The 55,605-nt window shown below is 62.5% G+C and carries 55 protein-coding genes, 4 tRNA genes and 1 pseudogene (2 of these 60 running past the window's edge); 42 read left to right on the top strand and 18 right to left on the bottom strand.

Annotated features, from left to right (window positions below; all coding sequences use genetic code 11):
- From RFM41_RS11300 to RFM41_RS11270, 7 genes are all read left to right on the top strand, one after another.
- On the top strand, positions 1–2,455 hold the 3' portion of the coding sequence (locus RFM41_RS11300) for a penicillin-binding protein 1A (RefSeq protein ID WP_320245285.1). The gene continues 2 nt to the left of window position 1, outside the view; the window shows 2,455 of its 2,457 coding nt (coding positions 3–2,457); the start codon is cut by the window's left edge — 1 of its three bases falls inside, at position 1; its stop codon occupies positions 2,453–2,455.
- Between the two features lie 127 nt (positions 2,456–2,582).
- Positions 2,583–3,714 (top strand): peptide chain release factor 2 gene (gene prfB / locus RFM41_RS11295; RefSeq protein WP_320245284.1). Its coding sequence is split into 2 segments (ribosomal slippage): positions 2,583–2,648 and positions 2,650–3,714, totalling 1,131 coding nucleotides; the frame shifts between segments, so codons are not numbered across the junction.
- A 30-nt stretch (positions 3,715–3,744) separates the two neighbouring features.
- Positions 3,745–4,149 carry a GFA family protein gene (locus RFM41_RS11290; RefSeq protein ID WP_320245283.1) on the top strand — a complete coding sequence of 135 codons (405 nt, stop codon included), beginning with the start codon at positions 3,745–3,747 and terminating at the stop codon, positions 4,147–4,149.
- Positions 4,150–4,451: 302 nt separating this feature from the next.
- Positions 4,452–4,829, top strand: a complete 378-nt coding sequence (locus RFM41_RS11285; RefSeq protein WP_320245489.1) for a hypothetical protein — start codon at positions 4,452–4,454, stop codon at positions 4,827–4,829.
- A 253-nt stretch (positions 4,830–5,082) separates the two neighbouring features.
- On the top strand, positions 5,083–5,451 hold the full coding sequence (locus tag RFM41_RS11280) for a GFA family protein (RefSeq protein WP_320245282.1): 369 nt from the start codon (positions 5,083–5,085) through the stop codon (positions 5,449–5,451).
- A 136-nt stretch (positions 5,452–5,587) separates the two neighbouring features.
- The gene (locus RFM41_RS11275) at positions 5,588–6,238 is read left to right on the top strand and encodes a YiaD family glycine zipper/OmpA-like lipoprotein (RefSeq protein WP_112129995.1); all 651 of its coding nucleotides are present in this window, start codon (positions 5,588–5,590) and stop codon (positions 6,236–6,238) included.
- 251 nt (positions 6,239–6,489) lie between these two features.
- A complete protein-coding gene (locus tag RFM41_RS11270; protein WP_320245281.1) occupies positions 6,490–7,098 on the top strand; it encodes a hypothetical protein in 609 nt (202 codons plus the stop codon).
- Between the two features lie 81 nt (positions 7,099–7,179).
- Here RFM41_RS11270 and RFM41_RS11265 read toward each other — a convergent pair whose 3' ends face one another.
- The 7 genes from RFM41_RS11265 to RFM41_RS11235 form a co-directional block, all read right to left on the bottom strand.
- Positions 7,180–8,724, bottom strand: a complete 1,545-nt coding sequence (locus RFM41_RS11265) for a DEAD/DEAH box helicase (RefSeq protein ID WP_320245280.1) — start codon at positions 8,722–8,724, stop codon at positions 7,180–7,182.
- Positions 8,725–8,995: 271 nt separating this feature from the next.
- Positions 8,996–9,769 carry an NAD kinase gene (locus RFM41_RS11260; protein WP_320245279.1) on the bottom strand — a complete coding sequence of 258 codons (774 nt, stop codon included), beginning with the start codon at positions 9,767–9,769 and terminating at the stop codon, positions 8,996–8,998.
- A gap of 430 nt (positions 9,770–10,199) precedes the next feature.
- Entirely contained in the window at positions 10,200–10,958 is a 759-nt protein-coding gene (locus RFM41_RS11255; protein WP_320245278.1) for an MBL fold metallo-hydrolase, read from the bottom strand.
- Positions 10,959–10,961: 3 nt separating this feature from the next.
- A complete protein-coding gene (locus tag RFM41_RS11250; protein ID WP_320245277.1) occupies positions 10,962–12,026 on the bottom strand; it encodes an ABC transporter ATP-binding protein in 1,065 nt (354 codons plus the stop codon).
- Positions 12,023–12,805: an ABC transporter permease gene (locus RFM41_RS11245; RefSeq protein WP_320245276.1), complete on the bottom strand. Its 783-nt coding sequence runs from the start codon at positions 12,803–12,805 to the stop codon at positions 12,023–12,025. Before RFM41_RS11245 ends, RFM41_RS11250 begins: the two co-directional genes overlap by 4 nt.
- Before the next feature lie 2 nt (positions 12,806–12,807).
- A complete protein-coding gene (locus RFM41_RS11240; RefSeq protein ID WP_320245275.1) occupies positions 12,808–13,653 on the bottom strand; it encodes an ABC transporter permease in 846 nt (281 codons plus the stop codon).
- A gap of 8 nt (positions 13,654–13,661) precedes the next feature.
- Positions 13,662–14,744: a polyamine ABC transporter substrate-binding protein gene (locus RFM41_RS11235; protein WP_320245274.1), complete on the bottom strand. Its 1,083-nt coding sequence runs from the start codon at positions 14,742–14,744 to the stop codon at positions 13,662–13,664.
- 93 nt (positions 14,745–14,837) lie between these two features.
- Here RFM41_RS11235 and RFM41_RS11230 point away from each other — a divergent pair, with 93 nt between their 5' ends.
- Positions 14,838–15,452 (top strand): TetR/AcrR family transcriptional regulator, encoded by a 615-nt coding sequence (locus tag RFM41_RS11230; RefSeq protein ID WP_320245273.1) that lies wholly within the window; start codon positions 14,838–14,840, stop codon positions 15,450–15,452.
- Between the two features lie 58 nt (positions 15,453–15,510).
- On the opposite strand, the gene RFM41_RS11225 is transcribed toward RFM41_RS11230, so the two are convergent.
- Positions 15,511–16,512, bottom strand: a complete 1,002-nt coding sequence (locus tag RFM41_RS11225; protein WP_320245272.1) for a DUF262 domain-containing protein — start codon at positions 16,510–16,512, stop codon at positions 15,511–15,513.
- A gap of 143 nt (positions 16,513–16,655) precedes the next feature.
- Here RFM41_RS11225 and RFM41_RS11220 point away from each other — a divergent pair, with 143 nt between their 5' ends.
- Together RFM41_RS11220 and RFM41_RS11215 are read left to right on the top strand one after the other, a co-directional pair.
- Entirely contained in the window at positions 16,656–16,934 is a 279-nt protein-coding gene (locus RFM41_RS11220) for a CopG family ribbon-helix-helix protein (RefSeq protein ID WP_320245271.1), read from the top strand.
- Complete coding sequence (locus tag RFM41_RS11215; RefSeq protein ID WP_320245270.1) at positions 16,934–17,278, top strand: type II toxin-antitoxin system RelE/ParE family toxin; 345 nt, start codon at positions 16,934–16,936, stop codon at positions 17,276–17,278. Before RFM41_RS11220 ends, RFM41_RS11215 begins: the two co-directional genes overlap by 1 nt.
- A gap of 280 nt (positions 17,279–17,558) precedes the next feature.
- Here the strand turns inward: RFM41_RS11215 and RFM41_RS11210 are convergent.
- The 3 genes and pseudogenes from RFM41_RS11210 to RFM41_RS11200 all read right to left on the bottom strand — a co-directional run.
- Positions 17,559–18,498, bottom strand: a pseudogene (locus RFM41_RS11210) (IS1595 family transposase); the annotation flags it as partial.
- Between the two features lie 112 nt (positions 18,499–18,610).
- Positions 18,611–19,258, bottom strand: a complete 648-nt coding sequence (locus RFM41_RS11205; protein WP_320245269.1) for a hypothetical protein — start codon at positions 19,256–19,258, stop codon at positions 18,611–18,613.
- 129 nt (positions 19,259–19,387) lie between these two features.
- Positions 19,388–19,463 (bottom strand) — tRNA-Thr (locus RFM41_RS11200).
- A gap of 150 nt (positions 19,464–19,613) precedes the next feature.
- On the opposite strand from RFM41_RS11200, the gene RFM41_RS11195 reads away from it, so the two are divergent.
- From RFM41_RS11195 to RFM41_RS11185, 3 genes are all read left to right on the top strand, one after another.
- Positions 19,614–19,781, top strand: a complete 168-nt coding sequence (locus RFM41_RS11195) for a hypothetical protein (protein WP_320245268.1) — start codon at positions 19,614–19,616, stop codon at positions 19,779–19,781.
- 177 nt (positions 19,782–19,958) lie between these two features.
- On the top strand, positions 19,959–20,156 hold the full coding sequence (locus RFM41_RS11190; RefSeq protein WP_320245267.1) for a hypothetical protein: 198 nt from the start codon (positions 19,959–19,961) through the stop codon (positions 20,154–20,156).
- Positions 20,157–20,358: 202 nt separating this feature from the next.
- Positions 20,359–20,673, top strand: coding sequence for a BA14K family protein (locus tag RFM41_RS11185; protein WP_320245266.1), 315 nt, complete (start codon positions 20,359–20,361; stop codon positions 20,671–20,673).
- A 123-nt stretch (positions 20,674–20,796) separates the two neighbouring features.
- On the opposite strand, the gene RFM41_RS11180 is transcribed toward RFM41_RS11185, so the two are convergent.
- Positions 20,797–21,261, bottom strand: a complete 465-nt coding sequence (locus tag RFM41_RS11180) for a hypothetical protein (protein WP_320245265.1) — start codon at positions 21,259–21,261, stop codon at positions 20,797–20,799.
- A 112-nt stretch (positions 21,262–21,373) separates the two neighbouring features.
- Here RFM41_RS11180 and RFM41_RS11175 point away from each other — a divergent pair, with 112 nt between their 5' ends.
- Complete coding sequence (locus RFM41_RS11175; RefSeq protein WP_041006281.1) at positions 21,374–21,733, top strand: hypothetical protein; 360 nt, start codon at positions 21,374–21,376, stop codon at positions 21,731–21,733.
- Here the strand turns inward: RFM41_RS11175 and bhcR are convergent, their stop codons facing one another.
- On the bottom strand, positions 21,734–22,555 hold the full coding sequence (gene bhcR, locus RFM41_RS11170) for an HTH-type transcriptional regulator BhcR (protein ID WP_320245264.1): 822 nt from the start codon (positions 22,553–22,555) through the stop codon (positions 21,734–21,736). It lies immediately after the preceding gene.
- A 203-nt stretch (positions 22,556–22,758) separates the two neighbouring features.
- On the opposite strand from bhcR, the gene gcl reads away from it, so the two are divergent.
- The 3 genes from gcl to RFM41_RS11155 all read left to right on the top strand — a co-directional run bounded on the left by gcl (position 22,759) and on the right by RFM41_RS11155 (position 26,473).
- Entirely contained in the window at positions 22,759–24,540 is a 1,782-nt protein-coding gene (gene gcl, locus RFM41_RS11165) for a glyoxylate carboligase (protein WP_320245263.1), read from the top strand.
- A 27-nt stretch (positions 24,541–24,567) separates the two neighbouring features.
- A complete protein-coding gene (gene hyi, locus RFM41_RS11160) occupies positions 24,568–25,365 on the top strand; it encodes a hydroxypyruvate isomerase (RefSeq protein WP_320245262.1) in 798 nt (265 codons plus the stop codon).
- Between the two features lie 190 nt (positions 25,366–25,555).
- Positions 25,556–26,473, top strand: coding sequence for a 2-hydroxy-3-oxopropionate reductase (locus tag RFM41_RS11155; RefSeq protein ID WP_320245261.1), 918 nt, complete (start codon positions 25,556–25,558; stop codon positions 26,471–26,473).
- Between the two features lie 115 nt (positions 26,474–26,588).
- Here RFM41_RS11155 and RFM41_RS11150 read toward each other — a convergent pair whose 3' ends face one another.
- Entirely contained in the window at positions 26,589–27,446 is an 858-nt protein-coding gene (locus RFM41_RS11150) for a TrmH family RNA methyltransferase (protein ID WP_320245260.1), read from the bottom strand.
- A gap of 199 nt (positions 27,447–27,645) precedes the next feature.
- On the opposite strand from RFM41_RS11150, the gene RFM41_RS11145 reads away from it, so the two are divergent.
- Positions 27,646–27,730, top strand: a tRNA-Tyr gene (locus tag RFM41_RS11145).
- Positions 27,731–27,817: 87 nt separating this feature from the next.
- A tRNA-Gly gene (locus RFM41_RS11140) sits at positions 27,818–27,891 on the top strand.
- A 74-nt stretch (positions 27,892–27,965) separates the two neighbouring features.
- Here the strand turns inward: RFM41_RS11140 and RFM41_RS11135 are convergent.
- Complete coding sequence (locus RFM41_RS11135; RefSeq protein WP_320245259.1) at positions 27,966–28,421, bottom strand: YidB family protein; 456 nt, start codon at positions 28,419–28,421, stop codon at positions 27,966–27,968.
- Between the two features lie 129 nt (positions 28,422–28,550).
- Between RFM41_RS11135 and RFM41_RS11130 the strand changes: the two genes are divergently transcribed.
- On the top strand, positions 28,551–28,808 hold the full coding sequence (locus tag RFM41_RS11130; protein WP_320245258.1) for a GlsB/YeaQ/YmgE family stress response membrane protein: 258 nt from the start codon (positions 28,551–28,553) through the stop codon (positions 28,806–28,808).
- Positions 28,809–28,877: 69 nt separating this feature from the next.
- On the opposite strand, the gene RFM41_RS11125 is transcribed toward RFM41_RS11130, so the two are convergent.
- On the bottom strand, positions 28,878–29,765 hold the full coding sequence (locus RFM41_RS11125; RefSeq protein ID WP_320245257.1) for a DMT family transporter: 888 nt from the start codon (positions 29,763–29,765) through the stop codon (positions 28,878–28,880).
- A 226-nt stretch (positions 29,766–29,991) separates the two neighbouring features.
- Here RFM41_RS11125 and tuf (RFM41_RS11120) point away from each other — a divergent pair, with 226 nt between their 5' ends.
- The 13 genes from tuf (RFM41_RS11120) to RFM41_RS11060 all read left to right on the top strand — a co-directional run bounded on the left by tuf (RFM41_RS11120) (position 29,992) and on the right by RFM41_RS11060 (position 47,018).
- Positions 29,992–31,167, top strand: coding sequence for an elongation factor Tu (gene tuf / locus RFM41_RS11120; RefSeq protein ID WP_040983039.1), 1,176 nt, complete (start codon positions 29,992–29,994; stop codon positions 31,165–31,167).
- 279 nt (positions 31,168–31,446) lie between these two features.
- The gene (locus RFM41_RS11115) at positions 31,447–32,985 is read left to right on the top strand and encodes a COG3904 family protein (RefSeq protein WP_320245488.1); all 1,539 of its coding nucleotides are present in this window, start codon (positions 31,447–31,449) and stop codon (positions 32,983–32,985) included.
- 88 nt (positions 32,986–33,073) lie between these two features.
- A complete protein-coding gene (locus RFM41_RS11110; RefSeq protein WP_320245256.1) occupies positions 33,074–33,559 on the top strand; it encodes a group II truncated hemoglobin in 486 nt (161 codons plus the stop codon).
- A gap of 148 nt (positions 33,560–33,707) precedes the next feature.
- Positions 33,708–33,783, top strand: a tRNA-Trp gene (locus RFM41_RS11105).
- Between the two features lie 351 nt (positions 33,784–34,134).
- Positions 34,135–34,338: a preprotein translocase subunit SecE gene (gene secE / locus RFM41_RS11100; protein ID WP_027170383.1), complete on the top strand. Its 204-nt coding sequence runs from the start codon at positions 34,135–34,137 to the stop codon at positions 34,336–34,338.
- 27 nt (positions 34,339–34,365) lie between these two features.
- On the top strand, positions 34,366–34,893 hold the full coding sequence (gene nusG, locus RFM41_RS11095; protein ID WP_041003121.1) for a transcription termination/antitermination protein NusG: 528 nt from the start codon (positions 34,366–34,368) through the stop codon (positions 34,891–34,893).
- A 186-nt stretch (positions 34,894–35,079) separates the two neighbouring features.
- Entirely contained in the window at positions 35,080–35,508 is a 429-nt protein-coding gene (gene rplK, locus RFM41_RS11090) for a 50S ribosomal protein L11 (protein WP_040983061.1), read from the top strand.
- A gap of 4 nt (positions 35,509–35,512) precedes the next feature.
- Positions 35,513–36,211: a 50S ribosomal protein L1 gene (rplA, locus tag RFM41_RS11085; RefSeq protein WP_127879981.1), complete on the top strand. Its 699-nt coding sequence runs from the start codon at positions 35,513–35,515 to the stop codon at positions 36,209–36,211.
- A gap of 369 nt (positions 36,212–36,580) precedes the next feature.
- Positions 36,581–37,099 carry a 50S ribosomal protein L10 gene (gene rplJ / locus RFM41_RS11080; protein ID WP_127868901.1) on the top strand — a complete coding sequence of 173 codons (519 nt, stop codon included), beginning with the start codon at positions 36,581–36,583 and terminating at the stop codon, positions 37,097–37,099.
- 54 nt (positions 37,100–37,153) lie between these two features.
- Complete coding sequence (rplL, locus tag RFM41_RS11075) at positions 37,154–37,534, top strand: 50S ribosomal protein L7/L12 (RefSeq protein ID WP_040983055.1); 381 nt, start codon at positions 37,154–37,156, stop codon at positions 37,532–37,534.
- A gap of 271 nt (positions 37,535–37,805) precedes the next feature.
- Positions 37,806–41,942 (top strand): DNA-directed RNA polymerase subunit beta, encoded by a 4,137-nt coding sequence (gene rpoB / locus RFM41_RS11070; RefSeq protein ID WP_320245255.1) that lies wholly within the window; start codon positions 37,806–37,808, stop codon positions 41,940–41,942.
- A gap of 132 nt (positions 41,943–42,074) precedes the next feature.
- The gene (gene rpoC, locus RFM41_RS11065; RefSeq protein ID WP_041008660.1) at positions 42,075–46,271 is read left to right on the top strand and encodes a DNA-directed RNA polymerase subunit beta'; all 4,197 of its coding nucleotides are present in this window, start codon (positions 42,075–42,077) and stop codon (positions 46,269–46,271) included.
- Positions 46,272–46,352: 81 nt separating this feature from the next.
- The gene (locus RFM41_RS11060) at positions 46,353–47,018 is read left to right on the top strand and encodes an O-methyltransferase (RefSeq protein WP_320245254.1); all 666 of its coding nucleotides are present in this window, start codon (positions 46,353–46,355) and stop codon (positions 47,016–47,018) included.
- Positions 47,019–47,051: 33 nt separating this feature from the next.
- Here RFM41_RS11060 and RFM41_RS11055 read toward each other — a convergent pair whose 3' ends face one another.
- Together RFM41_RS11055 and RFM41_RS11050 are read right to left on the bottom strand one after the other, a co-directional pair.
- Entirely contained in the window at positions 47,052–47,981 is a 930-nt protein-coding gene (locus RFM41_RS11055) for a Gfo/Idh/MocA family protein (RefSeq protein ID WP_320245253.1), read from the bottom strand.
- 72 nt (positions 47,982–48,053) lie between these two features.
- A complete protein-coding gene (locus RFM41_RS11050) occupies positions 48,054–48,335 on the bottom strand; it encodes a hypothetical protein (protein ID WP_040983044.1) in 282 nt (93 codons plus the stop codon).
- Between the two features lie 461 nt (positions 48,336–48,796).
- Between RFM41_RS11050 and rpsL the strand changes: the two genes are divergently transcribed.
- From rpsL to rplB, 9 genes are all read left to right on the top strand, one after another.
- On the top strand, positions 48,797–49,168 hold the full coding sequence (rpsL, locus tag RFM41_RS11045) for a 30S ribosomal protein S12 (protein ID WP_006202128.1): 372 nt from the start codon (positions 48,797–48,799) through the stop codon (positions 49,166–49,168).
- 9 nt (positions 49,169–49,177) lie between these two features.
- On the top strand, positions 49,178–49,648 hold the full coding sequence (gene rpsG, locus RFM41_RS11040) for a 30S ribosomal protein S7 (protein WP_027170372.1): 471 nt from the start codon (positions 49,178–49,180) through the stop codon (positions 49,646–49,648).
- Between the two features lie 27 nt (positions 49,649–49,675).
- Positions 49,676–51,766, top strand: a complete 2,091-nt coding sequence (gene fusA, locus RFM41_RS11035) for an elongation factor G (RefSeq protein WP_320245252.1) — start codon at positions 49,676–49,678, stop codon at positions 51,764–51,766.
- 65 nt (positions 51,767–51,831) lie between these two features.
- A complete protein-coding gene (tuf, locus tag RFM41_RS11030) occupies positions 51,832–53,007 on the top strand; it encodes an elongation factor Tu (RefSeq protein WP_040983039.1) in 1,176 nt (391 codons plus the stop codon).
- Between the two features lie 68 nt (positions 53,008–53,075).
- A complete protein-coding gene (gene rpsJ, locus RFM41_RS11025; RefSeq protein ID WP_006205468.1) occupies positions 53,076–53,384 on the top strand; it encodes a 30S ribosomal protein S10 in 309 nt (102 codons plus the stop codon).
- 60 nt (positions 53,385–53,444) lie between these two features.
- Positions 53,445–54,161 (top strand): 50S ribosomal protein L3, encoded by a 717-nt coding sequence (gene rplC, locus RFM41_RS11020; protein WP_040994615.1) that lies wholly within the window; start codon positions 53,445–53,447, stop codon positions 54,159–54,161.
- Positions 54,161–54,781: a 50S ribosomal protein L4 gene (gene rplD / locus RFM41_RS11015; RefSeq protein ID WP_320245251.1), complete on the top strand. Its 621-nt coding sequence runs from the start codon at positions 54,161–54,163 to the stop codon at positions 54,779–54,781. Before rplC ends, rplD begins: the two co-directional genes overlap by 1 nt.
- Positions 54,778–55,071, top strand: a complete 294-nt coding sequence (locus RFM41_RS11010; protein WP_040983033.1) for a 50S ribosomal protein L23 — start codon at positions 54,778–54,780, stop codon at positions 55,069–55,071. The genes rplD and RFM41_RS11010 overlap by 4 nt, the downstream gene beginning before the upstream one ends.
- A 22-nt stretch (positions 55,072–55,093) precedes the next feature.
- A protein-coding gene (rplB, locus tag RFM41_RS11005) for a 50S ribosomal protein L2 (RefSeq protein WP_126084116.1) crosses the window boundary here: on the top strand, positions 55,094–55,605 show its 5' portion. 322 nt of this gene lie beyond the right edge of the window; only the first 512 of its 834 coding nucleotides appear in the window; its start codon is at positions 55,094–55,096; the stop codon falls past the right edge of the window.

Here is a 55,605-nt window from a genome sequence, read left to right as displayed (position 1 = left end):
GATTCGTCTCATCGGCTATTTCTTTGGCATCGGCACGACGCTGGCGCTGCTGGTGGCGGGCGGCCTGGCCATCTACATCAGCCATCTGACAAAGGACCTGCCCGACTACGAGGTGCTTGCCAAATACGAGCCGCCGGTGACGACGCGCATTCACGCATCGGACGGCTCGCTGATGGCCGAATATGCGCGCGAGCGGCGCCTGTACCTGCCGATCCAGGCGATCCCGGACCGCGTCAAGGCCGCCTTCATGTCGGCAGAGGACAAGAATTTCTACAACCACCCCGGCATCGACATCACCGGTCTCGGCCGCGCGATTGTCGTCAACCTGCAGAATTTCGGCTCGGGCAGGCGCCAGGTCGGCGCCTCGACGATCACGCAGCAGGTGGCGAAGAACTTCCTGCTCACCTCCGACCAGACGTACGAGCGCAAGATCAAGGAAATGATCCTGGCCTTCCGCATCGAGCAGGCCTATTCAAAGGACCGCATCCTCGAGCTCTATCTGAACGAAATCTTCTTCGGCTTCGGCGCCTACGGCGTCGCAGGCGCCGCGCTGACCTATTTCGACAAGTCGGTCAACGAGCTTACCGTTGCGGAGGCCGCCTATCTGGCCTCGCTGCCGAAAGGTCCGAACAACTACCATCCGTTCAAACATGCCGACCGCGCTCTGGAGCGCCGCAACTGGGTCATCGACCAGATGGTCGCGAACGGTTACGTCACCCATGACGAAGGCGAGAAGGCCAAGGCCGAACCGCTTGGCGTGACGCCGCGCCGCAACGGCTCCTACCTGTTCGCCGGCGAGTACTTCACCGAGGAAGTCCGCCGCCAGATCATCTCCCGCTATGGCGAGAATGCGCTTTACGAGGGCGGCCTGTCGGTGCGCACCACGCTCGATCCGAAGATCCAGCTCATCGCCCGCAAGGCGATGCAGAACGGCCTGCTCAAATACGACATGCTGCGCGGCTATCGCGGTCCTGTGAAGCATATCGACATCTCCGGCGACTGGGGCGTGCCGCTCGGCAACGTCAAGGGTCTCGAGGACGTGCCGGAATGGACGCTTGCCGTCGTGCTCGACAGTTCGGCAAGCGGCCTCACCATCGGCATCCAGCCGACGCGGCAGATTTCCGGCGATCTGGTCAAGGAACGTGTCCAGGGGACGGTCAGCAAGGAAGACATGGGCTTTGCCATGCGCCACTTCGTCAACGGCAAGTCCGTCAGGGCGAAGTCTCCGGCGGAGGTGCTGGAGCCCGGCGACGTGATCTTCGTGCAGAAGAATGAAGGTTCCGACAACACCTACATGCTGCGCCAGGCGCCGGAGGTCGAGGGCGGCCTTGTCGCCATGGATCCGCATACCGGCCGCGTGCTCGCCATGGTCGGCGGCTTCTCCTACGCCCAGTCGGAGTTCAACCGCGCAACCCAGGCGATGCGCCAGCCCGGCTCCTCGTTCAAGCCGATCGTCTATTCGGCGGCGCTCGACAACGGCTACACGCCGGCCTCGGTGATCATGGACGGTCCGATCACCATCCAGAGCGGCAACACCACCTGGACGCCGAAGAACTATGACGGCACGGTCGCGGGCCCGGCCACCCTGCGCTCCGGCATCGAGAAGTCGCGCAACCTTATGACGGTGCGGCTCGCCAACGACATGGGCATGAAGCTGGTCGTGGAATATGCCGAGCGCTTCGGCGTCTACGATCATCTGGCGCCCTATCTGCCGATGGCGCTGGGTTCCGGCGAGACGACCGTCATGCGCATGGTGTCGGCCTATTCGATCATGGCCAATGGCGGCAAGTCGATCAAACCGTCGCTGATCGACCGCATCCAGGACCGCTACGGCAAGACGGTATTCAAGCAGGATGAGCGCGGCTGCGAAGGCTGCAATGCCACCGAATGGAAGAACCAGCCCGAGCCGGAGCTGGTCGACAATTCCGAGCAGGTGCTCGACCCGATGACGGCCTATCAGATCACCTCGATGATGGAAGGCGTGGTCCAGCGCGGCACCGGCGCCACCATCGGTGAGCTCGGCCGCCACATCGCCGGCAAGACCGGCACGACCAATGACGAGAAGGACGCCTGGTTCATCGGCTTCACGCCGAACCTCGTCGTCGGCCTCTATATGGGATTCGACACGCCGAAAGGCCTTGGCAAGGGTGCGACAGGCGGCGGCCTGGCGGCGCCGATCTTCAAGGATTTCATGCGCGTTGCGCTCGACGGCAAGCCGAACACCGACTTCCAGGTTCCGGACGGCATGAAGCTGATCGCCATCAACCGCAAGACCGGCATGCGCGCCGCCGAAGGTGCGCCTGACACCATCATTGAGGCCTTCAAGCCTGGAACCGGCCCGGCCGACAGCTATTGGGTGATCGGCATGGGCGCCGACGGCTCCAACGGCTCCGGCGGCGCGCTGTCGCCGCAGGCGAACCAGGCCATCCAGGACGGCGGCGGCGGCCTCTACTGACCTCCTGCATTCCGGAATGGGCCGGCGAGAAACCGCCGGCCCATTTCGCTTTACAGGCGGCGATGCCGTGCCTATGTATCGCGCCTATTCCGAAAAGACCGAAAAGAACAGGACCGAACGAAGAGCCATGCGCGCGGAAACGCTCAACATTGTCGACGAAATCAGGCAGGCGATAACCCTGCTGAGGAGGCATCTTTGACTGGGATCAGGCTGTAAAGCGGCTTGAGTACCTGAATTCGCGCGCCGAGGATTCCAGCCTCTGGAATGATCCGATCGAAGCGCAGAAGCTGATGCGGGAGCGCCAGGAGCTTGAGGACGGTATCGCCGCCGTCAAGGGGCTGACCCAGGCGCTGGAAGACAATATCGGGCTGATCGAGCTTGGCGAGGAAGAGGGCGACGACGGTATCATCGCCGAGGCAGAGGCGGCGCTGCGTTCGATGCAGGGCGAGGCCAAGGCCCGCCAGGTCGAGACGCTGCTCTCCGGCGAAGCCGACGCCAACGACACCTATCTGGAAATCCATGCCGGCGCCGGCGGCACCGAAAGCCAGGACTGGGCCTCGATGCTCCTGCGCATGTATACGCGCTGGGCCGAGCGCCGCCGTTTCAAGGTCGAGGTGCTGGAAGTCCACGACGGCGAAGAGGCGGGCATCAAGTCCGCGACCGTGTTGATCAAGGGCCACAACGCCTATGGCTGGCTGAAGACCGAGTCCGGCGTCCACCGCCTGGTGCGCATCTCGCCCTACGACAGCAACGCGCGGCGCCACACGTCCTTCGCCAGCGTCTGGGTCTATCCGGTCATCGATGATTCGATCGAGATCAATGTTTCCGAAGCCGACGTGCGCATCGACACCTATCGTTCCTCGGGTTCGGGTGGCCAGCACGTCAACACCACCGATTCCGCCGTGCGCATCACCCATCTCGCGACCGGCATTGCGGTCGCCTGCCAGGCCGAGCGCTCGCAGCACAAGAACCGCGCCAAGGCATGGGAAATGCTGCGCTCGCGCCTTTACGAGGAAGAGCTGAAGAAGCGCGAGGCAGTCGCCAACGCCACGGAGGCGTCGAAGAGCGATATCGGCTGGGGCCACCAGATCCGCTCCTACGTGCTGCAGCCCTATCAGCTCGTGAAGGATCTGCGCACGGGCGTCGAAAGCACCTCGCCGTCAAGCGTGCTCGATGGCGACCTCGACGAATTCATGGAAGCCTCGCTCTCGCATCGCATCGAGGGCGGTGCCGGCGAAGCGGTGGCGGACCTCGACTAGGATCTCCGGCGCTGCACGACGGAGGAGCCGGTGACGCGTAAACTGACGGGAAAATGCTTCTGCGGCACCGTCCGCTATGAGGTGGCGGACGAATTCGTTTACGCCGCCAACTGCCATTGCTCGAACTGCCGGCGCACGACCGGGGCGGCGTTCAAACCCTTCGCCGGCATCGAGCGCGGCAAGTTCCGTCTCACCGCCGGCGACGACAGACTGCTGATCTTCGGCGACGAGAGCGGCCATGACGCCCATTGCGGCCGGTGCGGCTCGCTCGTCTATTCATTGGTCCGCGATGGCGCCTATGTCCATGTCGCCATGGGGACGTTGATGGACGATCCAGGCATTCGCCCGAGCGCACATATCTTCGTCGGTTCAAAGGCGCCGTGGTTCACGATTACAGACGATCTGCCGCAATATCGTGAACATGTCGACGGCTGAAGGCCGGAACTTCCGTGAGCTGAACTTCGTTCTTAGGCACCCTGGGCGCAGGCCTGTCGTTTGGTTCTACCAGCCAAGCCTGCGCATCTTTCCGTCGCCGAAGCTTGAGGCTCGGCGCGTCGCCACGGCGCGTCCCACTTCTTGCGCTGGCTATGGAATCAGCTCAGCATTCGGGCCGGGGGATAGAAGCATTTATGGCCGGACGCGGCATAACTGCGACTGACGATCCGGCCACTGGGAAGGAAGAAAACGTTCCGGGAACGGGCAAGCGACAACGCTTGATGCTCGAAAGGAACGCTTCGATGTCTGCTGCCATATCAAGATCGGCCCGAGCCGTTCGACCGGCTGGCCGACTTTTGTTCTCCCTGTTCGCGATTGGGATGATCGCGGCGCTGGCGCCGCCGGCCACCGCGCACGATGCTCAACCCACGGCGGCCATGCCGCAAGGCTGGAAATACCCCTTTGCCTGCTGCGCCAACTTCGATTGCAAGGAGGTGCCGCAGTCGTCGATCAGCGAGCGGCCCGAAGGCTATGTCATAAAGGGCACGGGCGAGGTGGTGGCCTATAGCGACAAGCGGATCAAGAATTCGCCCGATGGCGAATACCACTGGTGCGCGCATCAGGCTGGGCTCGACGCCGGCAAGACCATCTGCCTGTTCGTGCCGCCGCCCTCTTACTAAAGCATGTCTCCCGAAAGTGGGAACCGGTTTCGGGATAAAGACATGCGTAGAATCAGAAACCTAAAGCGCATGGAGCGAATCTGAAAGATCGCGACGCGCTCTAGGGCTAGCGCTCGGACCAGACGTGAGGTCCTCGTACCGCGGGCGGGGAGGCTACCGCCGCTGCTGACAGACGGTTGTCAGGATCGCTTCTTTATGTTGCCCTGCTGCCAGGGGAATCCGGCTTGGCGGCGGACAACGGAGAGGTGATTTGATGACGATCAAGGGAAGCTGCCATTGCAAGGCGACAACCTTCGAGGTTGCCGAGACACCGCGGACGGTGACGCAGTGCACATGCTCGTTCTGCTCGAAGCGAGGGTCGCTATGGGCCTATTATGTGCCGTCGCAATTCAAGCTGACGAGCCCACCGGAGAACGTCTCCTTCTATCGCTGGGGTTCGAAGACCGTGAAGCATGGTTTCTGCGCCATTTGCGGTTGCGGCACCTTCACCGAAACGCCTGACTGGTCGACCGGGAAGCCGGATTTCGACAATCCGAAGATCAGCGTCAATTCGCGCTTGTTCGACGATTTCGACCTGGACAAGGTCGAGGTTGTGGTCATCGACGGCAAGAATTTGTGGTAGAGGCGAAGCGGGAACGGCCACCGGGTTTTGCGGCCGCATTCCCGTTCCGTTTTTCGCCGCATTTCATGCTACAAGGCTGCGGAAGGGCTGATTTGGCGTGGCCGCAAGGGCCGCGAATTGGAGAGGGACCAATCTTATGAAGAAGACCGTGCTCGTCGTCGTGGCGACGGCTGTGCTGGTGAGCGCCTGCACCACCACCGATCCGTATACCGGCGACCAGAAGATTTCCAACACGGCGGCCGGTGCCGGCCTCGGCGCGCTGGCAGGCGCCAGCCTTGGTCTGCTCGCCGGCGGCAATGACCGCCGCAACGCCTTGATCGGCGCCGGCATCGGCGCTCTCGCCGGCGGCGCGATCGGCGCGACCATGGACCAGAACGAGGCCGAGCTTCGCCGCCAGCTGCAGGGCACCGGCGTCAGCGTCACCCGCAGCGGCGACCAGATCATCCTCAACATGCCGTCCGACATCACCTTCAATGTCGACCAGGACGCGGTGAAGCCGGGCTTCTATCCGGTGCTGAATTCGGTCGCGCTGGTGCTCAAGAAGTTCCGCCAGACCACGGTGGACGTGTTCGGCCACACCGATTCGACCGGCAGCGACCAGCACAATTTCGATCTGTCGCAGCGGCGCGCGCTTGCCGTCGCCAATTATCTTGCCGGCCAGGGCGTCGATCAGCGCCGCTTCGCCGTCACCGGTTTCGGCAAGACGCGCCCGATCGCATCCAATGCGACGGCCCAGGGCCGCGAACAGAACCGGCGCGTCGAAATCCAGCTGTCGCCACTCACCTGAGAGAAATCGCGCCAGCAGCGCAGTTCCATCAAAGCAAAACGGCCCCTCTCGGGGCCGTTTTTTATTGCCTGTCCAAAATGGGTCAAAGGTCCTAGGACATTAGCTTTTTCTAATTGATACTTTTCCGGAGCCTGCGAAAAGACTACCATCCCGCTGTTCCAGAGGGGATGGGGCGGTTAAATCGGCCGCGCAATCAGCATTCTGCCGCCTCGGTCTTGCACGGCCAGATCACGGGAATCTGGGAGGAATGCATGACAAGAACAGCTCGCCTTGGGCGCTGCGGCGTCCTCGTTTTGACTGGCGTTTTGGGCGCATGGCTCGGAGCCGCCACGGCTCGGGCCGAGGATGCCAACAAGGCCGATATTGAGGCCCTGAAGAAATCACTGGCCAAATATGAAGATTATACCGCCGCCGTCCGCGATCTCTATTTGTCGACTGTCGGCTGCGTCCATTACGCTGGCGAGAAGATAGCCGGCGCGATGTATTATCCGAAGGGCGCCATGGGCATCCATTTCGTCAACGTGCCGAGCGTCGGCAAGCCGCTCGACCCCATGAAGCCCAATGTCCTGATCTACGAGCCGACCAAGAAAGGCCTGAAGCTGGTTGGCGTGGAATGGCTGGTGCCGCTGACGCCGGACACCAAGGAAGTTCCGACGCTGTTCGGCCAGAAATTCATGGGGCCGATGGAAGGGCACTACCCGCTCATTCCGAGGGAGTTCGTCCACTATGACCTGCATGCCTGGCTGTTCAGGGACAATCCGAACGGGATGTTCAGCCCGACCAACCCGAAAGTGACGTGCAGCAGGGCCGATTTCCCGATGCTGGAGAAGCCGACCAAGATGATGCCGGGTCCTATGTAGGGCAGGGCGCGCCGGGCGGCGCGAAAAAAGAAACGGCCCCGTTCGGGGCCGTTTTCATATCTGCCTATTCCTGCCCGGAGCTCAGACTTTCGCGACGATCCGCATGAAGGCTGGCACGTCGTCGCCGAAGCCGACGGTCGCGTCGTCCTCCTCCTGACGGTGGCGGCCGGGGCGGTCGCGCTGCGGCCGGGCGTCGCCGCGCTGCTCGTGACGATTGCTAGAGCCCTTGCGCTCGTTCTCGGAACGGATCGCGTCCTTGCGGGCGCGGCGTTCGGCGATGTCGGCCACTTCGGCGACAGGCTGCTCGTCGCGCGTGGTCTCGGGCACGTCGTCGCGCTTGGCGTGACGGTCCTTCCTGCTGCGCTCGCCCCGGTCCTTACGGTCCTCGTCCTTGCGGCCGGCCCGGCGCGGCGCGCCGCGGCCACGGCGCGGCGCATCCTCGCCCTCGCTCTCGGTCACGGTCGACAGGTCGCCGTCATGCCATTCGATCTTGGTGCCGATCAGCCTCTCGATGGCGTCGACATATTTGGTGTCGGAGCGGGTGGCGATGGTGAAGGACTTGCCGGCGCGGCCGGCGCGGCCGGTGCGGCCGATGCGGTGGACATAGTCCTCGGCATGGATCGGCACATCGTAGTTGAAGACGTGGCTGACATCGGGGATGTCGAGGCCGCGGGCGGCGACGTCGGAGGCGACGAGATAGCGCAGCTTGCCGTCGCGGAAATTGTTGAGCATCTGCATGCGCGCCCGCTGGTCCATGTCGCCATGCAGCGCGCCGGCGTCGAAATCATGCTTCAACAGCGAGCGGAACAGCTCCGACACCTCGACCTTGCGGTTGCAGAAGATGATGGCGTTCTTCAGGTCGGTGTCTTCGGCCTTGATCAGATTGCGCAGCGTCTCGCGCTTTTCCCAAGGCTTCGTGCCGGACTTCACCAGCCGCTGCGTGATGCTGGTCGCGGTGGAGGCGGCTTTCGAGACCTCGACGCGCACCGGCGCATGCAGGAACTTCTCGGTGAGCTTGGTGATCTCCGGCGGCATCGTCGCCGAGAAGAACAGCGTCTGGCGCGTGAACGGGATCATCTCACAGATGCGCTCGATGTCGGGAATGAAGCCCATGTCGAGCATGCGGTCGGCCTCGTCGATGACGAGGATCTCGACGCCGTTGAGCAGGAGCTTGCCGCGCTCGCGGTGGTCGAGCAGCCGGCCAGGCGTCGCGATCAGCACATCGGCGCCGCGCTCGAGCTTCTTGTCCTGCTCGTCGAAGGAGACGCCGCCGATCAGAAGCGCGATGTTGAGCTTGTGGTTCTTGCCGTATTTGATGAAGTTTTCCTCGACCTGCGCGGCGAGCTCACGCGTCGGCTCGAGGATCAGCGTGCGCGGCATGCGGGCTCGCGCCCGGCCCTTTTCCAGTCGCGTCAGCATGGGCAGCACGAAGGAAGCGGTCTTGCCGGTTCCGGTCTGAGCGATGCCCAGCACATCCTTGCCGAGCAGCGCATGCGGGATGGCGCCGGCCTGGATCGGAGTCGGCTTGGTATAGCCGGCATCTGAGACTGCGGAGAGGACCTTCGGCGAAAGGCCAAGGTCTGAGAATGTCAACGCTTCTTGAGCGGTCTGAGTGTCTGCGGACAAGTGGTGGCTGTCTTTGGCTGGTTCGGAGAAAATCGCAACACGCGTTGCGGCAGGCGCCGCGCGCCTGCAAGATCGCGGTTGCAGTTAGGCGCAAGTCCGCGATTTGTCAACAGAAACAGCCGGGAATCCGGCGATTGTGAGGACGTAACCTTAATCGCGATGCTTAAAGCAGGCTATGTGCTTTAAATCTCTGCTCGATGCATGTCGTTCTTCCAAAACCGCTGCGCACTTTGGGCGACATGATTGACCGAAACAATATCCTTGCGCCGGCTCAGTAGCGGAACTGCTCGGCAAGGATGCGTTCGTTCCAGGAATGGTTCGGATCGAACAGCAAAGTTGCTGTTGCCGTCGGTGATTCCCGGACCGTGACGGAGGCCACCGCCTTGACCTCGGTGTGGTCGGCGGCCGCATTCACCGGGCGTTTTTCGGCTTCCAGAATGTCGAAGCGCACCGTCGCCTTGTTGGACAGCAGCGCGCCGCGCCAGCGGCGTGGCCGGAAGGGACTGACCGGCGTCAGCGCCAGCAGCGGCGCGTCGAGCGGCAGGATCGGCCCGTGCGCCGACAGATTGTAGGCGGTGGAGCCGGCGGGCGTCGCGATCATCACGCCGTCGCAGTTCAGTTCCTCCAGCCGCACCTGGCCATCGACGGTGATGCGGATCTTCGCCGTCTGGTAGGATTGGCGCCAGAGCGCCACCTCGTTGATGGCCGGCGCCGAAACGGACTCGCCGTCATGCGTCTCGGCGACCATCTCCAGCGGCCTGATCGTCTCGGAGACCGCGTTGGCAATGCGTTCATCGAGGCCACCGGCGCGATATTCGTTCATCAGGAAGCCGATGGTGCCACGGTTCATGCCGTAGACCTTCTTGCCCGTGCTCATCGTCTCGCGCAGCGTCTGCAGAAGAAAACCGTCGCCGCCGAGCGCAATGATGATCTCGGCTTCCGCGACAGGCACCTGGCCATAGCGCGCCGACAGGCTTTCCAGCGCCGCGCGTGCGTCGTCGGTGTCGGAAGAAACGAAGGCGAAACGGCTGGCGGCTTTGCTCATGGCTCCCGGAGGGCGACCGTCTGCGGGGCCGCGCCGGCGACGGCGTAGCATGCGCCGCCCATATCTGTGAAGGGCGCTGCGCCGGCTGGCGGATCACACCAGTCAATCGCGCTTCGTGACAGGCGCGACATGAATGTGAAGGCCGCTATGGTTAAGACTAGGCTTAAACACTCGTAAAGCCGGCTCGATCATGTTAGCCGACAGTGGATGGGTTAGCGGGGGCTGGCCAGTCGAGAGACCTGTCTATTGCCGGTAACGCGTCTGATCATAGTCTTCCTGATGATGGGAAGTTTCGCGCTGATGTTCGCTGAACTCGTGCGTCATTCGGAAGAGATGAGCCAGCGGCCGCAGCCGACGGCTTCCCGTTGCGGCGACGCCACGGGAACACCTTGCCCGCAAAGGGCGCTGTAGGCCCCGCTTTTCCGCTCGCTCAGCCACCTTGCAGGTGACAGCCCGGCTTGTGCCTGCCCGCGACATATTCGTCGATGAGTTGCCGGTAGCGCACCTTGCCGAAGCTCGGAAAATGACCGCCATGCACGACCGAGACGTCGAGCCCGCGCATGGCAAGCAATGTCTCGACATAGTCCTTGACGTCGGAGTGGTAGACGTCGTCGATCAGTGGCCCGTCATAGATGATGTCGCCGGACAAGAGGATCCCCGTCTTTTTCTCGTAAAGCGCGATGCCGCCCGGCGAATGTCCAGGCGTGTGGATGACCTCGAAGGCGCGGTCGCCGAGATCGACGACGTCGCCATGCTCGAGCAGCCGGCCGGCCGGCGCGGGCAGGATGCGGTAGCGCGCCGTGTTCCAGCCCTCCGGCGCGCCGTCGAACATCTCTTCGTTGGCGTAACGGTCCGCCACCGTCCATTCGTTGCGCGGATCGGCAAGGATTGCCGCTTCGGCCGCATGCACGCAGCGATCGGGGAATTCGTGGTGGCAGCCGATATGGTCGAAATGCGTGTGGCTGGCCACGCAGGTAAGCTCGCGCTCGCTCACCAGCGGCACGTGGCTTTGCAGGCTGAAATGGCCGAGGCCGGTGTCGAACAGCAGGTCGCGATCGCGCCCGCGCACATGCCAGATGTTGCAGCGGAAGAACGGCTTTATCCACGGCTCATGGATGAGCGTGATGTCGTCGCCCATGCGGATGGTCTCGTACCAGTCCGGAGCCTCGATGACCGGAAGCGTGCTCATGGATCATTCCGCCAGCAGGATGATGTCTTGAGCGTGGCATGAAACCGCGGTTGTGTCGCCTGCTTGAACGGCGGCCGACGCCGGTGCCTTGGCGATGAATTGCAACGCAGGATCCAGCGTGGAGGCGGCCAGCACGCGCTTGAAGCTGCCTTGGAAGACGACATCGCCGACCTTGGCCATGCCCAGCACGACATCGCCCTTCGCCTCACCGAGGACCAGGTGCTCGGGCCGGATGGCGAGCGCGACCATGGCGCCGGCAGGCGATGCGCCGGGCAGCGAAATCGACCCCACCGCGGTCGAGGCCGTGACGATGCCGTTCCTCGTCTCAGTCACTGTGCCGGGAAGGACCGTGCTCTCGCCCATGAAGGTGGCGGAAAAGCGCGTCGCCGGCCGCGCATAGACGCGCTCGGGCGGCCCTTCGTCCTCGATGCGGCCGTCATTCATCACCACGCAGTGGTCGGCCAGTGCCATCGCTTCTTCCTGGTCGTGCGTGACATGGATGAAGGCGGTGCCGACGCGCTTCTGGATCGCCTTCAGCTCGTCCTGCATCTGCCGGCGCAATTTGAGATCCAGCGCGCCGAGCGGCTCGTCAAGCAAAAGCACCGCCGGCTCGATGACCAGGGCGCGGGCCAGCGCCACGCGCTGGCGCTGGCCGCCGGAAAGCTGATGCGGTTTCTTGTCGAAGGCGGCTGCCAGCCCGACGAGGGCCAGCGCCTCGCGCGCCTTGGCTGCCCGGGTCGCGCCGTCGACGCCCTGCATGCGCAACCCGAAGCCGACATTGCCGCCGACGCTCATATGCGGAAACAGCGCATAGTCCTGGAACACGGTGGTCGTCGGGCGCTTGGCCGGCGGCACGGCGGTGCAATCCGCGCCGCGGATGAACACTTTGCCCTCGCTGGGCGTGACGAAGCCGCCGAGGATCGAAAGCAGCGTCGTCTTGCCGGAGCCGGACGGCCCGAGCAGGATCGTGTAGCTGCCGGGTTCGATGGCGAGCGAAACATTCTTCAGCACTGGGAGATGGCCGAAGCGGTGCGAGACGTTGCGGATGTCGACGAGGGGCGCGCTCATGCCGGCTTTCTCCGCAACAGCGTCAGTTCGAAAAACACCACCAGGACGATGGAGACGGCGAAGACCAGCGAGCCGACGGCATTGGTCTTGGGGTTGAGGCCGGAACGCAGCAGGTTCCAGATCTCCACGGGCAGCGTCGTCTCGAAGCGGGTGAGCAGGAAGGAGATGACGAACTCGTCCCAGGAGAAAGTCATCGACAGGAAGAAGCCGGCGAAGATCGCCGGCGCCATCACCGGCACGGTGATCATCAAGAGCACCTTCCACTCGGCGGCGCCGAGATCGCGCGCGGCGCGCTCGATGTTGATCTGGTGGTCGCCCATCTGGCTGTAGATGATGGCGAAGCAGAGCGGCAGGTTGATCACCACATGGCCGATGCCGGCCGCAAGCAGCGATTTCGGCACGCCGGCCCAGTTGAACAGCACCAGCAGGCCCATGCCGATGATCAGGTAGCTGACGGTGAGCGGCAGCGTGATCAGCCCGCGCAGGATGGCCGAGCCCGGCAGCACGAAGCGCGCGAAACCCCAGGCGGAAAGAAAGCCGAGCGTGACGGAAGCGAGCGAGGAGAGCACCGCCACCAGCAGCGAATTGACCAGCGCCGATGTCAGCCGCGTGTCGGAGAGAACGGCCTGGTACCAGCGCAGCGACGGGCCGGTGAAGGGCGGGATCGGGAAGGAGGTGGCCTGCAGCGAGAACAGCACCAGCACGACCACCGGCAGGAAGATGAAGCCGTAGATGGCGATGGCATAGGTCCAGGCGGCGAGGCGGATAGCGGCGCGCATCGTCAGGCCCGCTCGATCTTCAGCCAGCGGGCGCAGGCGAGATAGGCGATGGTCACCACTGCCATCAGGATGATCGACAGCGCCGAGGCAAGCGGAAAATCACCGCGCCGGCCGATCTGCATCATCACGAGCTGCGGCATGACCAGCTCATTGTTGCCGCCAAGGATCTGCGGCGTGATGTAGTCGCCGATGCAGAGCACGAAGGTGAGGAAGGCGCCGACCATGATGCCGGGCAAGGTGAGCGGCAGCACGACATGCAGGAAGGTGCGCACCGGCCCGGCGCCGAGATCGGCCGCCGCCTTGCGGTAGCTCGGGCTGAGCTGCTTGAGATTGGCGAAGATCGTCAGCGTCAGCAGCATGACGAAGAAATGCACGAAGCCGGTGACGGTGGCGAAACGCGTGTTGGCAAGCTGCAGCGGCTCGCCGATGAGGCCGATGCCGGTCAGCGCCCGGTTGATGACGCCGTTCTGCGCCAGCACCAGCAGCCAGGAATAGGAGCGCACGACATAGGACGTCCAGAACGGCAGCACGGCCAGCATCAGCGCCAGCCGCTGCCAGCGTTCCGGCACCATCTCGGCAAGAATCCAGGCAAAGGGATAGGCGAGCAGGATCGAGATCACGGTGACGATCGCCGTGACCTCAAGCGAGTTCACCATCGCCCGCCAGTAGGACGGGTCGGTGAAGAATTGGCTGTAATTGGCTAAAGTGAAGCCGCCGCCTTCATGCGCCGTGAGGCTGGAAAACCCCATGGCGATGAAGGGCAGCACGAAGAACGCGCATGTCCACGCCAGCGCCGGCGTGACCAGCGCCCAGGGCAGGGCACGCTTGTCGTTTCCCGCAATACTCATTGGCCGATTTACTGCGCCTGCAGCATCTCGGTCCACATGTCCTGCATCTTCTTGTCGAGATCGGCGTTAGGCGCCGGATAGGCCTGGGCGCGGGCGAGGAAGCCCGGCTGCTCGTCGAAGCGCAGGATCTTCTTCTGCTCGTCGGTCAGCGCCGCCTTCTTGTTCGACGGCATGCCCCAGTAGCAGGAGGAGGTCGCAAGCCGCGCCTGGCCTTCAGGGCTCAGGATGTACTGGATGAATTTCAGCGCCATGTCCTTGTTCTTGGAATCCTTGAACATGGCAAGCGACTGCGACCACAGCACAGCACCCTCCTTCGGGATAGAGAAGTCGAGCGCAGGGTTTTCCTTGGCAAGGCCGGCCGTCACCCATTCGCCACCGCCGACCAGGATATCCACCTCGCCGGTGGCCAGAGCGGTCTGGCTGGCGGTGACTTCGCCGACCAGCTTGGCGTTGGCCTTCATCTTGAGCAGCTCGGCCTTGAGGGCAGGGAGATCGGCCTCGGTGAGGTCGGCGGTCTTCTTGCCGATGGCCAAAGCAGCCATGCCGATCACCGGCAGGTAATAGTCGTAGATAGCGACCTTGCCCTTGTATTTGTCGTTGGTGAGAGAAGCCAGCGACTGCATGTCTGCGGGATCGACCTTGGTCTTGTTGAAACCGATCGTGTTGTAGCCGAACTTTTCGGTGATGCCGTAGCGCTTGCCGTCGACCACGGTGGACTTGTCCATCTTCACTTCCGGGAAGAGGTCGGCGAAGGGCAGCTTGTCTTCCGGAAGCGGCTCGAACAGGCCTTTCTCGACGCCGCGCGGCACGTCGATGCTGTCGATCACCATCACGTCCCAGTCGCCGGGCTGCGACTGCTCGACGATCGCCAGGCCCGCGCCAGTGCCCTCGAATTCCTTGACGTTGACCTTGACGTTGTTGGCCTGCTCGAAGGGCTGCAGCAGCGCCGGATCGGAATGGTCGCACCAGATCAGCGCGTTGAGATCGGCCGCCTGGGCGCCGCCCGCCGCGAGCAGCAGCGCCGCGGCCGCGCAAGCGGCTGAAAGATGAGACTTCAGGGTGGAAAGCGGAGTCCGGGCGTTGATGGTCATCGAGTGTTCTCCCTGCCTTGCTGGCTTGTTGGAAGAAAAGTTGAACCAATTCTAAAATTGAGTCAATTATGATTTTGTGGCAGAGAGGCCGATATGAGCGGATTGCGCGAACGGCAGAAGGCGGACCGGCACCGCCGCATCATCGATGCGGCGACAGCGCTGTTCCGCGAGGCCGGCTATGAAGGCGCCAAGATCGAGGCGATCGCGGCGCAAGCCGCGGTCTCGATCGGCACCATCTACAATTACTACCAGAACAAGGGCGACATCCTTGGCGCCATCGTCTCGCTGGAAGTCAACGAGGTGCTCAATGCCGGGCGAGGGGTGGTCGCCAGCCCGCCGGCCAATGTCGGCGATGCGCTGGACACGCTGATCGGCATCTATATCGAGCACTCGCTGAATTATCTCAGCAAGGAGATGTGGCGCCAGGCGATGGCGATCTCGACGCAATTGCCCGACAGCCCTTTCGGCCAGGCCTACACGGCGCTCGACCGGGACCTGACCGAGCAGATAAGCGCCCTGATCGCGCGCCTTCAGCAGATCGGCCTTGTGCGGTCAGACATCGACGGGCCAACGGTGGGCGAGCTGATCTTCAACAACATGAACATGATGTTCATCGAGTTCGTGAAGCGCGACGAGGCGAAGATACCGGAATTGCGGGCGGCAATACGGCGGCAGAACAGGGTGCTGGTGGCGGCGATCGGGGTGTGAGGAACGAGGCTTTGTCTCTCAACCTCACTTGCGTCGCGACGGCCTGACGGTGCCTGCCTCAGATAATTGGCTCTATTGCTTTGAGCAGTTCAATTCTTCGCGTACGACGACGAGCTAAGTCCGACGCCGCGCGTTCCACGGCGGCGCAATAATCCTTGATCGATTTACTCATATTTGCATTTCCATCTGGATCCCGCAAGTATAGATCAACGTTCTCCGAAAATTTTGTCAAAGCTTCTCCCAAGGATGCTCTCACGTCGCTTGCAAGCGGGAACTCGGGTGACCATTCAGCTAGAAGCAAAAATAGAGTATAAAAATCCGACTTCTTGCGCCACCTTGTCTTGTTAACGTTAGGAATTATCTTTATAATTTCAAGTAAAGTTGACGTAAAAGCCTTTTCCATTCGTCTCCTATCTGGGAATTCGTTCTCATAAGCCTCATACCATCTGTCGAGACTCTCCTTTTTATTCTGAAGACCATGCAAATAACCTACCGCGAGTTCGCTGACATATTCAATGTCTAGCATGCGGCGTACGTCGTTAGGTGTGAATAGTCCCACTTCTGACCAGCCTTCATTGTCAGATATTTTCTCTACCGATTCGATAAATTCCCCCCAGTACGTGGCATGCCTTAGCTCCTGTCTATTCAGTGCGACAACGTGTCGATTTAGTCGACTGAATATGGCTCTCAACTCGATGTCGGGGATGTCGGGGAGAAGCCGAACGACGAAATTATAATTGTATATGTTCTTCTTCTCTTCCTCACTGAGGTCATCAAAATACATATCTGCCCAGTCTGGGCTATCCTTGGCGTACATGGGAAACTCGCCACGTATGAAGTCCAGACAGGCGCGCACTCGCTGTTGGCCATCGACAATCACGTATACGTCGTTCCCCTTCGCATCCGTGTATTCCTGCATATAGAGTTCAGGAATTGGAAAGCCGCGTAAAATGGTATCAATTAAATATGACTTTTGCCGCTCGGTCCACACCGGGTTTCGCTGAAACGGAGGCTTCAATTGAAGCTCTTCGGCCTGATAGCGTTTGCTTAACCAAGCCACGTTGTGCGTTGTTGATGGCTTATCCCGTTAGCTCCGGGACCACAACATATAGGTAGCCCTTCGGCGGCCAAGATCCGGCAAAACCTTGACCCACGTCATCCGCTGGGATACGGTGCATCACACCGGATGACAGAGAGGTTCTGATGCCGATCGAAGACAAGACACAAATCTCGATTCGAGTTCCCGTGGCAATGCTGGCCGATTTTGATCGTATCGCCCATGCGTTGGATCGTGACCGCACCTGGGTGATGCTGCGCGCGTTCAAGTCGTATCTTGATGGGGAAGGCGGGCAACTGCTTGAGGAGATTCAGGGCATCGAGGAACTTGAAGCGGGCCAGGCTGTCGATTTCGACGAGGTTATGGATAAGGCGGACGCGATCATTGCGGCGGCCCGCAACAAGCGTCAAGCCAGGGTCGGCTGATGCCTGAACGCATTGCGGGCATGACGCGGCAGGCCGAAAAGCGTTTCCTGAAAGGCATTGCCTACATCGCCGAGCGCAATCCTCCAGCGGCGGAAAAGATCGTCAGAAAGATGAGGGAACTGAGGGAGCGTCTGGCAGATTTCCCCAATATCGGAGTACGAGGCGACATTCCGGGAACCAGAAGGGTGGTGCTCAGGCCATTTGTTCTAACGGTGCGCAAGGGCAGGAACGGGGTGGAGATCGCCGCGGTTCGCCATGCCAAGCAGGGGGACGCTTATGCACCGTCGGAGGCCCTGGACGAAGAGAGAGTCGAGGAGGAGCTCCCGTCTGAACCCAAGCCGTGACCGGGCCCTTAGTGCGTCGCGTAAACGAACGCAGTGCGTTCTTTCGCCAGCACTGGCCGGGCTGGCCTGCGCTTCCGGTATTCGCGACGCTTGCGAGGCTCGATGTCGACGATCTTCCTCGCCTCCTTTTTTCGCATCCCGGCTTTTGCCAGGGCGACGAAGAGGCGAAGCTTGTCCTCACTTGATCGAGGGCGCAGCCGCAGCCACTTCTTGACGATGTAGAGGAACCTGTTTGCGATGAGGTCTTCGTAGGGACGTGGTCCCGACGCCATGCCGAGTCCGAGGAGCCGGTCGAAGGATGATCGGTAGTGGCGGCGGCGGTTGAAGCGGTAGACGAATTCCTGGAGGTAGATGTTGGCGTGGTCGGGCCGGAGCCCATGATACACGCCCATGGCCCAGCGCTTCAGGTTCGAGAACACGCGGTGGATCTGCCTGAGGATATGGTGCGCCTGCACGTATTTCGGCAGCACGTTCTCGTCGTGAAGACGGCCGGGAATCCGCCGATAGGCCGTGTTGCCGTCGGTCATGATGATCGAGCCTTCGCACGTGTTTCGCAGCACGAACGGGTGGAGTTCCGCCCGGCCCCACCCCTCGACCACCTCGAGCCGGATGCGGCCCATCCTGCCGTCGTCGAGGCATTCCACGGCTCCGGCGATGACGATCTTCCCGACCTTGCTCCGGCCGCGGCCGTCATCGATCGGGTCGGTCTTGCGGCGGAACGGCATCTCGGTCTCGTCGACCTGCACGACCTCGCCTTCGCCGCCGAGGGGTTCCCGATTGGGGTCGACCATCGCCCTCCGCAGCTTGTGCAGCAGGAGCCATGCGGTCTTGTAGGAGCCGATCCCGAGCTTGCCCTGAAGCTGCAGCGCGGAGATTCCGTTCGAGTGCGTCGTCACGAGGTGGGCTGCGAGGAACCAGGTTCTCAGCGGCAGATGCGTCTTGTGCATGACGGTGCCAGCGATGACCGAGGTCTGCTTGCGGCAGCGGACCAGTTCCCCGTCTTTGCTGGCAAGCTCGCCCGAGCACTCCCAGACCCAAGGTTTGCCCCTCAGCTTCCAGCCCTTGCGGCAGCCGCAGTCGGGGCAGACGAAGCCATCCGGCCACCGTTTCTTCGCCAGATAGGCAGCGCACGACCAGTCGTCCGGAAACATCGCCTGGAACTGCTCCAGCGACGGCGGACGGTCGTTCTTCCAGCGGAAAACCTGCTGATGGGCGGCCATGCGTCGCCGCCTAGCACGGCAGGGGAGGCGACGCGAACGCAACCACTAGATATGGTTAAACCGGAGCTAGAGGGATAAGCCATCGTTGTTGTGTTAAGGAGGTTTTTTTCCATTATTTTTCCATGAGCGTAGACAGTAGGGTCTCAAGGCCGTTCATATGATATGACCTTAGAGATTCGTAGTCGCGATAGAGTCTGATCTTGATGTCTCTCTCTTCGGTGGGTTTTTCTGCAGACATTAGAGACGTTGCTTCTGTCCATTGTCGAACAAAGGGAAGATAGCCAAGGACCTTATCAGTCGCGATGCATCCCCAGTATATGTATTTACTTCTATGATCCTTTATTGCCTCTCTATCCTTTGCTTTACGAACGTCGGGCAATTTGGTCGCGCGTAGAGCCCTCCATGCAACAGAAAAGTGGTAATCAGAAACAACCGCCACGTCGATATCAGATGTTTCTGAGAAAACTTTAAAATCTTTGTAAGGATTAAGGCTAAATCCTACCGCACCACTACCAATTATAGTAATGTTCAAAGGGTCTATTTCAATAAGATTTGCAAGCTTGCGTTTCCAGACCCTGTATAGCTCACGATCGTCGCCAAATACGAATGGTACCCGGTCCATCAGGTAAGTGGCGACCGCCGCGTCGATGCCATCTTTTACTATGGACGCTTTGAACGCGGATAGCGTAGCGTTCTTTACCATATTGGTCGTCCCCCCATCCGGACAGTAGAACCTCAGGTGCGGTGCGGCAAGGCCCATCAGTCATATTGAAGTCCCGCAACTCGGCTTTCGGAGATTCCGCGCAGAGACACGTTCTGATTGGTGACATTCCCGTCACCCCCGCTCTGGAAGGGGCGGTGCAATGCACATTGTCGGTTGTAGCGATTCTGGTGCCCCCGGCAGGGATCGAACCCGCGACCTTCGGTTTACAAAACCGCTGCTCTACCAGCTGAGCTACAAGGGCACGGCGCTCCGGTAGCACATTTCGTGCGCCAGTAAAGACAAAACTCCGTTTTGGGTTGCTAATGGACCGCCGCGGCGACCGGCATCCTGAAATTCGTTGCGCCGCTTCCTACATGCTGTCCAGGTGCAATCGCATCGAACGGGGTGCCGCATGATCAGATTCGTCATCATCCTGCCGCTCATCGTCGTGACCTGGCTTCTGCTGGTGAAAATCATCAGCGACCTGAAGAAGGCCAATATCGACTGGACCGGCGTCGCCACCTTCGTCGGCTTCATCGTGCTCGCCTTCTGGCTGAGACATGTCACGGGGATGGGGTGAAAGAGTGAGTAGTGAGTAGGGCGGTAGTCAGTAGGGTGGTTCGGCCGGTGCAGCGTTCACTACCGACTACTCACTAATCCCTACTCACTCAAAAACCTTCGAACCTTTTGCCGCTTCGCCACGACTGACCTCCTGAGAGGCGAATGGTCGCCTCGATCAAGGATCCAGGAGATCATCATGTTGAAGCGTACCCTTACGTCCGGCCTCGTCGCCGTCTTCGTCGCCACCGGCGCGCTCGTCGCCACGGTTGAAACATCCTCGGCGCATGGTCATCATCACCATCATCACCACCACAATCATCACGGCAAGCCCTGGTGGTGGCACAACCATCATCACAAGCATCACCACCACGGCAAGGTGATCATCTTCCTCTGACGAGAAGACCATTTGTCTTCAAAGGGCGGCCTCGGGCCGCCCTTTTTTGCGTTCAGGCGATCGGCAGCCGCAGGCGGGGAGAAAGGCCGGAAAAATTGCCGGCGAAAAAATCTGAAAAAATCTTCGAACCTTTTTCAGAGCCGCGACGACCCATGATCAAGAGGCGGATGGTTCGCCTCTCCATTGAAACAAGGAGATCGTCATGTTCAAGCGCACCATCGTTTCCGGCCTCGTCGCCACCACCGTCGCAGCCACTATGCTGGCCGGCACCGTTCAGCCTTCTGCGGCTCATCCGCTGCATCACCACCACAATGGCCTCGGCATCGGCATTGCCGCCGGCGTCGGCGGCTTCGTCCTCGGCAGCCTGCTCGCCCAGCAGCAGCCCCGCACCGTCTATGTCGAGGACGACGGCTACGACTCGATCCACGTCCGCCGCTGCTACGCTCGCTACGCCAGCTACGACGAGCGCACCGACACCTATATGACCTACGACGGCCCGCGCTATTGCAGGCTCTAGGAGGGGGCAAGATCAACGACAGGAAAGAGGGGCTGCACGCGGCCCCTTTTCTTGCGTTTCGAGCATTGCGCGTCCGCCTGATCGGCTTGATTTGAAGCGGACAATGGTCCTGCCTCGACCCATTCAGGAATTGGGCTTCAGTTCCGGCAACGGCAATCCTGCCGCCTTGCAGGCGCCGCTGACTGAAACGTCGTTCATCGCGACGAGTTCGAAGCTGTTTCCGGCATCGGGATGGATCTTGCCGATGAAGGGCTCGTTGCCGCCGGGAGAGCCCTTGTCATCGACAGAGCCGCACACCACGATCTCGTGGCGGCCGTTCAAACTGCGCTCGCCGGCAAGCATCGTTCCGAACTTTGCGGCGAGAGGGTTCTTCAAGTGCTGGCGGACGCCGGCGGTGATGATCTCTTCCATTGCCAGCGAGATCGGAACGGGATCGACCAGCGGGTTGCCGCTGGGGCCAGCGATGGGCTTGACCGGCGGCGGTGCCGCCGCCACGCATCCGCAAAGTGAAGCGGCGGATAGGAGGTAAATTGTTTTCCGCATCCGTGCCCTTTCGCATGCATTCCGATGCTGCGGCAAGACGGTCAATTCCGGCCTTCGGCCTGGCCGCGGCCGGTCGGTTCCCGCCGGGCAACCAGCGATGTACAGCGATTTTGCAAGCGTTTAGTCTGGCTTCGGCGCCAATTGAGGGGAGGGTGGCATGGACGAGCAGGATCCCAAGGAAGAACGGGTCGAACCGGTTTTCCGCAACGGCACCATCACCATTGTCGGCATCCTGCTTGCGTTTTCGCTAGGCTTCATCACGCATTGGGCGGCCAACCCGATCCCGTGGCAGACCTACCATCTGATCGCCGTCCTGCCGATCCTGGTCGGAATTGCGCTGCAGATCCGGGCGCTTGCCATTCTGCTCGACATCAAATCGCTTCAGCGAAGCATCCATGACCGCGCCAGTCGGATATTCATCGCCGGCCTCATCTTGGCGGCCTGTGGCGTCGGGCTGGCCATCCTGCTCGATTTCTTCGACATATCGGCAAAGAGCGCATTGCCGGGCGCATCTTAGTCAGTACGCTTTCACGCCGCCGATCATCTTCGTCACCTCGACCGCGGCCTCGCGCACCAGCGGACCGATCTCGGCCAGGCGCTCCGCCGTGACCCGCACCGTCGGGCCGGATACCGAAACGCCGCCGATCGGCTCGCCATATTCGTTGAAGATGGCGGCGGCCACGCAGCGCATGCCGGGGTGGCGCTCCTCGTCGTCGACCGACCAGCCGCGATGCTTGATGGTGGCGAGATCATGGGCGAGCGCCGAGATGTCGGAAAGCGTCTTGTCGGTATAGCGCTGCAGGCCCGCCTTACGCAGGATCGCCGCCACCCGCTCGGGCTCGAGATGCGCCAGCACCGCCTTGCCGATGCCGGACGCATGGAAGGGGCTGCGCGTGCCCGGCCGGAAGAAGGCGCGGATCGCCTGATGCGTCTCGACCTGGCTGACGAAGACGACGCAATCGTCCTCGGCGACGCCGAGATTGGCGGTCTCGCCGGTTTTCTCCATCAATTCCTGCATGACGATGCGCGCACGGTCGACGAGCTTGCGCCGGCGCAGGAAGGCCGCGCCCATGCGGTAGGTCTCGACGCCGACGGACCAGAGCTGGTCGGTCGTATCGAACTCGACCATGCCGTGGTTCTGCAGCGTCGTCAGCATGCGATAGGCGGTGGAAGCGGCAATGCCGCTTTGCACCGCGATCTCGCTGAGCGACAGGCCGCTGGCCTCGGCGACGATCGCCAGAATCCGCAGCGCCCGGTCGAGCGACTGCACCGATGCCGCTTCGGATGGACCATTGAAGGCGCGCGGCCGGCCGCGCTGGCGTTTTTCCGTCGTTTCCATGGACGGTATTCTCGCCGATTTGTTTTCCGATGCAATGAAAAAGTTTTTCAGTTATCGTTGCACCGGATTTTCTGGAAAACGAAAAGTGAAGCGAAATCAGATCGTAACAGCCATTTTCTAGAAATGAAAAAATATTCTGAAAAAATTGAAAAATCGAAAGCGTGCTGTCATTGTCAAGCCAACCAACGAAATGGAGGCTTGTTATGGCCAGGATGCGCGCAGTCGATGCGGCGGTTCTCGTTCTCGAAAAGGAGGGCATCACCAATGCCTTCGGCGTACCCGGAGCGGCGATCAATCCGCTCTATTCGGCGCTGAAGGCGCGCGGCACCATCCGCCACGTGCTCGCACGCCATGTCGAGGGCGCCTCGCACATGGCCGAAGGTTTTACGCGCGCCAAAGCCGGCAATATCGGGCTCTGCATCGGTACCTCCGGCCCGGCCGGCACCGACATGATCACTGGCCTCTATTCGGCCTCGGCGGATTCTATTCCCATCCTCTGCATCACCGGGCAGGCGCCACGCGCTCGCCTCAACAAGGAGGATTTCCAGGCCGTCGACATCGCTTCGATCGCTTCGCCCGTCGCCAAATGGGCCGTCACCGTCATGGAACCTTATTTGGTGCCGATGGCGCTGCAGAAGGCATTCCACCTGATGCGCTCCTCGCGGCCAGGGCCTGTGCTGGTCGACCTGCCGCTCGACGTTCAGCTTGCCGAGATTGAGTTCGACATCGACGCCTATGAGCCGCTCGCTCCCTTCAAGCCGGCGATGACGCGCGCCCAGGCCGAGAAGGCGCTGGCGATGCTCAACCAGGCGGAAAAGCCGCTTATCGTCGCCGGCGGCGGCATAATCAACGCCGATGCTTCCGACCTTTTGATCGAGTTCGCCGAAGTCACCGGCGTGCCGGTCATCCCGACGTTGATGGGCTGGGGCGCGATCCCCGACGACCACCGGTTGATGGCCGGCATGTGCGGCCTGCAAACCTCACACCGCTACGGCAACGCCACGATGCTTGCCGCCGACTTCGTCTTCGGCATCGGCAACCGCTGGGCCAACCGCCACACCGGCTCGGTCGACGTCTACACCAAGGGCAAGAAATTCATCCATGTCGACATCGAGCCGACACAGATCGGCCGCGTCTTCGCGCCCGATCTCGGCCTCGTCTCGGATGCGGGCGCCGCGCTGAAGATCCTGCTCGACGTCGCCACCGAATGGCGCACGGCCGGCAAGCTGCGCGACTGGTCCGGCTGGGCGAAGGAATGCCAGCAGCGCAAGAAGACCATGAAGCGCAAGACGCATTTCGAGCAGGTGCCGCTGAAGCCGCAGCGCGTCTATGAGGAGATGAACAAGGCGTTTGCCCGCGACACCACCTATGTCACCACGATCGGCCTGTCGCAGATCGCCGGCGCGCAGTTCCTGCATGTCTACAAGCCGCGCAACTGGATCAATTGCGGCCAGGCCGGTCCTCTCGGCTGGACATTGCCGGCAGCGCTCGGCGTGCGCGCCGCCGATCCGGACCGCGATATCGTGGCACTTTCCGGCGACTATGATTTCCAGTTCATGATCGAAGAGCTGGCCGTCGGCGCGCAGCACAAGCTGCCTTACATCCATGTCGTCGTGAACAACGCCTATCTCGGCTTGATCCGCCAGGCGCAGCGCGGCTTTTCGATGGACTACGAGGTGAGCCTCGCCTTCGAGAACGTCAACCGTGCCGGTGATCCGGAGGCGGGCTACGGCGTCGATCATGTCGCCGTCGCCGAGGCGATGGGCTGCAAGGCGGTCCGCGTGCGCAAGCCCGAGGAATTCGCCGGTGCCTTCAAGGAGGCGCGACGGCTGATGAAGGAGCACCAGGTGCCGGTGGTGCTGGAATTCATCCTCGAGCGCGTCACCAACATTTCCATGGGCACGGAAATCGACAAGGTCACCGAATTCGAGGAACTTGCCGAACGCAACGAGGATGCGCCGACGGCCATCATGATGTTGGATTGAGCACAGGCGGAACGAAGGAGAAGAAGAATGCCGCGTTTTTCAGCCAATCTTTCGATGCTCTTCGGCGAGCACGAGTTCCTCGATCGCTTCGATGCCGCCGCTCGCGTGGGCTTCAAGGGCGTCGAATATATCGGCCCCTATGACCATGCGCCGGATGTCGTCGCCGCGCGCCTGAAGAAGAATGGCCTCAGCCAGGTTCTCTTCAACCTGCCGGCCGGCGACTGGGCGAAGGGCGAGCGCGGCATCGCCGTGCTGCCCGACCGCGTCTCGGAATTCCGCCAGGGCGTCGCCAAGGCGATCACCTATGCGCATGCGCTGGGCTGCGAGCAGGTCAACTGCCTTGCCGGCATCGCACCGCAGGGCTCCGACCGAGCCGTGCTGGAAAACGTCTTTGCCGACAACCTCGCCTTCGCGGCCGAGAAGCTGGAGCAGGCCGGCATCAGGCTGCTGATCGAGCCGATCAACACGCGCGACATCCCGGGCTTCTTCCTGAATTATTCCGACCAGGCCCTGGCGCTGATCGACCGCATCGGCTCGAAGAACCTGTTCCTGCAATACGACATCTATCACATGCAGATCATGGAGGGGGATCTCGCCCGTACGATCGAGGCAAACCTTCCCCGCATCGCGCATATCCAGCTTGCGGACAATCCCGGCCGTCACGAGCCGGGGACGGGCGAGATCAATTATCCCTTCCTCTACGACCACATCGATCGCCTCGGCTATTCCGGCTGGATCGGCGCCGAATACAAGCCGAAGGCCGGCACGGAAGCCGGGCTCAGCTGGTTCAAGGAACTCGCCGGGCAGGGAAGTGCAGCGGCCTAGAGCCGGCGCCGAAGCTGCCAATCTCCCCACCTGTGGGGGGTGAGGAGTGGTCCGCGAAGCGGATGCGAAGCCAAGTACTTGGCTTCGTAAACGACGAACGCCCGGAGCGACAGCGAAGGGCCGGGTAGGCGGGCAGGCCAGAGGGGGCGCGAAGGAACGCGACCTCAACAAATACTGACGGAGCAAATCAATGGAAACCGTAGGTTTCATCGGACTCGGCATCATGGGCGCGCCGATGGCGGGGCATCTTCTCGACGCAGGCTACAAAATCATCGCCAGCGACCACCGCTCCAAACCGCCGGCGGAACTCACGGCCAAGGGCTTGAAATCCGTCTCCGGCCACAATGCCGTGGCCAAGGCCGCCGACATCATCATCGCCATGGTGCCCGACACGCCTCAGGTGGCGGACGTTCTGTTCGGCGAGAACGGCGTCGCCGCTGGCCTGTCCAAGGGCAAGCTTGTCATCGATATGAGCTCGATCTCGCCGATCGCCACCAAGGAATTTGCGAAAAAGATCAACGACCTCGGCTGCGATTATCTCGACGCGCCGGTGTCGGGCGGCGAGGTCGGCGCCAAGGCGGCCTCGCTTACCATCATGGTCGGCGGCGAGGAAAAGGCTTTTGAGCGCGCCAGGCCGATCTTCGAGAAGATGGGCAAGAACATCACGTTGGTAGGCCCCAACGGCGTCGGCCAGACCACCAAGGTCGCCAACCAGATCGTCGTGGCATTGACCATCGAAGCCGTCGGCGAAGCTCTTGTTTTTGCTTCCAAGGCCGGCGCCGATCCGGCCAAGGTCAGGCAGGCACTGATGGGCGGGCTCGCTGCCTCGCGCATCCTCGAAGTGCATGGCGAGCGCATGATCAAGCGCACCTTCGCGCCGGGCTTCCGCATCGAATTGCACCAGAAGGACCTCAACCTGGCGTTGGAAGGCGCGAAGGCGCTCGGGGTGTCGCTGCCCAACACCTCGACCACGCAGCAACTGTTCAATTCCTGCGCAGCCAATGGCGGCGGCAAGGAGGATCATTCGGCGCTGGTCAGGGCGCTGGAGCGCATGGCGGCGCATGAGGTCGGCGGAGAGAGGACACAAACCAAGGGAAAAGCAGCTTAGGTTAAGAGGGGCGGCTCAACGTTCCCACGCCGCCTGTTCTTTTCCTGTCAGAGAACGGGTTCCTGCGTTTGCCGCAGGGGCCCGTTTTTCGCCTCGAGGCTAAAGTCGATCCGGCTCAGCGCTTCAGGAATGCATTCGCCGCGTAGAGGCTGACCGCCGCCGCATTGGACACATTGAGCGAATGGATGGCGCCGGGCATGTCGAGCCGCGCCAGCGCCGTCACCGTCTCGCGTGTCTTCTGTCGCAAGCCCTTGCCCTCGGCGCCCAGCACCAGCGCGATCTTTGCGCCGTCGAAAGTCTTTTCCAACTCCGCCGGTCCTTCCGAATCGAGCCCGATGGTCTGGAAGCCAGCTTCGTGCAGCTGGTCCAGCGCATCGGCGAGGTTCTTCACCTCGATCTGGTCGATATGCTCCAGCGCGCCCGAGGCGGATTTGGCCAGCACACCCGATTCCTGCGGACTGTGGCGGGCAGTGGTGATCAGCGCGCCGGCGCCGAAGGCGACCGCTGAGCGCAGGATGGCGCCGACATTGTGCGGGTCCGTCACCTGGTCAAGCACCAGCACCAGCTTTGTGTCGCCGAGCGCGTCGAGACGCTTCGGCTTGAGCGGCTCGGCTTCGATCAGCACGCCCTGATGCACCGCGTCCGATCCGGTGATCCTGTCGATGTCCTTCGGCTCGACCAGCTCGGCCTTGAAGGGCAGGGCGGCAAGATCGTTTATCGCCAGCCGCTCGGCGGCGTTGCGGGTCACCAGCATCTTCCTGATCTTGCGGCGCGGATTGTCGAGCGCCGCCCGCACCGTATGCAGGCCGTAAAGCCGTACCAGTCCGTCACCTGGCGCTTCGCCCGGAGGAACCGGCTGGCGCGGCCGGAATGCCGGTGCACCGCCCGCCTTCTGGTCGCGATGGGCGCGCCTCAGCTTGGCGTAATGGGTGTCCTTGCGCGTGCCGGGCTTGTTGCTTTTGTCGTCGCTCATGGGGGTCTCTATAGCGGTCCCGTCCGGCTAAGGATATGGGCTGAAGACATGAATGCCGAACATCCTCGAAAAACCCTCGCCGCGCCGGTTGACACCCACCGGCCTTGCCGCCATAAGGCGCTTCGCTGATTTCGGAGAAGATCTTACTCGGGCTCCGGATCAGCGCGAATGCCTCGTTGCATGGCTCCGGCGGCAGACTGGAGAGGTGCCCGAGTGGTTAAAGGGGACGGACTGTAAATCCGTTGGCTTAGCCTACGTTGGTTCGAATCCAACCCTCTCCACCACTGCCGGCCCGGAAGCCCTGAAACGAAAGTCTCGGACCGAAATGTGCATGGCGCTTTTCGGATGAATCCGGTACCTCAGTGCAAGGCGCGGGTATAGCTCAGTGGTAGAGCAGCAGCCTTCCAAGCTGAATATGCGGGTTCGATTCCCGCTACCCGCTCCAGATTTCCCCCTCGCACCCTCCAAAGAAAACGCCGCGCGCCGGGGCGCGCAGCGTTTCCATTTCGTCCAGCCCGCTTAGCTGTTGAAGGCCGAGGCGACCTGATGGTTCTGCGGAACCTGGCCGTTCGGCGTCAGCTTGTCGACGATACCGGGCAGCGCCGTGGAGAGCTGCTGCAGCAATTCCTGCTCGTTCATGCCGGTGCGTTGCGCGATCTCGCGGATCACCGCCGGCCCGAGCGCCGAGCCGAGATCATTCGGATTGATCGATTGGTTCTGGCCTGTGCCGACCCAGGAGTCTGCGACGTTGCCATGGCCGGCATCCTTCAGCTTGTCGAGCAGGCCGCCGAGGCCGCCGAGCAGGCCGCCATCGGCGGATGTGTCGGTTCCCGCAGGCGTCGGCGCCGGCGCTTGCGGCGCGGCCGCTTCTTCGCTTCTGCCGCTCAGCATCTTGCCGACCAAAAGCGCGCCGAGCGCGATCATCAGGGGTTTGGTGATGTTGCCGCCCGGAACGGCGTTGTCAAAAAGGCCCATAATGGATCTCCTTATCCAGCCAAGTCCGCCCGGCCCCACAATGGCGCATACGGGCGGAATATCAAGCTGTCTTGAGCTTTTGACAATCATATGAAAAAGATTGGGGCGGCGGGGAATTTGGAGGGAATTATGGGCATCATCAGCTGGATCATTCTCGGCATCGTCGCCGGCTTCATCGGCAGCAAGATCGTCAACAAGACCGGCCAGGGCATGGTTATGGATATTGTGCTCGGCATCGTCGGCGCCATTGTCGGCGGCGTGATCTTCAGCGCCTTCGGCGCGCAGGGCGTCACCGGCCTCAACATCTGGAGCCTGATCGTTGCCGTCATCGGCTCGGTCGTCGTGCTGTGGGCCTATCACCAGATTTCCGGCAAGCGCACGCTGTAGAGGCAAGGTCGCCGCATTGATCGGCTGTTGAAGGTCGACCCGTTCGGGTCGGCCTGCTCTGGATTTATGTCAGGCGACCATCGCCAGCCGGCGCCTTCTTTCGTCGAGCGAGACGATCACGAGGCCGCTGGCCATCACCAGGAGGATGCCGCAGACGGCGAGCGCGTTGGGAAACTGTCTGAACACCAGCAAGCCCGAAATGACCGCCCAGACGGTGAAGCAGTAATAAAAGGGCGCGACCGCGCTTGTCGGTCCGACCCGGTAGGCCATGAAGATGAAGAAATGGCCGAAGATCAGGAACAAGCCCGCTCCCGCGATCAGCAGCAGATGGCGTCCCTCCGGCATCACCCATTGCTCGGAGACAAGATGCGCCGCGCCTGAGCCGACCAGCACCACCAAGACCGCGGAGATGGCCACGATCATGCCCGGCACCTCGGCGCCCACCTTGCGGCCGGCTATATCGCGCACCGCCGCAAAGGCGGCGTTGCCGAGCGCCAGCAGGGCATAGACCGAAATGCCCTGCATCGTCGGCTGGGCCACCATGAGCGCCCCGACAAAGCCGAGGCCGATCAGCGCCATGCGCGTGGCGCCGATCTTTTCGCCGAACAGCATCGAGGAGCCGACCAGCACGATGAGCGGCGTGACCTGCCCGAGCGCGGTGGAATCCGCGATCTGCATGTTGGCCAGGGCGACGACGTAGCAGAGGATCGCCAGCAGCTCGAACAGGTTGCGGCGCAGCACCTTGCGCTCGAAGAGCAGCGGGATCTGCCTGGCATAGCCGAGCATCAGAAGCAACGGCACGCCCCACAGCGTCGCGGCAGCACCCCGCAGCAGGAGTACCTCATAGGGCGGCAGCCCGGCGGTCGCGAGCTTCATCATCGTGTCGTTGACGAGATAGGATCCCGTCGAGACGACCATGAACAGCGGACCGCGGACATTGGATGGAATGAACTGCATGCGCCGACAAGATCAGAGCGGCGTCGCGGCGGCAATGGGCCAGCCCGGAGCCTTTGATTTTACCGGCGGCAGCCCTATATCCGCTCCACATCCCCCTGAAATCGACTGTTGTTCGGGTCGAGCGGGAATCCGCCCAGCCACAAGGCACTTGTGTTTTTCGGCCGTTGTCGCTAATCGCCCCGCATTCGACTGAACTGAAGGTCAAGGCCGTCCAAGGAAAGAGACTATGGCAAAAGGTAAATTCGAGCGCACCAAGCCGCATGTGAACATTGGCACGATCGGCCACGTCGATCATGGCAAGACGTCGTTGACGGCGGCGATCACGAAGTATTTTGGCGAATACAAGCGCTATGACCAGATCGACGCGGCGCCGGAAGAGAAGGCGCGCGGCATCACGATTTCGACGGCGCATGTCGAGTATGAGACGGCCAACCGTCACTATGCCCATGTCGACTGCCCCGGCCACGCCGACTATGTGAAGAACATGATCACCGGTGCCGCGCAGATGGACGGCGCGATCCTGGTTGTGTCGGCCGCCGACGGCCCGATGCCGCAGACCCGCGAGCACATCCTGCTTGCCCGCCAGGTCGGCGTGCCCTCGATCGTGGTGTTCTTGAACAAGGTCGACCAGGTCGACGACGCCGAGCTGCTCGAGCTGGTCGAGCTTGAGGTTCGCGAGCTTCTGTCGAAGAACGAGTTCCCCGGCGACGACATTCCGATCGTCAAGGGCTCGGCGCTGGCTGCTCTCGAAGATTCCAACAAGACCATCGGCGAGGACGCCATCCGTGAGCTGATGGCTCAGGTCGACGCCTATATCCCGACGCCTGTTCGTCCGCTGGACAAGCCGTTCCTGATGCCGATCGAGGACGTGTTCTCGATCTCGGGCCGCGGCACGGTGGTGACCGGCCGCGTCGAGCGCGGCGTGGTCAAGGTCGGCGAGGAACTGGAGATCGTCGGCATCCGTCCGACCGCCAAGACGACCTGCACGGGCGTGGAAATGTTCCGCAAGCTACTCGACCAGGGTCAGGCCGGCGACAACATCGGCGCGCTTCTGCGCGGCATCGACCGTGAAGGTGTCGAGCGCGGCCAGGTTCTGGCCAAGCCCGGCTCGGTGAAGCCGCACAAGAAGTTCGTGGCCGAAGCCTACATCCTGACCAAGGACGAAGGCGGCCGTCACACGCCGTTCTTCACCAACTACCGTCCGCAGTTCTACTTCCGCACGACCGACGTGACGGGCATCGTGACGCTGCCGGCCGGCACCGAGATGGTCATGCCCGGCGACAACATCACTGTCGACGTCGAGCTGATCGTGCCGATCGCGATGGAAGAGAAGCTGCGCTTCGCCATCCGTGAAGGCGGCCGCACCGTCGGTGCAGGCATCGTCGTCACCATCAAGGAATAATCGATCCGGCTGTTGCCGGTTCGACAGGAAAGGGCGGTCTTCGGGCCGCCCTTTTGCTTTGGAAGCAGTATTGCGCCGGCCTGTTCAATTCTATTGCAAGCACCGTCACTGCCACTAGTATGGGTCGCACCGAGGGGCTTGCCGGACGTGGTTTCAACATTCCGTTCAAAGATCATACGGTGTTGGCGCGGGCTGCTTCGGTTGGGATTGGCTGCCGCCATCGGGCTGGCCGCCTTTAGCGCAGCCGCGAAGGAAGAGCCGCCGGATTACGGTCCGGCGATGCGCTTCGCCGTCGTGCGCAGCAGCGCGCCGGGCTGCGAGCCGAACTGCCCGGAATGGATTTCCGCCGAAGGCACGATCGAGGCCGGCACGCCGGCGCTGCTGAAACGTCTGCTGAAAACGCTTGGCGGGCGGCGGCTGCCAATCGTCGTCAATTCTCCCGGCGGCAATGTCGAGGCCGCGCTCCAGCTTGGCCGCCTGGTCCGCAAGAACAAGCTCGATATCGCGGTCGGCATTACGGAGTTTTCCGGCTGCTCGCCCGGAATGGAGAATTGCCGGGACAATGACGCCAAGAGCCAACCCTATTCGGGCGTCGCTCATGACAGCGGCGCGATGTGCAATTCGGCCTGTCCGCTGATGTTTGCCGGCGGCATCCGCCGCGTGGTCGGCGAATGGGCCTATCTCGGCGTCCACCAGATCACCACCACCTACCAGCGCGAGAAGCTGCTCTACCGCACGACCTATCGGGTCCTGAACGGCAAGAAGAAGATCATCAGCACCAGGATCGTCAGCCGCAAGAATGCCGGCAGCTACAAGACCTACGAGATGAGCAAGGCGGTCGAGAAGCGACTGTCGGCCTATTTGAAGGAGATGGGTGTCGAGCAGGGCGTGCTCAGCGTGATGAAGGCGACGCCAGCCAGCGACATCAGGCAGATCGAGCCCCACGACATGCTGGAGATGAAGCTCGTCACCAGCCTGGATTCGCTCGATTTGCTGACCGAGAGAACCATCTGCCAGCGCCAGCCGGCGCCGGCGAATTGTCGCGCGATCCCGGCGAACGGCGCGCCGGCCACGGTCGCGGCAGTCGAGGCCGGGCCTTCACCCATTGCGTCGGTTCCCGCCCCGGCGCCGCAGGCCAACGAACAGGGGATGCGCTTCGCTCTCGTTCGTGGCAGTAATCCACTTTGCAATCCCGACTGCCCGGAATGGATTTCGGCGGAAGGCACGATCGCCGCGGACACGGCCGACAAGCTGCGTCAGCTGCTCGATACGATACGCGAGCGCCGCTTGCCCGTCGTCATCAACTCGCCGGGTGGAGACGTGCAGGTTGCGCTTGCCGCGGGCCGGCTGATCCGCGAGCGCAAGCTGGATGTCGCGGTCGCGCGAACGGATTTTCTCGATTGCGATCCTGGCGTGGTGGGATGCGTCACAACGGACGGTCTTCATACCGGCCTCACCATCGAAGCTGGCGCCGAATGCGACGCGGCGTGTGCGGTGATGATCGCCGGCGGCGTCCGGCGCCTGGTGGGCGCCGATGCGCATTTCCTCGTGCATTCCATGGGCATGGAAGACAAAGTCAGGGCTTACCTCGACGAGATGACGATCGGCTCGGGTTTTTTCGTCGCCATGCAGTCGGCCGAATATGCAAAGCACAGGGAACTCAGCCGGGAGGAACTGAAGACATTCGGACTGACGACCGGACCGCAATCGGTGGACGCGCTGACGGGCGCCACCATCTGCAGATCCGCACCCAGGCCGGACAATTGCCGCGTCCTTCCGGCCGCCGACGCCGAGGCAAAGGCGCCGGCGAAGCTCTGATGCCTTGTACTGGCCATGGAGCCAGGTTGAGTCGGGCAGGGCGACACCATTATCCTCCTTGCTCTCTTTGCGGCATGGAGGATCGGCGATGAGCGAGGACGTCCCGACTTTATATACATGGGTCGGCGGCAGCGAGGCGCTGAATCGGCTGACCCAGACTTTTTATGACAAGGTGGCCGCGGATCCGGTTGTCGGGCCGGTGTTCAGACACATGTCGCCGGATCACCCAGCCCATGTCGCCGCCTTCATCGGCGAGGTCTTCGGAGGACCGAAGACTTACAGCGAGAAGCATGGCGGCCATCGCGAGATGGTGATGCATCACCTTGGCAAGCATCTGACCGAAGAGCAGCGCCGCCGCTGGATCAATCTCCTTGCCGACGCGGCGGACGAGGTCGGCCTGCCGGACGATCCCGAATTCCGATCCGCCTTCATGGGCTATGTCGAATGGGGATCGCGGCTGGCGAAGATGAATTCGAATCTCGGCGAGACCTGCGATCCCGAGACCGAGCCGATGCCAGCCTGGGGCTGGGGCGTGCCGGGTGGGCCTTACAAGCAGCCAGCCGGGAAGTCGTAGGGCGGGGCGCTCTGTTTTTGCCGCCACGATCCGTCGCCGACGGAAATGGAATCCAGATTTCCGGCAAAGGTTCTAAAACCGCTGCTGAGTGCTCTTTACAGAGTGCCCGGAAGCTTTTAGGAAGCGCCTGCGCCGAACAAGCGCATGCACGGGCATAGCTCAGTTGGTAGAGCGGCGGTCTCCAAAACCGCAGGTCGTAGGTTCGAGCCCTGCTGCCCGTGCCATTCCCAAAAATTGCTGATCGAAAGCTTCCCACGGTTGAAAATCGGCGGGTGGCTTGCCATATCGCGGAAATTGGGGCATAAGCCCCGCATAGCCGGGACGGGACGACTGGATGGTTCCGAGGCGGCGTTAGGACATAAAGCGGACCCTTGCCACTTGCGTGGATTAAGAATCGGTTTTATGTAGACAAGACAGACACGCGACGCGTGGAGCTGGGAAGCCGGCTTTACGCGTCTGATTTGCGTGGGTGAAATAGCGGCGCTGATTCGCGCCGCATAGAGCCCAGGCGGCACGTCCCGGCCAGCGGGATCATCCAGGAGGCCCGGCCAACGGGCCTTGAAGACAGGCGGCAAATGGCTTCGAAAACCACCAATCCCTTCACCTTTCTCCAGCAGGTCCGCGCGGAGACGGCCAAGGTGACATGGCCTTCGCGGCGCGAAACCATGATCTCGACCGTGATGGTCCTGGTGTTCGCGGTGATCGCGATGCTGTTCTTCTTCGCTGCCGATATTCTGATGGGCTATGCGATCGAGTGGATCCTGGGTCTCGGGCATTAATTCGGCGGTTTACGGAGAGGTCGTGAAATGACAGCGCGGTGGTATATCGTCCACGCCTATTCGAACTTCGAGAAGAAGGTCGCCGAGGACATCGAGAACAAGGCCAAGCAGAAGGGCCTGTCGGGTGAGATCGAGCAGATCGTTGTGCCGACCGAGAAGGTCGTCGAGATCCGCCGCGGCCGCAAGGTCGATGCCGAGCGCAAGTTCTTCCCGGGCTATGTGCTCCTGAAGGCCAATCTGACCGATGCCGTGTTCTCGCTGGTCAAGAACACACCGAAGGTCACCGGCTTCCTGGGCGACTCCAAGCCCGTGCCGATCACCGAGACCGAGGCGCAGCGCATCCTGAACCAGGTCCAGGAAGGCGTCGAGCGGCCGAAGCCTTCGGTCACCTTCGAGATCGGCGAGGCGATCCGCGTTTCAGACGGTCCCTTCGCGTCGTTCAACGGCGTCGTCCAGGAAGTGGACGAGGAGCGGGCCCGCCTCAAGGTGGAAGTTTCGATCTTCGGGCGCGCCGTGCCCGTCGATCTGGAATTCGGACAGGTCGAAAAGGGCTGATGTCCGAAGATCCGCGCCCGGAGGGCGTCGGGATCCGCGCCGCAAGGCGTCGGGGCGGAAGCTGAAAGGCGCCGCATGAACGGGTGGGAGGCGAGGGCGGCATAGCCGGTCGTCGGAACCGCACCACCAGACTGCAATCGCCGGTATCCCGCTAATGGGCCGGCATGAGAAAAGGCAGGAATAGAGATGGCTAAGAAAGTTGCAGGCCAGCTCAAGCTCCAGGTTGCCGCGGGCTCGGCTACGCCGTCGCCCCCGATCGGCCCGGCGCTTGGTCAGCGCGGCATCAACATCATGGAGTTCTGCAAGGCGTTCAACGCGCAGACCCAGGAGATGGAGAAAGGGTCGCCGATCCCGGTCGTCATCACCTACTACCAGGACAAGTCATTCACCTTCGTCATGAAGACGCCGCCGGTGAGCTACTTCCTGAAGAAGGCCGCCAACCTGAAGTCGGGCTCCAAGGAGCCGGGCAAGACCAAGGTCGGCACGATCAGCCGCGACAAGGTGCGCGCGATCGCCGAGCAGAAGATGAAGGACCTGAACGCAAACGACGTCGAAGCGGCCATGCGCATGGTCGAGGGCTCCGCCCGCTCGATGGGCCTGGAAGTGGTGGGCTAAGATCATGGCAAAGATTGCAAAGCGTGTTGCCAAGAGCCGCGAAGGCATCGATCCGAACAAGGCTTACGCCCTCTCCGAGGCGCTGCAGCTGCTCAAGGACCGGTCCAAGGTGAAGTTCGACGAGACCGTCGAGGTCTCGATGAATCTCGGCGTCGATCCGCGCCATGCCGACCAGATGGTCCGCGGCGTGGTCAACCTGCCGAACGGCACCGGCCGTTCGGTGCGCGTTGCCGTGTTCGCTCGTGGCGACAAGGCCGAGGAAGCCAAGGCCGCTGGCGCCGATATCGTTGGCGCCGAGGACCTGGTCGACATCGTTCAGAAGGGCACGATCGATTTCGATCGCTGCATCGCCACCCCGGACATGATGCCGCTGGTCGGCCGTCTGGGTAAGGTGCTCGGCCCGCGCGGCATGATGCCGAACCCGAAGGTCGGCACCGTGACCACGGACGTGGCCGCAGCCGTCAAGGCTTCGAAGGGCGGCGCCGTCGAGTTCCGCGTCGAGAAGGCCGGCATCGTCCAGGCCGGCGTCGGCAAGGTCTCGTTCGACGTCAAGGCGCTGGAAGAGAATGTCCGCGCCTTCGCCGATGCGGTCAACAAGGCCAAGCCTGCGGGCGCCAAGGGCAACTACGTCAAGAAGGTGTCGGTCACCTCGACGATGGGCCCCGGCCTCAAGCTCGACATCGCGACGCTCGCCGCGTCGTAAGTGTCACACGATCGGCTGACGCCGGTCATTGAAGAATTCCGGACCGCCGATCCGTCGGCGGCCCGGTACCCCGGAAGCCGAAAGGTTTCCGGATATCCTGTCCGAGATTGCAGGCGGCCCAACAGCCTTAATTCATGTGGGCCTGCATGAGACGGGTGAAGACCCGACAAAGGAGCGGCAAGCTCCAATGAAAGGTTCGAACCGTGTTTGCCTTTTGTCAGCGCATCGCCGGCTTTGCCGTCGGTGTGGCGAAAGGGGGCAGGATCCTCGAGCGTCGTTCGGGAGATCCGTTTTTGGATGGCCCGGCCGGCAAAAGGCAACCCGACTTCTGACCTCGAAAATGAGGCAGTGGTCAACTGGAGATAGGCAGTGGACAGAGCGGAAAAGCGCGAACTCGTCACGGGCCTGAATGATGCGTTCTCGAACGCGGGTTCAGTCGTCGTGGCCCACTACGCCGGTATCACCGTGGCGCAAATGAACGACCTTCGGTCGAAGATGCGCGCTGCCGGTGGCACCGTCAAAGTCGCGAAGAACCGTCTCGCCAAGATCGCTCTTCAGGGCACGGACTCCGCATCGATCATCGATCTGTTCAAGGGACAGACGCTGGTCGCTTATTCGGAGGATCCGATTGCGGCGCCGAAGGTCGCGTCCGAATTCGCCAAGGGGAATGACAAGCTGGTCATTCTCGGCGGCGCGATGGGCTCGACCTCGCTCAACGCCGATGGTGTCAAGGCACTCGCCACGATGCCGTCGCTCGACGAGCTGCGCGCCAAGCTGGTTGGCATGATCGCCACGCCGGCAACCCGGATCGCCCAGATCGTCAATGCGCCCGCGGCTTCGGTCGCGCGCGTCATCGGCGCTTACGCCCGGAAGGACGAGGCGGCATGAGGCCGTTCCTCGCTGTCAACAACACACGTTCGAACCAACTAAAGGAATATCAAAATGGCTGATCTCGCGAAGATCGTAGACGACCTTTCGAAGCTGACCGTCCTCGAGGCGGCTGAGCTGTCGAAGCTCCTGGAAGAAAAGTGGGGCGTTTCGGCCGCCGCTCCGGTGGCTGTTGCCGCCGCTGCTGGTGGTGCTGCCGCTGCTGCTGCTCCGGCTGAAGAGAAGACGGAATTCGACGTCGTTCTCGCCGATGCCGGCGCCCAGAAGATCAACGTCATCAAGGAAGTCCGCGCCATCACCGGCCTTGGCCTCAAGGAAGCCAAGGACCTGGTCGAAGCGGCTCCGAAGCCGGTCAAGGAAGGCGTTTCCAAGGCCGACGCCGACAAGTTCAAGGCTCAGCTGGAAGCAGCTGGCGCCAAGGTCGAGCTGAAGTAAGCCTGTTAGGCGAGGGCGGACGGTCTCGCGCCGTCCGCCCCCTCTCTTGGAACTGAGGGAGGGTTTTGTTGCGCGAGGCGTTTGAAAACCTCTTTCCTGAGGGCCGAAAAACGGCCTTCCGGAAACGGGTTTTCTCCCGTTTTAGCCGGTAGCCGCCAAGCGATTGGAAAAGGCGGCCGGAAAAACAGATAGGGGCAGCCGCCGAGGCCGCCCATTGGTGCAAGGCGAGCCGCGGCGAGGTTCGTCCCGAGTTTAGAGCTAAGGAGCGACGATGGCCCAGACCCAGACTTTCAATGGCCGCAGACGCGTACGCAAGTTCTTCGGAAAGATCCCGGAAGTTGCGGAGATGCCGAACCTCATCGAGGTTCAGAAGGCATCCTATGACCAGTTCCTGATGGTGGACGAGCCGAAGGGCGGCCGTCCGGACGAAGGGCTGCAGGCCGTTTTCAAGTCGGTCTTCCCGATCTCCGACTTTTCCGGCTCCTCGATGCTGGAGTTCGTGAAGTATGAGTTCGAGGCACCGAAATTCGACGTTGACGAGTGCCGTCAGCGCGACCTGACCTATGCCGCGCCGCTGAAGGTGACGCTGCGCCTCATCGTGTTCGATATCGACGAGGATACCGGAGCGAAGTCGATCAAGGACATCAAGGAGCAGGACGTCTACATGGGCGACATGCCGCTCATGACGTCGAACGGCACCTTCATCGTCAACGGCACCGAGCGTGTCATCGTCTCGCAGATGCACCGCTCGCCGGGCGTCTTCTTCGACCATGACAAGGGCAAGTCGCACTCGTCGGGCAAGCTTCTGTTTGCCGCGCGCGTCATCCCCTATCGCGGTTCTTGGCTCGACATCGAGTTCGATAGCAAGGACGTCGTGCACGCCCGCATCGACCGCCGCCGCAAGATCCCGGTGACGTCGCTGTTGATGGCGCTCGGCATGGACGGCGAAGAGATCCTGTCGACCTTCTACAACAAGATCACCTACAAGCGCTCCGGCGACCACTGGCGCATCCCGTTCAACGTCGAGCGGTTCCGCGGCCTGAAGGCCGTCGGCGACCTGGTCGATGCCGACACGGGCGAGATCGTTGTCGAGGCCGGCAAGAAGATCACCGCCCGCCAGGCCCGCCAGCTCGGTGAGAAGGGTCTCAAGGCCATCAAGGCGACCGACGAGGACCTGCTCGGCAACTATCTCGCCGAGGACATCGTCAACTACGCCACCGGCGAGATCTTCCTCGAGGCCGGCGACGAGATCGACGACAAGACCCTGAAGGTGCTGCTCGGCACCGGCGAGGAAGAGATCCAGATACTGGACATCGACCACGTCAATGTCGGCGCCTACATCCGCAACACCTTGGCCGTCGACAAGAACGAGAGCCGCCAGGACGCGTTGTTCGACATCTACCGCGTCATGCGCCCGGGCGAGCCGCCGACGCTCGAGACCGCCGAAGCCATGTTCAACTCACTGTTCTTCGACAGCGAGCGCTACGACCTGTCGGCCGTCGGTCGCGTCAAGATGAACATGCGCCTCGAGCTCAAGGCCGAGGACACCGTGCGCGTGCTGCGCAAGGAAGACATCTTGGCCGTGGTCAAGACGCTGGTGGAGCTGCGCGACGGCAAGGGCGAGATCGACGACATCGACAATCTCGGCAACCGCCGCGTGCGTTCGGTCGGCGAGCTCATGGAGAACCAGTACCGCGTCGGCCTGCTGCGCATGGAGCGCGCGATCAAGGAACGCATGTCCTCGATCGAGATCGACACGGTCATGCCGCAGGACCTGATCAACGCCAAGCCGGCGGCCGCCGCCGTGCGCGAGTTCTTCGGTTCCTCGCAGCTGTCGCAGTTCATGGATCAGACCAACCCGCTGTCGGAGATCACCCACAAGCGCCGCCTTTCGGCGCTTGGACCGGGCGGTCTGACTCGCGAGCGCGCCGGCTTCGAGGTGCGCGACGTGCACCCGACGCATTACGGCCGCATCTGCCCGATCGAGACGCCGGAAGGCCCGAATATCGGTCTGATCAACTCGCTGGCCACTTTCGCGCGTGTCAACAAGTACGGCTTCATTGAAAGCCCGTACCGCAAGATCGTGAACGGCAAGCTGACCAACGAGGTCGTCTATCTGTCGGCGATGGAAGAGGCCAAGCACTATGTCGCGCAGGCCAACGCCGAGCTCGACAAGAATGGCAGCTTCGTCGACGAGTTCGTCATTTGCCGTAACGCCGGCGAAGTGATGATGGCGCCGCGCGAGAACGTCGACCTGATGGACGTCTCGCCGAAGCAGATGGTGTCTGTCGCGGCGGCGCTCATCCCGTTCCTCGAGAACGACGACGCCAACCGCGCTCTGATGGGCTCGAACATGCAGCGTCAGGCCGTGCCGCTGGTGCGCGCCGAGGCGCCGTTCGTCGGCACCGGCATGGAGCCGGTCGTCGCCCGTGACTCGGGCGCGGCGATCGGCGCCCGTCGCGGCGGCGTGGTCGACCAGGTGGACGCCACCCGTATCGTCATCCGCGCCACGGAAGATCTCGATCCCGGCAAGTCGGGCGTCGACATCTACCGGCTGATGAAGTTCCAGCGTTCGAACCAGAACACCTGCATCAACCAGCGTCCGCTGGTGCGCATGGGCGACCGCGTCAACAAGGGCGACATCATTGCCGACGGTCCGTCGACCGAGCTCGGCGATCTGGCGCTCGGCCGCAACGTGCTGGTCGCGTTCATGCCGTGGAACGGCTACAACTACGAGGACTCGATCCTGCTCTCCGAGCGCATCGTGGCCGACGACGTCTTCACCTCGATCCACATCGAGGAGTTCGAGGTCATGGCGCGCGACACCAAGCTCGGGCCGGAGGAAATCACGCGCGACATTCCGAACGTTTCGGAAGAGGCGCTGAAGAACCTCGACGAGGCCGGCATCGTCTATATCGGTGCCGAGGTGCAGCCGGGCGATATCCTGGTCGGCAAGATCACGCCGAAGGGCGAAAGCCCGATGACGCCGGAAGAAAAGCTTCTGCGCGCCATCTTCGGCGAGAAGGCCTCCGACGTCCGCGACACCTCCATGCGCATGCCTCCGGGCACCTTCGGCACGGTCGTCGAAGTGCGCGTCTTCAACCGCCACGGCGTGGAGAAGGACGAGCGTGCGATGGCGATCGAGCGCGAGGAGATCGAGCGTCTGGCCAAGGACCGCGACGACGAACAGGCGATCCTCGATCGCAACGTCTATGCGCGTCTTTCCGACGTGCTTGTCGGCAAGGAAGCCATCGCCGGACCGAAGGGCTTCAAGAAGGGCTCGAAGCTGTCGAAGGACACGCTCGACGAGTATCCGCGTTCGCAGTGGTGGCAGTTCGCCGTCGAGAACGAGAAGCTCCAGGGCGAGCTCGAGGCTCTGCGCGGCCAGTATGACGAGTCCAAGAAGGCGCTTGAGCAGCGCTTCATGGACAAGGTCGAGAAGGTGCAGCGCGGCGACGAAATGCCTCCGGGCGTCATGAAGATGGTCAAGGTCTTCGTGGCGGTGAAGCGCAAGATGCAGCCGGGTGACAAGATGGCCGGCCGTCACGGCAACAAGGGTGTCGTGTCGCGCATCGTTCCGGTCGAGGACATGCCTTTCCTCGACGACGGCACGCATGCCGATATCGTGCTCAACCCGCTGGGTGTGCCGAGCCGCATGAATGTCGGCCAGATCCTGGAAACGCATCTGGGCTGGGCTTGCGCAGGCATGGGCAGGAAGATCGGCGAGCTGATCGACGCGTATAAGGGTGGCGGCGACATCAAGCCGCTGCGCAAGACGCTGGAAAGCTTCATGCCGGCCAACGACCGCAACGAGCCGATCCGCGAATATGACGACGAGAGCATCGTTCGCCTGAGCGAGCAGATGCGCCGCGGCGTCTCCATCGCGACCCCGGTGTTCGACGGCGCGCATGAGGCCGACATCAACACCATGCTGGAGCAGGCAGGCCTGCACACCAGCGGTCAGTCGCAGCTCTATGACGGCCGCACCGGCGAGCCGTTCGATCGCAAGGTGACGATGGGCTATATCTATATGCTCAAGCTGCATCATCTGGTGGACGACAAGATCCACGCGCGTTCGATCGGTCCGTACTCGCTCGTCACCCAGCAGCCGCTGGGCGGCAAGGCCCAGTTCGGTGGCCAGCGCTTCGGCGAAATGGAGGTCTGGGCGCTCGAAGCCTACGGCGCCGCTTATACGCTGCAGGAAATGCTGACGGTGAAGTCGGACGACGTCGCCGGCCGCACCAAGGTCTACGAGGCGATCGTGCGCGGCGACGACACGTTCGAGGCGGGCATTCCGGAGAGCTTCAACGTTCTCGTCAAGGAAATGCGCTCGCTGGGTCTCAATGTCGAGCTGGAGAACACCCAGGTCGAAGAGACCCCGACGCGTCTGCCCGACGCAGCCGAATAAGGCTATGGCGCGCCGCTCTTTGAAGAGGCGGCGCGTCCCTCAAATCTTCGGCCGGTTTGACCGGCCAGTCTGCGGACAAATCGTCCGCGATCGATTGAAGGGGTTATCGAGGACCCCGAAAAGGAGAACGGCATGAACCAAGAGGTCATGAATCTCTTCAACCCGCAGGCGCCTGCGCAGGTGTTCGATTCCATCCGGATCTCGCTTGCCAGCCCAGAGAAGATTCTGTCCTGGTCGTTCGGCGAGATCAAGAAGCCGGAGACCATCAATTACCGCACCTTCAAGCCGGAGCGTGACGGTCTGTTCTGCGCGCGCATTTTTGGCCCGATCAAGGACTATGAGTGCCTGTGCGGCAAGTACAAGCGCATGAAGTACAAGGGCGTCATCTGCGAAAAGTGCGGCGTCGAAGTCACGCTGTCGCGCGTTCGCCGCGAGCGCATGGGCCATATCGAGCTTGCCGCGCCCGTCGCCCATATCTGGTTCCTGAAGTCGCTGCCCTCGCGCATCGGCACGCTGCTCGACATGACCCTCAAGGACATCGAGCGGGTGCTCTACTTCGAGAACTACATCGTCACCGAGCCGGGCCTCACCGCGCTGAAGGAGAACCAGCTCCTCAGCGAAGAAGAGTACATGCTTGCCGTCGACGAGTATGGCGAGGACTCTTTCACCGCCATGATCGGCGCCGAGGCCATCCATGACCTTCTGGCCGGCATGGACCTGGAGAAGATCGCCGGCGACCTGCGTTCGGAGCTGGCTTCGACCACGTCCGAGCTCAAGCAGAAGAAGTACCTGAAGCGGCTCAAGGTCGTCGAAAACTTCATGGAATCCGGCAACCGTCCGGAATGGATGATCATGAAGGTGGTTCCGGTGATTCCGCCGGATCTGCGTCCGCTGGTTCCCCTGGACGGCGGCCGCTTCGCGACGTCCGACCTCAACGACCTCTATCGCCGCGTCATCAACCGCAACAACCGCCTCAAGCGGCTGATCGAGCTGCGTGCGCCCGGCATCATCGTGCGCAACGAAAAGCGCATGCTGCAGGAAGCCGTTGACGCGCTGTTCGACAACGGCCGTCGCGGCCGCGTCATCACCGGCGCCAACAAGCGTCCGTTGAAGTCGCTGTCCGACATGCTCAAGGGCAAGCAGGGCCGGTTCCGCCAGAACCTGCTCGGCAAGCGCGTCGACTATTCCGGCCGTTCGGTCATCGTGACCGGTCCGGAGCTGAAGCTGCACCAGTGCGGCCTGCCGAAGAAGATGGCGCTCGAGCTCTTCAAGCCCTTCATCTACGCCCGCCTCGACGCCAAGGGTTTCTCCTCGACCGTCAAGCAGGCGAAGAAGCTGGTCGAGAAGGAGCGTCCGGAGGTTTGGGATATCCTCGACGAGGTGATCCGCGAGCATCCGGTGCTGTTGAACCGCGCGCCGACGCTGCACCGCCTCGGCATCCAGGCGTTCGAGCCGACCCTGATCGAAGGCAAGGCGATCCAGCTGCATCCGCTGGTCTGCACCGCCTTCAACGCCGACTTCGACGGCGACCAGATGGCGGTCCACGTGCCGCTTTCGCTGGAAGCGCAGCTTGAAGCCCGCGTGCTGATGATGTCGACCAACAACATCCTGCACCCGGCCTCCGGCGCGCCGATCATCGTGCCGTCGCAGGACATGGTTCTCGGTCTCTACTATCTCTCGATCGTCAACCAGAACGAGCCGGGCGAAGGCATGGTGTTTGCCGACATGGGCGAGCTCCAGCATGCGCTGGAGACCAAGGCCGTGACGCTGCACGCCAAGATCAAGGGCCGCTTCCGCACCGTCGACGCTGAGGGCAACGTCGTGTCGAAGATCTACGACACCACGCCCGGCCGCATGATCATCGGCGAGCTTCTGCCGAAGAACGTCAACGTGCCGTATGAGACCGCCAACCAGGAGATGACCAAGAAGAACATCTCCAAGATGATCGACACCGTCTACCGCCACTGCGGTCAGAAGGAGACGGTCATCTTCTGCGACCGCATCATGGCGCTCGGCTTTGCGCATGCCTGCCGTGCCGGCATTTCGTTCGGCAAGGACGACATGCTGATCCCGGACACCAAGCTGAAGCTTGTTTCCGACACCGAGGCTTTGGCCAAGGAATACGAGCAGCAGTACAATGACGGCCTGATCACGCAGGGCGAGAAGTACAACAAGGTCGTCGACGCCTGGGCCAAGTGCTCGGAAAAGGTCGCCGACGAGATGATGGCGCGCATCAAGGCGGTGGAGTTCGAGGAAAACGGCCGTCAGAAGCCGATGAACTCGATCTACATGATGTCGCATTCGGGTGCGCGCGGTTCGCCCACCCAGATGCGCCAGCTCGCCGGCATGCGCGGCCTGATGGCCAAGCCCTCGGGTGAAATCATCGAGACGCCGATTATCTCGAACTTCAAGGAAGGCCTGACCGTGCTCGAGTACTTCAACTCGACCCACGGCGCCCGCAAGGGTCTGGCCGATACCGCCTTGAAGACGGCGAACTCGGGTTACCTCACCCGCCGTCTCGTCGACGTGGCGCAGGACTGCATCGTCAACTCCGTGGATTGCGGCACCGACAAGGGCCTCACCATGCAGCCGATCGTCGATGCCGGTCAGATCGTCGCTTCGGTCGGCCAGCGCGTGCTGGGCCGCACCGCGCTCGACGACATCAACCATCCGGTCTCCGGCGAATTGCTGGTCAAGGCCGGCAAGCTGATGGACGAGCGCGACGTGGAGCAGATCGAAAAGGCCGGCGTGCAGTCGGTCCGCATCCGTTCGGCGCTGACCTGCGAGGTCAGGACCGGCGTGTGCGCCGTCTGCTACGGACGCGACCTGGCCCGCGGCACCCCCGTCAACCAGGGCGAGGCCGTCGGCGTCATCGCGGCGCAGTCGATCGGCGAGCCGGGCACCCAGCTCACCATGCGTACCTTCCACATGGGCGGCACGGCGCAGGTGGTGGATTCTTCGTTCCTTGAAGCCTCCTATGAGGGCAAGGTGCAGATCCGCAACCGCAACGTGGTGCGCAACTCGGAAGGCCAGCAGATGGTCATGGGCCGCAACATGGCGGTGCTCATCCTCGATGAGACCGGCAAGGAGCGCGCCACGCACCGCGTTGCCTATGGTTCGCGTATCTTCGTGGACGATGGCGACAAGGTAAAGCGCGGCCAGCGTATCGCCGAGTGGGATCCCTATACCCGCCCGATCCTCACCGAAATCGAGGGTCGCGTGGCGTTCGAGGATCTGGTCGACGGCATCTCCGTCCAGGAAACGGCCGACGAGTCGACCGGCATCACCAAGCGTGAGGTCATCGACTGGCGTTCGACGCCGCGCGGCAGCGACCTGAAGCCCGCGATCGTCATCCAGGACGCCAAGGGCAAGGTCGGCAAGCTGTCGAAGGGCGGCGATGCCCGCTTCCTGCTCTCGGTCGAGGCCATCCTCTCGGTCGAGCCGGGCGCTCATGTGAAGCCTGGCGACGTGCTGGCGCGTATCCCGATGGAAAGCGCCAAGACCAAGGACATCACCGGCGGTCTGCCGCGTGTTGCGGAACTGTTCGAGGCTCGCCGTCCGAAGGATCACGCTATCATCGCCGAGATCGATGGCACGATCCGCTTCGGCCGCGACTACAAGAACAAGCGCCGCATCATCATCGAGCCGCATGACTCGACGCTGGAGCCGGTGGAGTACCTGATCCCGAAGGGCAAGCCGTTCCATCTCCAGGACGGCGACGTCATCGAGAAGGGCGACTATATCCTCGACGGCAATCCGGCGCCGCACGACATCCTGGCGATCAAGGGCGTGGAGGCGCTTGCCTCCTACCTCGTCAACGAGATCCAGGAGGTCTACCGTTTGCAGGGCGTGTCGATCAACGACAAGCACATCGAGGTGATCGTTCGCCAGATGCTGCAGAAGGTCGAGATCACCACGCAGGGCGACTCGACCTACATCCCGGGCGACCACGTCGACGTGATCGAACTGGAAGAGGTCAACGAGCGCCTGATCGAGGACGGCAAGAAGCCGGCCGAAGGTCAGCCGGTGCTGCTCGGTATCACCAAGGCCTCGCTGCAGACGCCGTCCTTCATCTCGGCCGCCTCCTTCCAGGAGACGACCAGGGTGCTGACCGAGGCAGCGGTTGCCGGCAAGACCGACATGCTGCAGGGCCTGAAGGAAAACGTCATCGTCGGCCGTCTGATCCCGGCCGGCACGGGCGGCACGATGAGCCAGATCCGGCGCATCGCCACCTCGCGCGACGAGCTCATCATCGACGAGCGCCGCAAGGCCTCCGGTGTCGAGGTCGCCGACCCGATGCTGACCGACATGGTCAACGCCGCGCAGTAAGAACGGCATGACATGAGAGACGACGAGAAGGGGCCTACACGGCCCCTTCTTGCATTTGAGCTTTACGAACGAGGAAGAGCCATGAGCAGCAAGACCTGGACGGTTGTCGACGACTATATCGTTTCCTCTCTTTTCGAAGCGGATCCCATTCTGGATGCGGTGCTCAAGGCCAACCGCGATCAGGGCCTGCCGGCGATCGACGTCTCGGCCGCGCAGGGCAAGCTTCTGTCACTGCTGGTGCGCATCCGCGGCGCGAAGAAGGTGCTGGAGGTCGGCACGCTCGGCGGCTACTCGACCATCTGGATGGCGAGGGGATTGCCGGCGGACGGCAAGGTCGTGACGCTGGAGCTCGATCCGCACCACGCCAAGGTCGCGCGCTCGAATTTCGAGCGGGCAGGGGTTTCCGACAAGGTCGACCTGCGGGTCGGTCCAGCGCTGCAGTCGCTCGCCACGCTGGCGGACGAAGGTGCCGATCCGTTCGACCTCATCTTCATCGACGCCGACAAGCCGAACAACCCGAACTACCTGACCTGGGCCATGAAGCTGTCACGCTCAGGCACCGTCGTTGTCTGCGATAACGTCATCCGTGACGGCGCTGTCGTGAAAAAGAACAGCGGCGACGCCAATGTCGAAGGCGCTCGCGCCGCGTTTTCGTTCATCGGCGGCGACAAGCGACTGGACGGCACTGCTATCCAGACCGTCGGCGCCAAGGGCTATGATGGATTCGCGATCGCGATCGTCGAGTAAAGGTCTCGTTCGCCTCGGCGCTTTGCCGCGGCCTCAGTCGAAGAACGCCTCGACCACGTTGCGCTTGCCCAGCATGAAGGCATCGGCGACGTGCTGCAGCGGCGCCAGGTCGACATCCGAATTCCCGGCGCGAATAATCTCGGCGAAGCGCTTGTAAAGCATCGGATATTCGGCTTCCGGCTCCTCGTGGACGACTTTGCCGTCGACGGCGAGCTTCGCGCCGCCGCCCGACAGCACCATCTTGCCCTTGTCGGTCTCTGCCAGGATGTCCCAGCTCTGCGGGCCGGTCTGCAGCCAGTCGAGCTCCATCGTCACCGGCAAGCCGCTGGACGTGCGGAACGCGACATGCGCCGCGACCGGCGCTGCACGGTTCTCCGGAAAATCGAGCACGGCCGAGGTAATGAACATCGGCGGAAGGACGTGGGTGGCGATCGACAGCGCGTTGATGCCCGGGTCGAACACGCCGAAGCCGCCCGGTTCCCAGATCCATTCCTGGTTCGGGTGCCAGCGGCGCACGTCTTCCTTCCAGTTGATGGCGGCCGAGGTCAGTCTGGCCGAGGCGAGAAACGCACGCGCGGCTTCGACCGCCGGCGCATAGCGCGAATGCCAACTGGCGAAGAGCGAGACGCCGTTCTTTTCGGCAAGCGCCTTGAGATGCTCGACCTCGCTGACCGTCGCGCCCGGTGGCTTTTCGAGGAACACATGCTTCTTCGCTTCCAGCGCGGTGCGCGCGGCGTCGTAGCGGAACTGTGGCGGCATGCAGAGCGAGACCGCATCGAGGCCGGGCTCGGCGGCAAGCATCGCTTCGATCGTCGGATAGTTCGCGATGCCGTCGACCTTGCCGTGGCGGCTGGCCGCGGCCGTTAGGTGATAGTTGTCATCCTTGGCGACCGCCGGCAGGTGCTGGTCGCGAACGATCTTTCCCACGCCGACGATGCCGAGCTTGATTGCGTTGCTGGTCATGGGAACTCCGGAAAGGGAAGAGTGGCTGGGTTGTTTGGGGGGTGAGCCGAAGCGACGTGCGCCGGCGCGATATCAGAACGGCTCGTCGAAGGTGACGATCGAGACCTCGCCTTCGAGCGCGCCCTGATAGGCCGACAGATGCGGCTCCTCGTCGGGTTCGCCCTCCATGTCGCCGATCTGGTCGAGCTCGGCCTCCGCGAATCCTTCCGCGGCGAGCGATTCGAGCGCGCGGCGCACGGCAGAATCATCGTCGGGCGCCACCAGCATCACATGCACGCCTTCCGGCTTGCCGCCTTTCTTGCGCCAGACCCGTCCGGTGATGATGGTGACCGGCCGTTCCTCATTGTCGTTCACGGGTTGATTCCTCATTTTCCGGCAGATAGTCCGGTTCAAGCCGCCTTTTGGCACGAAGCAGGCCGGGAAGACAGCCGCAAGCCGGTCACTTTCTTCCTCGCTCTTGAAAAAAGACGCAATAAAATTACATGCGCTTTACGCATGGCTGCCAAGCCCCGAATTGACCGCAATATTTGCCGTTGCGGGGTTGACGGGCAATGGCCTTACGAGTAGAAGCCGCGACGTCAGAACCGATGTGAGACCAGCCTTTCCGAGGCGACGCGCTTTGGAGTTTGTCTCAAACAGGGTTCGTTTTACGAGCGAAAAGACATTTCCGGCGCGCATGAAGCGGCTTCCGCTTCCTCTGCAATTTGTTCGGGCAGGACCGCGAGACGCGGTGTGTTGCCCGAATTCGCGTATGGAAATGACGCTTTGAGCGGCCCTGACAGGGCAGACACGGAATTGAGAGACAAGAGGGTTTAATGCCTACCGTCAACCAGCTGATCCGCAAGCCGCGCCTGGCGCCGGTGAAGCGCAACAAGGTCCCGGCCATGCAGCAGAACCCGCAGAAGCGGGGCGTCTGCACGCGCGTCTACACCACGACGCCGAAGAAGCCGAACTCGGCGCTGCGCAAGGTGGCCAAGATTCGCCTGACCAACGGTTTTGAAGTGATCGGCTACATCCCGGGCGAAGGCCACAACCTTCAGGAACACTCGGTGGTCATGATCCGCGGCGGCCGCGTCAAGGATCTGCCGGGCGTCCGCTACCACATCATCCGTGGCGTGCTCGACACGCAGGGTGTGAAGAACCGCAAGCAGCGTCGTTCGAAATACGGCGCCAAGCGTCCGAAGTAAGGGTTTCCCATGTCCCGTCGTCACAGTGCAGAAAAGCGTGAGATCAATCCGGACCCCAAGTTCGGCGATCTGATCGTCACCAAGTTCATGAACGCCGTCATGTATGACGGCAAGAAGTCGGTTGCCGAGACCATCGTCTACGGCGCGCTGGACCAGGTCCAGGCCAAGACCAAGCAGGAGCCGGTCACCGTCTTCCATCAGGCGCTCGACAATGTCGCGCCGCATGTGGAAGTGCGCTCGCGTCGCGTTGGCGGCGCCACCTACCAGGTTCCGGTCGACGTGCGCCCCGAGCGCCGCCAGGCGCTGGCCATCCGCTGGCTGATCGCCGCCGCGCGCAACCGCAACGAGACCACCATGGTCGACCGCCTCTCGGGCGAGCTGATGGACGCGGCCAACAACCGCGGCACGGCCGTCAAAAAGCGTGAAGACACCCATAAGATGGCGGAAGCCAACCGCGCCTTCGCGCATTACCGCTGGTAACGCGAAAGAGACTGAGAGGCACCTCCCATGGCCCGCGAATACAAGATCGAAGACTACCGCAATTTCGGTATCATGGCGCATATCGACGCCGGCAAGACGACGACGACCGAGCGCGTCCTGTACTACACGGGCAAGTCGCACAAGATCGGCGAAGTCCATGACGGCGCAGCCACCATGGACTGGATGGAGCAGGAGCAGGAACGCGGCATCACCATTACGTCTGCCGCGACCACGACCTTCTGGAAGGGTCGTGACGGCAAGATGCGCCGCTTCAACATCATCGACACCCCCGGACACGTCGACTTCACCATCGAGGTCGAGCGTTCGCTGCGCGTGCTCGACGGCGCCATCGCGCTGCTCGACGCCAACGCCGGTGTCGAGCCGCAGACCGAGACCGTGTGGCGCCAGGCCGACAAGTACCACGTGCCGCGCATGATCTTCTGCAACAAGATGGACAAGATCGGCGCCGACTTCTACCGCTCCGAGGAAATGATCGGTTCGCGCCTCGGCGCGCAGGCTGTCGTCATGCAACTGCCGATCGGTGCCGAGACCGAGTTCAAGGGCGTTGTCGACCTCGTCGAGATGAACGCGCTCGTCTGGCGCGACGAAACCCTTGGTGCTGCCTGGGACGTCGTCGAGATCCCGGCCGACCTCAAGGAAAAGGCCGAGCGCTACCGCGAGAAGATGATCGAGGCCGCCGTCGAGATGGACGAGACCGCGCTCGAGAACTACCTCGAAGGCAAGATGCCGTCGAATGACGAGATCCGCGCGCTGATCCGCAAGGGCACCATCGCGGTCAAGTTCTTCCCGATGTTCTGCGGCTCGGCCTTCAAGAACAAGGGCGTGCAGCCGCTGCTCGACGCCGTCGTCGAATACCTGCCGTCGCCGATCGACGTGCCGGCCATCAAGGGCGTCGACGCCAAGACCGACGCCGAGATCGAGCGTCATGCCGACGACAACGAGCCACTGTCGATGCTGGCGTTCAAGATCATGAACGACCCGTTCGTCGGCTCGCTGACTTTTGCCCGCATCTATTCGGGCAAGCTCACCAAGGGCACCTCGCTCGACAACACGGTGAAGGGCAAGAAGGAGCGCATCGGCCGCATGCTGCAGATGCATGCGAACTCGCGCGCCGACATCGAGGAAGCCTATGCCGGCGACATCGTTGCGCTGGCCGGCCTCAAGGACACGACCACCGGCGACACGCTGTGCGATCCGCTGCACCCGGTCATCCTCGAGCGCATGGAATTCCCCGATCCGGTCATCCAGATCGCCATCGAGCCGAAGACCAAGAACGACCAGGAAAAGATGGGCCTCGCGCTGCATCGCTTGGCGGCTGAGGATCCGTCCTTCCGCGTCAAGACCGACGAGGAATCGGGCCAGACCATCATCGCCGGCATGGGCGAGCTGCATCTCGACATCATCGTCGACCGCATGCGCCGCGAGTTCAAGGTGGAAGCCAATGTCGGCGCGCCGCAGGTGGCCTATCGCGAGACGATCACCCGCACGCACGAGCAGGACTACACGCACAAGAAGCAGACCGGCGGTACCGGTCAGTTCGCTCGCGTCAAGATCATCTTCGAGCCGAACACCGAGAGCGAAGAGTTCGTGTTCGAGTCCAAGATCGTCGGCGGTGCGGTTCCGAAGGAATACATCCCGGGCGTCGAGAAGGGCATCAACAGCGTCATGGGTTCCGGCCCGTTTGCCGGCTTCCCGATGATCGGTGTGAAGGCCACGCTGGTCGACGGCGCCTTCCACGACGTCGACTCCTCTGTGCTGGCCTTCGAAATCGCCTCCCGCGCCTGCTTCAAGGAAGCCGCTCCGCGCCTCGGCGTGCAGCTGCTCGAGCCGATCATGAAGGTCGAGGTCGTGACGCCGGAAGACTATGTCGGTGGCGTCATCGGCGACCTCAACGGCCGTCGTGGTCAGATCCAGGGTCAGGAAGCGCGCGGCGTTGCCGTCGTCATCAACGCGATGGTGCCGCTGGCGAACATGTTCAAGTACGTCGACAATCTGCGTTCGATGTCGCAGGGCCGCGCCCAGTACACGATGCAGTTCGACCACTACGAGCCGGTTCCGACCGCGGTCGCCCAGGAAGTTCAGAAGAAATACGCGTAACTCGAGCGGGTTGCACGAGACCTTAATTCAAGCCCCGCACGGGCAAGCAGGAATGGAGAGATCACATGGCAAAAGGTAAATTCGAGCGCACCAAGCCGCATGTGAACATTGGCACGATCGGCCACGTCGATCATGGCAAGACGTCGTTGACGGCGGCGATCACGAAGTATTTTGGCGAATACAAGCGCTATGACCAGATCGACGCGGCGCCGGAAGAGAAGGCGCGCGGCATCACGATTTCGACGGCGCATGTCGAGTATGAGACGGCCAACCGTCACTATGCCCATGTCGACTGCCCCGGCCACGCCGACTATGTGAAGAACATGATCACCGGTGCCGCGCAGATGGACGGCGCGATCCTGGTTGTGTCGGCCGCCGACGGCCCGATGCCGCAGACCCGCGAGCACATCCTGCTTGCCCGCCAGGTCGGCGTGCCCTCGATCGTGGTGTTCTTGAACAAGGTCGACCAGGTCGACGACGCCGAGCTGCTCGAGCTGGTCGAGCTTGAGGTTCGCGAGCTTCTGTCGAAGAACGAGTTCCCCGGCGACGACATTCCGATCGTCAAGGGCTCGGCGCTGGCTGCTCTCGAAGATTCCAACAAGACCATCGGCGAGGACGCCATCCGTGAGCTGATGGCTCAGGTCGACGCCTATATCCCGACGCCTGTTCGTCCGCTGGACAAGCCGTTCCTGATGCCGATCGAGGACGTGTTCTCGATCTCGGGCCGCGGCACGGTGGTGACCGGCCGCGTCGAGCGCGGCGTGGTCAAGGTCGGCGAGGAACTGGAGATCGTCGGCATCCGTCCGACCGCCAAGACGACCTGCACGGGCGTGGAAATGTTCCGCAAGCTACTCGACCAGGGTCAGGCCGGCGACAACATCGGCGCGCTTCTGCGCGGCATCGACCGTGAAGGTGTCGAGCGCGGCCAGGTTCTGGCCAAGCCCGGCTCGGTGAAGCCGCACAAGAAGTTCGTGGCCGAAGCCTACATCCTGACCAAGGACGAAGGCGGCCGTCACACGCCGTTCTTCACCAACTACCGTCCGCAGTTCTACTTCCGCACGACCGACGTGACGGGCATCGTGACGCTGCCGGCCGGCACCGAGATGGTCATGCCCGGCGACAACATCACTGTCGACGTCGAGCTGATCGTGCCGATCGCGATGGAAGAGAAGCTGCGCTTCGCCATCCGTGAAGGCGGCCGCACCGTCGGTGCAGGCATCGTCGTCACCATCAAGGAATAATTGGACTGCAACGGATCTGTCGCGGGCGCGGGAGCTGCCCGCGCCGCGCCAGAACAAGGAATTGACGCATGAACGGACAGAATATCCGCATCCGCCTTAAAGCGTTTGACCACCGGGTGCTCGACGCCTCGACGCGCGAAATCGTGTCGACCGCCAAGCGCACCGGCGCCAACGTCCGCGGCCCCATTCCGCTGCCGACGCGGATCGAAAAATTCACGGTCAACCGGTCGCCCCACGTCGACAAGAAGAGCCGTGAGCAGTTCGAGATGCGCACGCACAAGCGGCTGCTCGACATCGTCGATCCGACCCCGCAGACGGTCGATGCTTTGATGAAGCTCGATCTGGCGGCCGGTGTCGACGTCGAGATCAAGCTCTAAGGGAATGGAGCGCGGTAAGGGGCGTTGCCCCTGGCCCGGAACTCTAAAGGAATTGAACCGATGCGTTCAGGTGTGATTGCAAAGAAGGTGGGAATGACCCGCATCTATAATGATGCCGGGGAGCACGTTCCCGTCACCGTTCTCCAGATGGAGAACTGCCAGGTCGTGGCTCAGCGCACGCAGGAGAAGAACGGCTACACCGCCGTCCAGCTCGGCGTTGGCCTTGCCAAGGTGAAGAACACGTCGAAGGCGATGCGCGGCCATTTCGCCGCCGCTTCCGTCGAGCCGAAGGCGAAGCTCGCAGAGTTCCGCGTCTCGGCCGACAACATGATCGACGTCGGCGCCGAGCTGACGGTCGAGCATTTCGTCGCCGGCCAGAAGGTCGACGTCACCGGCACCTCGACCGGCAAGGGTTTCCAGGGCGTGATCAAGCGGCACAACATGGGTGGTGGCCGCGCCACGCACGGTAACTCGGTCTCGCACCGCACACACGGTTCGACCGGTCAGCGCCAGGACCCCGGCAAGGTGTTCAAGGGCAAGAAGATGGCCGGCCACATGGGTGACACCCGCGTGACCACGCAGAATGTCGAGGTCGTCTCGACCGACGCCGATCGCGGCCTGATCCTGATCCGCGGCGCGGTTCCCGGCGTCAAGGGCGCCTGGATCCTGGTTCGCGACGCTGCCAAGGCGGCGCTGCCGGCCAACGCGCCGAAGCCCGCCGCGATCCGTGCCGCTGCAGCCAAGAACGAAGCCCCGGCCACTGAGGGAGCGGAATAATGGACCTCAAGATCACAACGCTCGGCGGCAAGGACGCCGGCAAGGTGAAACTCTCCGAGGAGATTTTCGGCCTTGACCCGCGCGAGGACATCCTGCAGCGCGTCGTGCGCTGGCAGCTTGCCAAGAAGCAGCAGGGCACGCACAAGGCCAAGGGCCGCGCCGAGATCGCGCGCACCGGCGCCAAGATGTACAAGCAGAAGGGTACGGGCCGCGCCCGTCACCACTCGGCTCGCGCTCCGCAGTTCCGCGGCGGCGGCAAGGCCCACGGCCCGGTCGTGCGCAGCCACGAGCATGAGCTGCCGAAGAAGGTGCGCGCGCTTGGCCTCAAGCACGCTCTCTCGGCCAAGGCCAAGAGCGCTTCGCTCATCGTCGTCGACGAGCTGAAGCTCGCCGAGGCCAAGACCAAGGCGCTGGCGGCGAACCTCGAGACGCTGGGGCTGACCAACGCCCTGGTGATCGGCGGCGCCGAGCTTGACCAGAACTTCAAGCTCGCCGCGACCAACATTCCGAACATCGACGTGCTGCCCATCCAGGGCATCAACGTCTACGACATTCTGCGCCGCGGCACGCTGGTCCTCTCGAAGGCCGCCGTCGAGGCTCTCGAGGAGCGCTTTAAATGACCGACCTCCGTCACTACGACGTGATCGTCTCGCCGGCGATCACCGAAAAGTCGACCATGGCTTCCGAGCAGAACCAGGTCGTCTTCAACGTCGCCAAGAAGGCGTCGAAGCCGGAAATCAAGGCTGCCGTGGAAGCTCTCTTCGGCGTCAAGGTGACGGCTGTGAACACGCTCGTCCGCAAGGGCAAGATCAAGCGCTTCCGCGGCACGGTTGGCCGCCAGGGCGACGTCAAGAAGGCGGTTGTGACGCTGGCTGATGGCCAGTCGATCGACGTCGCGACGGGTCTCTGAGCAAGGCCGCGAGGACAGGACAATGGCACTTAAGAAATTCAACCCGGTAACGCCGAGCACCCGCCAGCTGGTCATCGTCGACCGCTCGGGCCTCTACAAGGGCAAGCCCGTCAAGGGCCTGACCGAAGGCCTGACCAAGTCGGGCGGCCGCAACAATTACGGTCGCATCACGGCCCGCTTCATCGGCGGCGGCCACAAGCGTTCGTACCGCATCATCGACTTCAAGCGTAAGAAGTACGACGTCGTCGGCACGGTCGAGCGTATCGAATACGATCCGAACCGCACCGCCTTCATCGCGCTGATCAAGTATGACGACGGCGAGCTGTCCTACATCCTGGCCCCGCAGCGTCTGGCTGCCGGCGACAAGATCGTGGCCGGCGAAGCAGTCGACGTGAAGCCGGGCAACGCGATGCCGCTGGCCTCGATGCCGGTCGGCACGATCGTCCACAACATCGAGCTGAAGCCGGGTAAGGGCGGCCAGGTTGCCCGTTCGGCTGGCGGTTACGCCCAGCTCGTCGGCCGCGACCAGGGCAT

Origin of the sequence: Mesorhizobium vachelliae (genome assembly GCF_033977325.1) — a bacterium.
GTDB classification, from domain to species: domain Bacteria; phylum Pseudomonadota; class Alphaproteobacteria; order Rhizobiales; family Rhizobiaceae; genus Mesorhizobium; species Mesorhizobium vachelliae.
The sequence above is the reverse complement of the archived record's forward strand: the minus strand, read 5'-3'. Positions and strand labels throughout refer to the sequence as shown.

What these genes read in the sequence shown, in the direction of transcription:
- RFM41_RS11285 (WP_320245489.1), top strand. Translation starts at nt 4,452, where the DNA reads ATGTCTGCTGCCATATCAAGATCGGCCCGAGCCGTTCGACCGGCTGGC.
- RFM41_RS11280 (WP_320245282.1), top strand. Translation starts at nt 5,083, where the DNA reads ATGACGATCAAGGGAAGCTGCCATTGCAAGGCGACAACCTTCGAGGTT.
- RFM41_RS11275 (WP_112129995.1), top strand. Translation starts at nt 5,588, where the DNA reads ATGAAGAAGACCGTGCTCGTCGTCGTGGCGACGGCTGTGCTGGTGAGC.
- RFM41_RS11270 (WP_320245281.1), top strand. Translation starts at nt 6,490, where the DNA reads ATGACAAGAACAGCTCGCCTTGGGCGCTGCGGCGTCCTCGTTTTGACT.
- RFM41_RS11260 (WP_320245279.1), bottom strand. Translation starts at nt 9,769, where the DNA reads ATGAGCAAAGCCGCCAGCCGTTTCGCCTTCGTTTCTTCCGACACCGAC.
- RFM41_RS11255 (WP_320245278.1), bottom strand. Translation starts at nt 10,958, where the DNA reads ATGAGCACGCTTCCGGTCATCGAGGCTCCGGACTGGTACGAGACCATC.
- RFM41_RS11250 (WP_320245277.1), bottom strand. Translation starts at nt 12,026, where the DNA reads ATGAGCGCGCCCCTCGTCGACATCCGCAACGTCTCGCACCGCTTCGGC.
- RFM41_RS11245 (WP_320245276.1), bottom strand. Translation starts at nt 12,805, where the DNA reads ATGCGCGCCGCTATCCGCCTCGCCGCCTGGACCTATGCCATCGCCATC.
- RFM41_RS11240 (WP_320245275.1), bottom strand. Translation starts at nt 13,653, where the DNA reads ATGAGTATTGCGGGAAACGACAAGCGTGCCCTGCCCTGGGCGCTGGTC.
- RFM41_RS11235 (WP_320245274.1), bottom strand. Translation starts at nt 14,744, where the DNA reads ATGACCATCAACGCCCGGACTCCGCTTTCCACCCTGAAGTCTCATCTT.
- RFM41_RS11230 (WP_320245273.1), top strand. Translation starts at nt 14,838, where the DNA reads ATGAGCGGATTGCGCGAACGGCAGAAGGCGGACCGGCACCGCCGCATC.
- RFM41_RS11220 (WP_320245271.1), top strand. Translation starts at nt 16,656, where the DNA reads ATGCCGATCGAAGACAAGACACAAATCTCGATTCGAGTTCCCGTGGCA.
- RFM41_RS11215 (WP_320245270.1), top strand. Translation starts at nt 16,934, where the DNA reads ATGCCTGAACGCATTGCGGGCATGACGCGGCAGGCCGAAAAGCGTTTC.
- RFM41_RS11205 (WP_320245269.1), bottom strand. Translation starts at nt 19,258, where the DNA reads ATGGGCCTTGCCGCACCGCACCTGAGGTTCTACTGTCCGGATGGGGGG.
- RFM41_RS11195 (WP_320245268.1), top strand. Translation starts at nt 19,614, where the DNA reads ATGATCAGATTCGTCATCATCCTGCCGCTCATCGTCGTGACCTGGCTT.
- RFM41_RS11190 (WP_320245267.1), top strand. Translation starts at nt 19,959, where the DNA reads ATGTTGAAGCGTACCCTTACGTCCGGCCTCGTCGCCGTCTTCGTCGCC.
- RFM41_RS11185 (WP_320245266.1), top strand. Translation starts at nt 20,359, where the DNA reads ATGTTCAAGCGCACCATCGTTTCCGGCCTCGTCGCCACCACCGTCGCA.
- RFM41_RS11175 (WP_041006281.1), top strand. Translation starts at nt 21,374, where the DNA reads ATGGACGAGCAGGATCCCAAGGAAGAACGGGTCGAACCGGTTTTCCGC.
- bhcR (WP_320245264.1), bottom strand. Translation starts at nt 22,555, where the DNA reads ATGGAAACGACGGAAAAACGCCAGCGCGGCCGGCCGCGCGCCTTCAAT.
- gcl (WP_320245263.1), top strand. Translation starts at nt 22,759, where the DNA reads ATGGCCAGGATGCGCGCAGTCGATGCGGCGGTTCTCGTTCTCGAAAAG.
- hyi (WP_320245262.1), top strand. Translation starts at nt 24,568, where the DNA reads ATGCCGCGTTTTTCAGCCAATCTTTCGATGCTCTTCGGCGAGCACGAG.
- RFM41_RS11155 (WP_320245261.1), top strand. Translation starts at nt 25,556, where the DNA reads ATGGAAACCGTAGGTTTCATCGGACTCGGCATCATGGGCGCGCCGATG.
- RFM41_RS11150 (WP_320245260.1), bottom strand. Translation starts at nt 27,446, where the DNA reads ATGAGCGACGACAAAAGCAACAAGCCCGGCACGCGCAAGGACACCCAT.
- RFM41_RS11135 (WP_320245259.1), bottom strand. Translation starts at nt 28,421, where the DNA reads ATGGGCCTTTTTGACAACGCCGTTCCGGGCGGCAACATCACCAAACCC.
- RFM41_RS11130 (WP_320245258.1), top strand. Translation starts at nt 28,551, where the DNA reads ATGGGCATCATCAGCTGGATCATTCTCGGCATCGTCGCCGGCTTCATC.
- RFM41_RS11125 (WP_320245257.1), bottom strand. Translation starts at nt 29,765, where the DNA reads ATGCAGTTCATTCCATCCAATGTCCGCGGTCCGCTGTTCATGGTCGTC.
- tuf (WP_040983039.1), top strand. Translation starts at nt 29,992, where the DNA reads ATGGCAAAAGGTAAATTCGAGCGCACCAAGCCGCATGTGAACATTGGC.
- RFM41_RS11115 (WP_320245488.1), top strand. Translation starts at nt 31,447, where the DNA reads ATGCGCTTCGCCGTCGTGCGCAGCAGCGCGCCGGGCTGCGAGCCGAAC.
- RFM41_RS11110 (WP_320245256.1), top strand. Translation starts at nt 33,074, where the DNA reads ATGAGCGAGGACGTCCCGACTTTATATACATGGGTCGGCGGCAGCGAG.
- secE (WP_027170383.1), top strand. Translation starts at nt 34,135, where the DNA reads ATGGCTTCGAAAACCACCAATCCCTTCACCTTTCTCCAGCAGGTCCGC.
- nusG (WP_041003121.1), top strand. Translation starts at nt 34,366, where the DNA reads ATGACAGCGCGGTGGTATATCGTCCACGCCTATTCGAACTTCGAGAAG.
- rplK (WP_040983061.1), top strand. Translation starts at nt 35,080, where the DNA reads ATGGCTAAGAAAGTTGCAGGCCAGCTCAAGCTCCAGGTTGCCGCGGGC.
- rplA (WP_127879981.1), top strand. Translation starts at nt 35,513, where the DNA reads ATGGCAAAGATTGCAAAGCGTGTTGCCAAGAGCCGCGAAGGCATCGAT.
- rplL (WP_040983055.1), top strand. Translation starts at nt 37,154, where the DNA reads ATGGCTGATCTCGCGAAGATCGTAGACGACCTTTCGAAGCTGACCGTC.
- rpoB (WP_320245255.1), top strand. Translation starts at nt 37,806, where the DNA reads ATGGCCCAGACCCAGACTTTCAATGGCCGCAGACGCGTACGCAAGTTC.
- rpoC (WP_041008660.1), top strand. Translation starts at nt 42,075, where the DNA reads ATGAACCAAGAGGTCATGAATCTCTTCAACCCGCAGGCGCCTGCGCAG.
- RFM41_RS11060 (WP_320245254.1), top strand. Translation starts at nt 46,353, where the DNA reads ATGAGCAGCAAGACCTGGACGGTTGTCGACGACTATATCGTTTCCTCT.
- RFM41_RS11055 (WP_320245253.1), bottom strand. Translation starts at nt 47,981, where the DNA reads ATGACCAGCAACGCAATCAAGCTCGGCATCGTCGGCGTGGGAAAGATC.
- rpsL (WP_006202128.1), top strand. Translation starts at nt 48,797, where the DNA reads ATGCCTACCGTCAACCAGCTGATCCGCAAGCCGCGCCTGGCGCCGGTG.
- rpsG (WP_027170372.1), top strand. Translation starts at nt 49,178, where the DNA reads ATGTCCCGTCGTCACAGTGCAGAAAAGCGTGAGATCAATCCGGACCCC.
- fusA (WP_320245252.1), top strand. Translation starts at nt 49,676, where the DNA reads ATGGCCCGCGAATACAAGATCGAAGACTACCGCAATTTCGGTATCATG.
- tuf (WP_040983039.1), top strand. Translation starts at nt 51,832, where the DNA reads ATGGCAAAAGGTAAATTCGAGCGCACCAAGCCGCATGTGAACATTGGC.
- rpsJ (WP_006205468.1), top strand. Translation starts at nt 53,076, where the DNA reads ATGAACGGACAGAATATCCGCATCCGCCTTAAAGCGTTTGACCACCGG.
- rplC (WP_040994615.1), top strand. Translation starts at nt 53,445, where the DNA reads ATGCGTTCAGGTGTGATTGCAAAGAAGGTGGGAATGACCCGCATCTAT.
- rplD (WP_320245251.1), top strand. Translation starts at nt 54,161, where the DNA reads ATGGACCTCAAGATCACAACGCTCGGCGGCAAGGACGCCGGCAAGGTG.
- RFM41_RS11010 (WP_040983033.1), top strand. Translation starts at nt 54,778, where the DNA reads ATGACCGACCTCCGTCACTACGACGTGATCGTCTCGCCGGCGATCACC.